This window comes from Amycolatopsis pretoriensis (assembly GCF_900107925.1).
Classification (GTDB): domain Bacteria; phylum Actinomycetota; class Actinomycetes; order Mycobacteriales; family Pseudonocardiaceae; genus Amycolatopsis; species Amycolatopsis pretoriensis.
On record NZ_FNUJ01000005.1, the window covers coordinates 388,000 to 443,403 of the forward strand.

A 55,404-nucleotide genomic window follows, 5' to 3' on the forward strand; every position below is an offset into this window, starting at 1 on the left:
CCAGCACCCCGGCCGACCCGGCGGCGGCCAACGACACGGCGTCGAAGAAGTGCACGGCTTACACGGGTCTGTACGTGAACTGCTGAGTCCACATCAGAGCGAGTACGGCGCCGAGCGAGCTCGGCGCCGTACTGCGTTGGCGGTCTCTTCGACGGTCTGGTCGGTCGTGTCCATGACGTGCGTCTCGAGCTCACCCAGGTCGGCGAAGGCGCCGTGCATGCCCGTGAGCGGCTCGACGTCGGTGAGTTCCGTGGCATCCCTCGCGGTCCCGCGGGCAAGGGTGACGTCGAGACTCGGCCGCAGGACGACGTAGAAGAGGTCCAGACCGTCGCGCTTCGCGGCATCGCGGAACGGGTCGAGCGCCCACGGCCCGACGACGCCGTCGAGAACGACGTCATAGCCCCCGCGGGCATAGCCACAGGCGGCCTCGGCGATAACCCCGAGCACGACGTCGTTCTGCCGCGCGGACTCGGGCAGGTAGGGCGGGACGAACCCGGTCCGGATCCAGACGTAGAAGCTGTCGGTGTGCAGGTGAACAGTGGGTCGCGGAGCATGTTCGGTGACGAGCCGCGCAACGGTGGACTTCCCGGCCCCGGGCGGGCCGGTGAGGATCAGCAGCGAACCGGACATGCGGCCATCATGCTCGACGGCGTCAGCCGGACCCGGTGTGCGGGTGGGTGCGGGGGTGCTGGCTAGACTTGGGGTGCGGGCCGTTAGCTCAATTGGTAGAGCTGCGGACTTTTAATCCGTAGGTTCTGGGTTCGAGCCCCAGGCGGCCCACCATTCCCCGGCCTCACCGACCGGGGCGACAGGCGGTGAACATGGACGCGACCAGGCGGCTGATCGTCCTCCGGCACGCCAAGTCGGATTGGTCCGACGATCTGCCCGATCACGAACGTCCCCTGGCCCCACGCGGTATCCGCGACGCGCCCAAGCTCGGCCGGTGGCTCGTCGAACGCGGGTACGTCCCCGAGCGCGTCCTCTGCTCCACGGCTCGCCGCACGCGGGAAACCTGGGCGCGGATCAGCGAGGCGCTCCCGGAGAAGCCGCCGGTCGAATACGACGGTGATCTATACGGCGCCGGCCCCGAAGAGTTCCTCGAAGCCGCCCGCCGGATCGCGCCCGACGTCACCACGCTCGCTCTCGTCGGGCACGAACCCGGCGTCAGCGAACTCACCCTGGACCTCGCCGGCTACGGCGACGACACCCGTCTCGTCCGAGCCAAGTTCCCCACTTGCGCCGCGGCCGTTCTCGAGACCGCCGACACCTGGGCGAACCTCGGCGCCGCGCGTCTCGAAGCCTTCTTCCGTCCGCGCGACTGACTTCGGCAAGGGCATTGCCGAAGGTACGTTCACATGCGTACTCTCCATTCACTCACGGGTTTGGTGTTCATATTTGTGAATGGAGCGGACATGGTTCTCCGCCACACCGTCGTGGCCGCGCTCGCCGTAGCGGGCATCGTCACCTCGACAACGACGCCGGCCGAGGCGGCGCCCGCGTCGCACGGCTGCACCGTCCCGGTCATCGGGGCGATCTGCGCGCCGCAAACCGCCGTTCTCGACGGCAATCAGCTGCTACGCACCAAGTTCGCCGCCCTCGTCGGGGAACGCACGGCCAAGACCGCCCTCGGCAACCTGCTCAAGCAGGCCAAGACCGACCTCACCACCGGACCCTGGAGCGTCACCACCAAGAAACAGGTCTCGCCCAGCGGCGACAAGCACGACTACCTCAGCCTCGCGCCCTACTGGTGGCCCACCACGCAACCGACCGCCGAGAACCCGTGGGGCTGCCCGTTCGTGCAGAAGGACGGCCAGCGCAACCCCATCGTCGACGAGATCACCGACCACGCCTACCGCGGCGACGCCTTCGCCGCGATCTACCGGCTCGCGCTCGCCTGGTATTACACCGGCGACGCGCGCTACGCCCAGCGCGCGGCTCTCGACCTGCGTACGTGGTTCCTCGACGCGGCCACGAAGATGAACCCGAACATGAACTACGCCCAGGGCATCCCGTGCAAGGTGGACGGCCGCGGCATCGGCATCATCGAGTTCTCCTACACGCTCACCCAGGTCGTCGACGCCACCGCGATCCTCGCCACCGGCGCCCCGGGCTGGACGAACACCGACCAAGCCGGCATGACCGGCTGGTACACGCAGTTCCTGACCTGGCTGCGCACCAGCAAGAACGGCACCGACGAGGCCAAGGCCCAGAACAACCACGGCAGCTTCTACGACATGCTCGCCGCCGCGCTCGCGCTCGGCACCGGCCAGCCGGATCTGGCGAAGACGATCACCCAGGACGCCGGGCCGAACCGCATCGCGGCGCAGGTCAACGCCGACGGCTACCAGCCGGCGGAAGCCAGCCGGACGCGCAGCTGGCACTACTCCAACTTCAACCTCGTCGCCCTGACCCGGCTCGCCCAGATCGGCAAGCACGTCGGCGTCGACCTGTGGCACTACACCGCGCCCAGCGGCGCGTCGCTCTTCAAGGCCGTCGACTACCTGATCCCGGGCGCGACGACCGGGCAGTGGCCGTACCCCGAGCTGGACTTCCGGCAATACGCCGCGCTGGACGTCCTGCACGCGGCGGCCGACGCCGGCGACAAAGCCGCGCGGACGGCGTTGCCGCGCGTGCCCGTCGAACCGGGCGGTGACCTCTACCCGGTACGGCCCGCCGCGGAACAGCTCGACGACATTTCGACGTCCTGACGAAAAGGGCCCGGCCGGGAAAACGGCCGGGCCCTTTCCTGCGGGAATCAGACGCCCGCGACCTGCGAAATCCAGCTGCGATAACGCGTGATGTTCGTGTACGCCGTGTTGTTCGACCGGTCGCTCGTCGACGCGACGCCGACCTGGCGGCCGGAAGCGAACATCGGGCCGCCGGAGTCGCCGCCGGCGGTGATGCCGTTGACGCGGTTCGCGCACACCGCGACGCCGCCGGTGTAGTCGCTGCAGCCGATCGAGTTCACCCGGACCGTCGCGACCTTCAGGTACCGCGACTGGCAGTTGATCTCGGAGCCGCACTGGCTGGTCGCGCCCCAGCCGTAGACCGAGACGTTCTGGCCGACCGAGACGTCACCGACGCTGCCGAGCGGCGAGTAGGTGGCGTTCACCGAGGTCGTGAGCCGGACGATCGCCAGGTCGGCGCTGCCGTTGTAGCGCGTGATCGTCGAGCCGGTGGCCATCGTGCCGCCGCTGGACTGGTCGAGGCTGCCGATCCGGAAGGTGTACGTCCCGGAGCTGCTGACGCAGTGCTTCGCGGTCAGGATGTACTGCGGCGCGATGATCGTCGCGGTGCAGTTCTGCTGGCCGTTCACGAACAGCCGGGCCGCCCAGGGGCCGCTCGAGGCGGTGCTGCCGCCGATGATCGACGGCTGGGCCTGCGGGGTGGTCTGGGCCGCCGCGGGGCCGGCCAGGCCGACGACGGCCAGCGCGGTACTCGCGGCGAGCAGCACGAACTTCCCGAATTTCACGATCACTCCTTTTCGTGCGGAGAGCCCGCACGCGAAAGCCGGTGGGGACCGAACGAGAAGAGTGTCCGAGTTTTCGGGGAATGTCCGGAACCGACGAAAGTCCGGTGGCGTCCGTATTTATTTCGCCGAATGGACTACGTGCTGTTCCCGTAGTGTTTCGCGCTCAACCCACGGGTTGCGGCGCGGTGCGGCGCAGCCAGTAGAGGCCGACGACCGGCAGCACCAGCGGGATGAACAGGTAGCCCTCGCCGTAGACCGACCAGACCGTCGGGTGCCGGAACGCGGCGGCGTCGACCAGGCTGAGCGTGCCGATGGTCAGCACGCCGAGCAGTTCGATGGAGCAGGCGGCCAGCGCGACGCGCCACCAGGCGTCGCCGCGCTTGGCCAGCGCGATCGTCGCGACGATGTAGACGGCCGCGGCGAACGCCGAGAGCAGGTAGGCCAGCGGTGCTTCGTGGAACTTCGTGCCGATCTGGACGCCGGCCCGCGACGTCGCGGCCAGCGCGAAGATCGCGTACACGGCGACGAGCACCCGTCCGGGGCCGGAGGCCGTCCTACGCTGTTGCTCCACTCCACACCTCGTTCAGTCGCAGCACCATCACCGGGATGGCCAGGCAGGCGATGCCGAGCACGACGGTGCTCGACCGGCTCCGCTCGGCCAGCGCCCAGACGGCGCCGACGGGCAGCACGACCAGGCTGCCGATCAGGTAGGCCAGGTAGGTCGCCAGGCTGCCCGGCCGGTCGCCGCCGGCGAGCAGCACGATCCCGATCACCAGCTGGACGACCAGCAGGACCTCGACGACCGCGATCCCGATCAGGAGCGGGTTGTCCGGCAGCCGGTTGCGGGCCGACTGGACGAAGCTCCAGAGCGCGACGAGCGTGGCCGCCGCGGCGACCGTCACGGCGAATCCGAAGATCACCCGTTCCTCCTTCCGGTCCGCCGGCCGTCAACTTACTCCGTGGTACCGGCGGGTCCGTTCGCCGAGGGGGCCGGGGGTGGCCTGGGCCACCTGCGCCGCTCCACAATGGACAGGCCAGGCTCGACGAAGTGCCTGCGTGTCTCGTGAGTTGATCACTGGATGGGCTTGATGGCATTCTGCCAATTCGCCGCATTATTCCGCGTAATCTCTGTGTGGACCTGCGGGAATGTCGGAAAAAGCTTCGTGTTACACCCCGACAGGGTGGTTGGCGATCAGTCAAGAATCACGCTGGGTTCTACTACCGACTGGTAAGTGACCTTTTTGCCTACCTCGGATAGCCCAGTTGAACCCCCGGGTTGGCGGATAGGCGCGAGGCCGTCCGGCATGGGGGAATATTCCTCGTCCCGGAGCCGCGGCGCCCCGGGAGAACACACGAAGGGGTATCTTCCGATGGACCTGCGCTACGAAGCTTATTGCTTCGCCGACCCGTTGTTCTACGACGAACAACAGGAAATCGGTGCGCCGGTCGACGATTTCGCCCAGGCCCTGCCGATGCCGGCCGAAGGCTGGATCACCGCCGACCGCGGCGTCTGGCGGGCCCTGAGCCCCGCGGGCCGCCGGCTTCCGGGGCAGGGCTGGAAGATTCACGTTTCCGCTGGTCTGGACAACGCGCGGCGCGTGCTCGTGCAGGTGCACGAGTACTGTATCGAGCACTTGATCTCCTACAAGCACCTCCGCTCGCCCATGATCCTGCTCGCCCGGAATTCGAAATACGCTCCCCGTGACGGCAGCGCCAAGCTGATCACCATTTACCCGGCTGACGAGGACGAGCTGGAGCGTGTTCTGGAAGATCTGGCGGACCGGCTCGAGGGCGAGCACGGCGCCTATATCCTCAGCGACCTCCGATACGGCGACGGCCCGCTGTACGTCCGTTACGGCGGATTCGCCGAACAGTGGGTGGAGCACGACGGCAACCGCGTCCTGGCGATCCGCAAACCGGACGGCACGCTCGTGCCGGACAAGCGGGAACCGACGTTCTCCGTCCCCGACTGGGTGAAGATTCCGGCCTGTCTGCAGAGCAGCGTCGCCGCACGTAAGAGCGGCGACCCGGACCAGTTCCCCTACCGGGTGACGCGCTCCTTGCACTTCTCGAACGGTGGCGGCGTCTACCTCGCCGACCCCAAGGCGGGCGGCGAGGAGGTCGTCCTCAAGGAAGCGCGGCCGCACGCCGGCCTCGACAAGGCGCGCATCGACGCCGTCGAACGGCTGCGCCGCGAGCACGAGGTGCTCGACCGGCTGGCCGACGTCCCCGGCGTGCCGCGGGTGTTCGAGCACTTCACGGTCTGGGAGCACCACTACCTGGCCATGGAGTACATGCCGGGCAACTCGCTGGGCAACTGGCTGGCCCGCAACTACCCGCTGACCAGGCGCGGAACGACGGACGCCGACCTCACCGCGTACGCCAAGCGCGCGTTGGATGTCGTCGCTCGCGTCGAGCGGACGGTCGAGGCGATCCACGCCCGCGGCATCGTGTTCGGCGACCTGCACCCGCTGAACATCCTCATCGACGAGGACGACGACGGCCGGATCTCCCTGATCGACTTCGAAATGGCGTTCGACGTCGAGTCCGGCGACCGCCCGGCGTTGGGCGCGCCCGGCTTCCGCGCCCCGGCCGACCGCACCGGCTTCGAGATCGACGAGCACGCGATCGCGGCGTTGCGGCTGTGGCTGTTCCTGCCGCTTTCGCAGCTGATGGAGCTCGCGCCGTCGAAGCTGCGCGGCATCGCCGACTTCGCCGAACGCCGGTTCGCGCTGCCCACGGGGTACGCGGACGCCGCAGTCGCGGTGCTGGCCCCGCGTGACGTCCCCGCGGAGCCGGCACCGGTCCACACCGAGCTCGACCAGGCGAAACCGGACTGGCCGCTGGTCCGCAAGCAGATCGCCGAAGCGATCCTGGCCAGCGCGACGCCCGAGCGCCAGGACCGGCTGTTCCCGGGCGACATCGAGCAGTTCCGGGTCGGCGGCGCCTGCTTCGGCGTCGGCGCCGCGGGCGTCCTGCACGCCCTCGACGTCATCGGCGCCGGCCGGTTCCCCGAGCACGAGCGCTGGCTGATCGATTCGGTCCGCCGTGAACCGCCGACCCGGCCCGGTTTCTTCGACGGCAGCTACGGCATCGCCTACGTCCTGGAGACCTTCGGCCACCACGCCGAGGCGACCAAGCTGCTGGCGTCGTCCGCGCGGCTCGTCGAGCAGACCACCGACCACGCCCTCGAGGGCGGCCTCGCCGGCATCGGGCTGACCATGCTGCACTTCGCGACGGTCCGCCAGGACAACGAGTTCGGCCGCCAAGCTCTGACGACGGCCGTCAGGCTGGCCGAGGCGCTGGAGACGGCGGCGCCGCCGGGCAACTTCGCCCGCGCCGGCCTGCTGTCCGGCTGGTCCGGACCGGCGCTGCTGTTCATCCGGCTCTTCGAGCGCACGGGCGAGCCGGCGTGGCTGTCCTTCGCCGACCAGGCGCTGTGCCGCGACCTGGAGGAATGCGTCGAGTCCGACGACGGCTCACTGCAGGTCCGCGACGGCGCGGCCCGCACCCTGCCCTACGCCGGCATCGGCAGCAGCGGAATCCTGCTGGTCGCCGAGCAGCTGGCCCGGCACCGCCCGGACGCCGAAGCCTGCGAGAGCCTCCCCGGCCTGCGCGAATCGTGCCGCGGCGAGTTCGTCATCCACCCCGGCCTGCTGTTCGGCCGGTGCGGGCTGGCGGTCGCGCTGAGCATGGACCCGGATCCGTCGCAGCCGATCCGCGCGGCGATCGACCTGCACCTGGCGCGGCTGGCCTGGTACGCGGTGCCGTTCAAGGGCGGCCTCGCCTTCCCCGGCAACCAGCTGCTGCGCCTGTCGATGGACGTCAAGACCGGCAGCGCGGGGATCCTCCTCGCGCTCGCCGCCCTCCTGGACGGCAAGGAGGTGCTGCCCTTCCTGGGCGGCACGCCGTCCCCCCAGACCACCGGTCGCTGACCGGCGGACCCCGAAGGAAACGAAGGAAGGAACACCGATGGAACTCGTTCTGGACCTGCAGGCCATGGAGACCCCCGAGGTGCTCGACGGCGGCCACGGTGGCGGTGGCGGCGGCACGTCGAACCTCAGCCTGCTGGCCTCCTGCGCCGACAGCACCATCAGCCTGCTGACCTGCCACTGACCTGGCGGTTCGCCGGCATGTAGTGCCGAGGTGAAGGGTGCGGGAGCGGCACAGGCCAAGTGCGCCGCTCCCGCCTCTTCATTCTGGCCCCGGTACCGCCTCGGCGGTACCTCGTCCGAAGGAGTGAGATGCGCGGCTCCGCCGATCGGTTGCTGGCCCGGGTGGCCGGGCTCGATCGCCCCCGGCTGGCCGCCGTCGTGGGTACCGCGCTGGTCGCCACCGCGGCCGGCCTGCTCCTTCCCGGCGCGCTCGCGGCAGCGGTCGACAGCGTTGTCGCGGGCCGCCGGAGCTGGCCCGAGGTCTCCTGGCTGCTGCTGGTCGGCGGCGCGGAGATCGCGGCCGACGTCGTAGGCGGCATTCTGACCACTCGCCTCACGGCGACGGCGTCCGCGTGGCTGCGCCGCAAGGTGTCCGACAAGCTCTTCGCGGTCGGCACCCGTTCCCGCTTCGCCGAGGGCGACGCGATCAGTCGCCTCACCGGCGACTGCGTCGGCGCCGGCGGCATCGTCACGATCGTCGTCCAGTGCGGCTCGATGCTGGTCATCTCGACCGGCGCGGTGGTCCTGCTCGCCCTGCTGGACTGGCGGCTCGCGCTCGTCTTCCTGGGCAGCATCCCGTTCGCGCTGCTGCTGGCCCGCAGCCACCTCCGCCGCACCGCCGACGACGTCCTCACCTACCAGCGGGTGTCCGGCGAGCTGGCGGCTCGGATGGTCGACGCGGTCGCCGGCCTCCGCACGATCGCCGCGTCCGGCACCGCCGACCGTGAAGCCGAGCGGGTCCTGCGCCCTCTGCCAAAGCTGACGCTCGCCGGCCAGGGCCTCTGGCGCACCCAGGCCCGGATGGTCTGGCGCGCCGGCCTGCTGACACCGGCGGTGGAACTGTCCGTGCTCGCCGCGGCCGGCTTCGGTGTCCTCGCGGGCAGGCTCAGCATCGGCGACGTCGTGGCCACCCTCGGCTACGTCGCCCTCGGGCTCGGCCTGGTCACCCAGATCCCACTGCTCACCATGCTGTCCCGGGCGCGCGGCTGCGCCGAACGGCTCGTCGAGGTCCTCGACGAGCCCGAACCCGTGCCCGGCAAGCTCCCGCTCCTCCCCGGCGACGGCACTGTCGACCTCCGCCACGTCGGAGTCACGGGCGCGCTGACGGAGATCGACCTCCGCATCGACGGCGGCACATTCCTCGCGGTCGTCGGCCGTTCGGGCGCGGGCAAGTCCGCGCTGGCCGGTGTGCTCGGCGGACTGATCACGCCCGACGAAGGCCAGGTTCTCCTCGACGGCCGCCCGCTCGAACGCATCCGCCGCGAGGAGCTGCGCGCGGTCATCGGCTACGCCTTCGAACGGCCCGCCCTGCTCGGCGCCACGGTCGCCGACGCCGTCGGCTACGGCTCCTGGGCCGGCGAGTCCGCCATCCGCACCGCCTGCCGGATCGCGCAGGTCGACGAGGTCGTCGTCCGCCTGCCTGACGGCTATCACACGCCATTGACCGAGACGCCGCTTTCGGGCGGAGAAGCCCAGCGGCTCGGGTTGGCCCGCGCAATCGTGCACAGCCCGCGCGTCCTGATCTTCGACGACGCCACGGCCAGCCTCGACACGGTCACCGAGGCCGCGGTCGAGTGCGCGATGGCCGGCGCGTTGCCCGGCCGTACACGTGTCGTCGTGACCCACCGCGCCGGCACCGCCGCCCGGGCCGACCTGGTGGTCTGGCTCGAAGAGGGCCGGATCCGCGCGGTGGCCCCGCACGCCGCGCTCTGGCAGGAGCCCGGATATCGAGGCGTCTTCACGGAGGACGACGAGTGAGCCTGCGCCGGTTGTACTGGTCCGCTCTCGCCGGGCAGTGGCGTGGCGGAGCCGTGCTGCTCGTGTGCTCGCTACTCGAAGGTGTGCCTGCGTTCTTCTCGGGACGGCTCGTCGAGCTGTCCGTAGACCGTGGGTTTTCGGTCGGCAACCCGGCCGCCGGCCTCGGCTGGCTGGCGTTGTTCGGGCTGGCCGCCGTGCTCGGCGCGTTCGGCGCCCGGATGGTGTGGCACCAGCTCGGCAAGGTCGTCGAGCCGCTGCGCGACGCCCTGGTGACCGCCGTCGTCCGGGGTGTGCTGCACGACGAATCCCCGCCGCGCAACCAGCCGGACTCCAGCGGCGTCGCCCGGATCACCCAGCACGTCGAGGTGGTCCGCGATGCAACCGCCGGACTGCTGGTCCAGGCCCGCGGGATGCTGGTGACGACGGCCTCCGCGCTGGCCGGACTCGTGACGGTCGCCGGTGCGCTGGTCCTCCCGGTCGCGGTACCGGTCATTGCTTCGCTGGTCGCGTTCGTCTGTCTGCTTCCTTCTCTTGCCCGTCGTCAGCGCGCGCTCGCACTGGCCGACGAGCACACCGCTGCGACGGCTGGTACGTCCCTGGCCGGGATGCGGGACATCGTGGCCTGCGGCGCCGAGCCGATCGCAGCGTTGGCGATGTACGACGCGGTGGACAAACAGGCGAACGCCGCGATCCGGGTGGCGCGGTCCAGTGCCCTCCGGGCACTGGTGATCTCGCTCGGCGGGTTCATCCCGTTGCTGCTCGCGCTGGCGTTGGCGCCTGGCCTGGTGGCTCGCGGCGAACTGACCGCGGGAGCGGCCTTGGGCGCGCTTGTCTACCTGGCCACGACGATGCAGCCGGCTCTCCGCGGCTTGGCGGCCACCGCCGGGACCGTCGTCCTGCGGCTGCTGGTCGCGCTCCGCAGACTGGCGGAGACGGCCGAGTTGCCGGTCGTGTCCGACGGCACGGCGGCCCCGCGCGGCACCGACGTCGAGGTCCACGGCCTGACGTTCGGCTGGGGCGCGGCGGCCGAGCCCGTGGTCCGCGGGCTGGACTTGGGCCTGCGGCCGGGGGAGCACCTCGCCGTCGTCGGGCCGAGTGGCATCGGCAAGTCGACATTGGCAGGCTTGCTGACCGGAATGCTGACGCCGCAGGAAGGCCGGGTACTGCTGGGCGGCGTTCCGGTCCGGGATGTGCCAGCGGCACTCCGCCACGAGCTCGTGGCGCTGATTCCGCAGGAGGCTTACGTCTTCGCGGGAACCGTGCGGGACAACGTCGGCCTCTTTGCTTCGTCCGCTTCGGACGACACACTGTCGTCAGCTTTGGACGCGGTGGGCGCGAGCGCGTTGGTGCAGCGCCTTGGCGGCCTCGATGCCGAGATCGGTCACGGTGGCGAAGGGATCTCCGCAGGCGAAGCGCAGATGCTCGCGCTGGCCAGGGTCTACGCCAGTTCGGCGGAATTCGTGATCCTCGATGAAGCCACCTCCCATCTCGACCCGGTTTCCGAAGCCCGCGCGGAACGGGCCTTCGCCGCGCGGGGTGGTGTCTTGGTGGTGATCGCGCACCGGCTTTCGTCGGCTCTGCGTGCGGATCGCGTGCTTGTCATGGACGGCCGCGAAACCGCTTTGGGCCGCCACACCGACCTGATGACCAGGTCGGCGCGGTACGCAGAACTCATGCAGGCCTGGACGACGCCGGTGGCTGGGGAGTCAGCCACCGGTGCCGGCCTGGACGGCTGCGCCGGCGACCGACCGGCCCCCGGTACCGGGGGCCGGCGGCCTACGGGCAGTAGCGAATCTGTTGGCGGGGCGCCTTCCGGCAACAGACCCACAACCAGTGCGCCTCCGCCACTGGGCACGGCAACTGCGACCGCCGCCGGGGCGCCTTCCGGCGACGGGGCAGCAGCTGCGGTTGGTCCGAGGGGTGTCACAGAGTCCGTGGCCGACATGCCTGCCGGCGACGGAACTGCGACCGGGTCGTCATCTCACAACGGTGCCACCGGATCGACGCCTAGGTCGCCATCCGTGTCGCGAGCCGCTCGAGTGAGCTGACTACCCGTCCACTGTGGACCGATTTCGTGCGCTTTCCAGCTTATCGGCGTCGAGGGGGCTGGGAAGCCCTCGATTCGAATCTGTGGACAACTCGCCGATCTCCGGACCGCCTGTGGACAACTCGCGCCGATCGACCGGTTCTGTCGGCCCGGTCGTGCATGATCGGAAGCGCGGGAAGAACCCGGCCCGGAAATCGGCACCGTCAACGAGGAGGTGAAACGCCGGCGGTGGACGTCATCCGGGCTGTAGTGCTTCCAACGCCTCTCGCAGCTTGCCGGAGACCGGTGTCGGCCGGCGGGACTCGCGGTCCACGAAGACGTGCACGAAGTGCCCTTCGGCGACCAGGGACTCGTCGGCGGCGTACATGCCGATCTCGTAGCGCACGCTGGACTTCCCGAGGTGTGCCACGCGCAGTCCCACCCGCATCGATCCAGGAAAGGAAACCGATGAGTGATACCCGCAGTGCGACTCGACGCACAGCCCGATCACCTCCCCAGCTTCGATGTCGAGGCCGCCCTGTTCGATCAGCCACGTGTTGATCACGGTGTCCATCAGCGAGTAGTGCACCACGTTGTTGACGTGCCCGTAGACGTCGTTGTCCTTCCAACGCAACGGAACCGTCTGCCAGTGCGGGTACTCCTTCACCACAGTGACACCGACTCGCGCAGGATGCCGGACAGGTCGTCCGCGGAGGCCTCGCGGGGTGCGGTCGCCAGCAGCCGTTGCTGCTTCAGCGTTCCCTCGACCAGGGAGTCCACATCGGACTCCGCGTAGCCGACGGCACCGATGCCGTCCGGGATGCCGATCTGCCGCATCAGGTCGATCAGCACCGCGGGCAGGTGGTCGGCGAAGTCGCCGGGCCACTCGAAGTCGGGCGCCAGGAGGCGTGCGACGCGCAGGTGGCGGTCCGGTGCCGCGTCGAAGGTGAAGCGGAACGCGGCGGGCGCGGTCAGCGACACGGCCATTCCGTGCGGCACCATGGGCTCTTCACCCGGGTAGCCGTCCGGGTGAAAGTCGCGCACTTGGCCGGCGATCGGGTACGCGTTGGCGTGCGGGATGTGCACGCCGGCGTTGCCGAAGCCGAGCCCGGCGAACGTCGCGGCCAAAGCCATGGCTTCGCGCGCCTTGAGGTCTTCGCCGTCGCGCACGGCGGCCGGCAGGGCCCAGGACAGCAGCCGCAGCGACTGCTCGGCGAACATGTCGGCCAGCGGGTTCGAGCCGCAGTAGGGCACGCGCTGCTCCGGGCGCTTGCGCTCGAACTCCGTGTACGGCTTCGCGGTGTAGCTCTCCGCGGCGTGGCAGAGGATGTCCATGCCGCTGGCGGCGGTCACCCCGGCCGGCTGGCTGACGGTGAGCCGCGGGTCGACGACGGCGAGGGTGGGGCGCAGCCGCAGGTGGCTGATCCCGCTCTTGACGCGCAGGGAAAGCACGTCCAGGACGCAGACCGTGGTGCTCTCCGAACCGGTGCCGGTGGTGGTGGGGACCGCGACCAGCGGCTTCAGCGGGCGATCCGGTGCGCGGCCGCCGCCGACCGGCGCGTTGACGTAGTCCATCAGCTCGCCGTCGTTGCTCGTCAGCAGGTTCGCGGCCTTCGCGGTGTCGATGGCCGACCCGCCGCCGACGGCGACGAAGGCGTCGTACGGACCGGTTCCGCGGGCGAAGTCAACCGCCTTCTGCATGCTGACATCGGTGGGCTCGACGTGTACACCGTCGAAGATCTCGGTCTCGATGCCGTAGCCCGCGATTCCGTCGGCGATGCGACGCGGCCAACCGGTCGCGGCGACTTGGGGATCCGTTACGACGAGCACGCGGTGCGCGCCGTACTGGGTCAGGTCGTAGCCGATCTCTTCGCTGGCGCCGGTGCCGTACTTCAACGCCGGTGCGCCATAGGTAAAAACGGTTTCATGTTCGGTCGCGGTCAAGTCTGCGGTCCTCGCTCCCTTGATCGGCTAACAGTCGGTCAAAGCGGACATTCAGCCCATCCTTACCGGGTTTCGGCGAAGATCACTTGACTGCACTGAACGGTGCCCGCCTAAGCTCTCCTCATTAGATACCAACTGGGAGCGACCGTCGCCCAGACGGCCGTGCGGATCCTGACCGAGGCGCGTGTCCGCCGTGTGTACGCGGTGGTCGGTGAGTCCTTCCTCGAACTGCTCGACGCTTTGCAACGCGAGCGGGAGATCACCGTCGTCTCGGCGCGTCACGACGCGGGCGCGGCCTTCATGGCGGAAGCCGAAGGCAAGCTCACCGAACGGCCCGCCGTGCTGCTCGCCAGCCGGGGGCCGAGCGCGGCGAGCCTGGCGATCGGCGTCCAAACGGCGTACCAGGACGAGACGCCGATGGTCGTCTTGCTGGAGACGCCGGCGAGCGATCCGGTGCCGTCGTCGTCGGGGGAGCTGCCGACGTCCGATCTGACGGCCATGTTCGAGTCGATCGCCAAGTCGACTCTGCGGGTGACCGACCCGGACAGCCTGCCGAGTCTGCTCGCGCACGCACTGACGACGTCGCAGGAGGGACGGCCGGGGCCGGTCGTGCTCGGCGTGCCCTGCGACGTCTGGGGCATGCCTTACGACGCGGCGAAGCCGATGGCGCGGGTGCGGCCGCCGGCGTCGGGCACGCTGGGCCGTTCGGCTGACGCCGTCGCGCAACTGGTGGACGAGGCGAAGTACCCCGTGGTCATCGTCGGCGGGCGGGCACGGTCCGCTCGCGACGAACTGATCGCCGTCGCCGACGAGCTCGCGCTGCCCGTCTACAACGCTTTCCGCCGGCAAGACGCCTTCCCGGAGAACCACGCGCGGTACGCCGGCCACCTCGGGCTCGGCATCCCCGCGCGGCAGCTGGACGCCCTGGAACGCGCGGACCTCGTCCTCGCGCTCGGCACGCAGCTCGACGAGGTGACCACCCAGGCCTACCGCTACCCGACGCCGCAGCAGACGCTGGTCATGGTCGGCACCGGAATCGATGTCAGCCCGAAACGTCGCGGGCTCACGTTCCGGGTCGACTCTGAGGTCGAGCCGTTCCTGCGAGAACTGCGCGAGGTCGCTTCGCCGCGGACGCGTCGCGCGTCGGCGGCCAACGCGGCTGTCCACACCTTCATGACGCCGCCGGACACCAGCGGCAACACGCGGGTGCACCCCGTCGACGTCGTCCGCGCGCTGCGGAAACTGGCGCCCGAGGACACGATCGTGACCAGCGACGCGGGCAACTTCGCGCAGTTCATGCACCGGTACTGGTGCTTCACCGCGCCGCGCAGCCAGCTCGGGCCGAGCAACGCCGCCATGGGCTACGCCGTGCCGGCCGCCGTGGCGGCGAAACTGGCCGAGCCGCGGCGGACCGTCGTCGCCATGGTCGGCGATGCGGGTACGTTGATGACAGGACAGGAAATCGAAACGGCCGTCCGGTACCGGGCGCCGGTGATGGTCGTCGTCTTCCAGAACGGTGTGCACGGCGCGCTCGCCATGCATCAGGCCCGCACGCACGGGCGGCTGTCCGGGGTGTCCATCCCGCTGACCGATTTCGCCTCGTGGGCGCGTGGACTCGGCGCCGCCGGGTACACGGTGGACGACCGGGAGGAGCTCGAACCGATCATCGCCAGCGCGCTGGTGCGGCAGCGGCCGTGCGTCATCGACGTGCGGACGGACCCGGACGTCGTGACGCCGGACGTGCGGCTTTCGGCCCTGCTCGGACAAGGCCGCCCGCAACCTCCCGCCCAGTAAGGGTTTGCTCGGTTTCACTTCGGGAAACGCCGGGAAAGTTGTGTGGTAGCACAGCGGTGGCTCGGGTAATCTGACGGTGTTCCGGTGGTGGTTCGCCGCAGAACGTTCCCGGCCGGGTCCCGGCGGGAGACAACCGGTTTCTGTCGGTGCCGCATGGCACCATCGCGGTCATCACCCGCAGGGAAGCGGGTAGGGAACGAGGGGAGTTTCGACTTGACCGATCACCAGCGCGCATCCGAACCGGCGCGGAAGGCCTCCGGCGTCGTGCCGGTGCTGTTCAGCGCCAGTTCCGAGGCCCACGACGACGCCGTGGTCGCCGCGGAGCACGACACCGCTTGGCGGTCGCCGTTCGGCGCGGAAGGGCTGCGTCCGGCGAGTGGCGAATAGCTCACCCCTGCGGGGTGAAGACAGCTTGTCCGCCCTGCTCAAGGTGTGCTTTACTGTTCAAGGTCTCGATTTTTGTGTTCGTGATGAGTCACGCTCGCAGAACTCAGCGGGCGTAGTGTCTCCTCGCCGAGGAAGCAAACCGTCCGGGTGTTGACCCGGGTCGCCGAAGTGGCTTCCTGTTTTGGTGTTGCATATGGAGATTTTTGATGACTCAGGGCACTGTGAAGTGGTTCAACTCCGAGAAGGGGTTCGGCTTCATCACCCCCGACAACGGTGGCGGCGACGTCTTCGTTCACTACAGCGAGATCCAGGGTAACGGCTTCCGTACCCTCGAGGAGAACGCTCGCGTCGAGTTCGAGATCGGCCAGGGCCAGAAGGGTCCGCAGGCCACGTCGGTCACCGTGATCTGACTTTGATCTTGGGAAAGGGCCGTCACCCGTCCGGGGTGACGGCCCTTTTCGTATGCTGCGCACCATGATCGAGCACGGTTACACGGTCTCCGGGATGAGCTGCGGGCACTGCGCCCAGTCGGTCACCGAAGAACTCACCGGCCTGCCGGGAGTGACCGAAGTGGACGTCGACGTCGCGACCGGCCGGGTGGTCGTTCGCGCTGAGACGGCGCTGGCGGAGGACGACGTCCGCGGTGCGGTCGAGGAGGCCGGCTTCACTTACGAGGGCACGGCCAGCCTCGTTTCGTAGGCTTCGGCCGGGGCTCGGCCTCGGTTGGTTCTTCTCCGGCGGGCCTGTCTCCAGGTTGGACAGTCCAATGGAGATCGACGCGCCGGTGTGACGTACGGCTCAGGCGGGCATGCTCGGCTTCGGGCGCGCACGGTGGGCTGCGGCTGCGCGAGTTGCAGCGGTGGCGGTGCGGCTGGAGCCTGTGTAGACGCGGCAAGGTGGCGAGGCTGGTGCGGCGGTGACCCGGCGCGGTGGCTCGGGTTGCGGCGCGGCCAGCGCCGGCGTGGTGACTTGGGTACGACGGTGCCTGGCCTGGCGGTCGCCGGATTGGCGTGGCCACTGGCGCGGGGGCTCCGGTGCGGAGCGGCCGCCGCCGGCGTGGTGGCTCGGGCACGGCGGTGACTGGGGCAGTCAGCACCGGGGCAGGGTCCTGGTTGCGGCGGTGGCTGGCGTGGCCAGCACCGGCGCAGGGGCTGGGGTTGCGGCGTGGCGGTCGCCGGATCGGCGTGGCTGACACCGGCGCGGCTGCTTCGGTTGTGGCGCGACCGACCCAACGCCCTCGGCCCCCCGCGAAGTCCCTCATCCTGCACACTGCAACGCCCTGCAACCCTTCCGCTACCGCCCGGTCTCGGGGTCTCCTGTTCTCCTGCGTGCGGTCTCAGGAGGTCAGGTGGGCGAAACGGTGGCGGGGATCGTCGCGAATCCGGCTTCGGGGCGGGACATCCGCCGGCTGGTCGCGCAGGCTTCCGTGTTCCCCACCGCGGAAAAGGCGAACATGGTGCAGCGGCTGCTGGCCGCTTTCGCTGTCACCGGGCTTGACCGCGTCCTCGTCTCCACTGATCTCGGGGGCATCTCCGCCTCCGTTCTCAAGGCTCTCGGGCGGGGTGGGACCTGGCCCCAAGTCGACTTCTGCGACGACTTCCCGCTCACCGGGACCGCCGCCGATACGACCAACGCCGTGCGGCGGATGGTCGAGGCCGGGGCCGGGGTCATCGTCGTGCTCGGTGGGGATGGCACTGCTCGCGTTGCCGCCGCTGCCTGCGAAGACGTCCCCCTCCTCGCCCTCTCCACCGGGACCAACAACGCCTTCCCCCAGATGCGGGAAGCGACCGTCGCCGGGTTGGCGGCCGGGCTGATCACCTCCGGGCAGGTCGATCCCGATCTCGTCACCCACCGCGTCAGCGTGCTGGAAGTCGTCACCAAAGCTCGGCGGGAGATCGCGCTCGTCGACGTCTGCGTGTCGCTCAGCCGGCACATCGGCGCGCGGGCTTTGTGGGATCCCTCCTCGCTCACCGAGCTCTACTGCACCTTCGCCGAACCCGATGGCATCGGCCTCTCGAGCGTTCCTGGACAACTCTGTCCGAGCCCGCGGTCAAGCCCGGACGGCGTCGCGCTGCAGCTCGGGCCCGTCGGGGAGACGCCCTACGTCGTGCAAGCCACCATCGCGCCCGGGCTCGTGCGGCCCGTCGGGGTTCGTGGGTGGGGTGTGCTCGAACCCGGCGTGCGCGTCGAACTCGCCGCGGCCGGTGGTGTCATCGCGCTCGACGGCGAGCGCGAACTGGAACTCAAGACCGGCGAAAGCGCCTTCGTCGAGCTCAAGCCGGACGGACCGTGGGTCGTCGACGTCCGGGCCGCGATGGCGGAGGCGGCACGGAAAGGGCTGTTGCGCACGGAAACCGAGCTGGGGACGGAGCGTCGAAGATGACGGACACCCTGCGGGAGGCGTATCGCGTGATGCGCACCATCCGGGCCTTCGAAGAACGCGTCCACGAGGAGTTCGCGACCGGCGAAATCCCCGGGTTCGTGCACCTCTACGCCGGTGAGGAGGCCTCGGCCGCGGGAGTCTGCGCCCACCTCGACGACCGCGACGCCATCGCCGGCACCCACCGCGGCCACGGCCACTGCATCGCCAAGGGCGTCGACGTCAAAGCCATGATGGCCGAGATCTACGGCCGCAAGACAGGATCCTGTCACGGCAAGGGTGGCTCGATGCACATCGCCGACCTCTCGAAGGGCATGCTCGGCGCGAACGGCATCGTCGGCGGCGGCCCGCCTCTCATCTGCGGCACCGCCCTCGCCGCCAAACAACAGCACACCGGCGGCGTCGGCGTCGCCTTCTTCGGCGACGGCGCCGGCAACCAGGGCACCACGCTGGAAGCCCTCAACCTCGCCTCGGTCTGGGACCTGCCCGCGATCTTCATCGCCGAGAACAACGGCTACGCCGAAGCCACGGCCAGCTCCTGGTCCGTCGCCTCCGACAACATCGCCGACCGCGCCGCCGGGTTCGGCATGCCCGGCGTGATCGTCGACGGGTTCGACTTCTTCGCCGTCCACGAAGCCGCCGGCGAAGCCGTCGAACGCGCCCGCGGCGGAGGCGGCCCGACCCTCATCGAAGTCAAGTTCACCCGCTACCACGGGCACTTCGAAGGCGACCGGCCCGCGAGCCTCGACTGCCTCACGAGGTTCCGCGACCGTGTCACCGAAGCCGGTGAACTGGCCGAACACGCCCTCGACGCCATCGACGCCGAAGTCGCGAAGCTCATCGAGGACGCCGTCTCCGAAGCCAAGGCCGCGCCCAAACCGACGAAGGACGACCTCGAAACCGACGTGTACGTCTCGTACTGAAAGGGCCGGCCATGGCACGCACGATCAGCTACCGCCAGGCCATCACCGAGGCCCTCGTCCAGGAGATGGCACGTGACGAGTCGGTCATCGTCATGGGCGAGGACAACGCCGGCGGCCCCGGCGTCACCAAGGGCCTCTTCCACGAGTTCCCCGGCCGGGTGCTCGGCACGCCCATCTCCGAGTCCGCCTTCGTCGGCGCGGCGATCGGCGCCGCGACGCGCGGGCAACGGCCCGTCGCCGAGCTCGTGTTCATCGACTTCATGGGCGTCTGCTTCGACCAGATCTTCAACCAAGCAGCCAAGTTCCGGTACATGTTCGGCGGCAACGCGAGCACACCCGTCGTCATCCGCACGATGTACGGCGCCGGCCTGCGCGCCGCCGCGCAGCACTCCCAGTGCCTGTACCCGATCTTCACGCACGTCCCCGGCCTCAAGGTCGTCGTGCCGTCGAGCCCGTACGAGGCGAAAGGCCTGCTCATCCAGGCCATCCGCGACGACGACCCGGTGATCTTCTGCGAGCACAAGGCCCTCTACGACACCAGCGGCGACGTCCCCGAGGACAGCTACACGATCCCGTTCGGCGAGGCGAACGTCGTCCGCGACGGCGGTGACGTCACGATCGTCGCGTTCGGCCGCATGGTCGCCGTCGCCGAACAAGCCGCGGACGAGCTCGAGAGCAACGGCATCGAAGCCGAAGTCATCGACCCCCGCACCACCAGCCCGCTCGACACGGACACGATCCTGGAGAGCGTCGAGAACACCGGACGCCTGGTCGTCGTCGACGAGGCCTCGCCGCGCTGCAACCTCGCCACCGACGTCTCCGCGCTCGTCGCGAAGGAGGCGTTCGGCGCGCTGCGGGCCCCGATCGAGATGGTGACGCCGCCGCACACGCCCGTCCCGTTCTCCGACGCGCTCGAGGACCTCTACATCCCCGACGCCCAGAAGGTCGTCAACGCGGCGAAGGCGGTCGTGGAGTACCGGCGATGAGCCGGCCGGTGACGGGCTGACCCATCCCGCCTCCGGTGGCTCTTGGCCCCGCCGGAGGCCACCGAGGGGCTCTTCGCCGGCACCTCCCCGGCCGGCGAAGAGCCCCTCGGCGAGATTGTCGCCACCTTCCGATCAGCGAACCGAAAAGGCAGACTGAGGCGGAGCGCAAGGAGTGGCGGTTTGGGGCAGCGAGACCTCGAGGCAGCGTTGCCGGCCGGGGCGGACCCCCGGCGGCACGCCCGTGTCCTCGCCCAGGTGCACGAAGCGGCCCTGTCGGGCAAGGAGCTGCCCAGCAGGCCGCGGCCGGTCGTCGACGCCTCCTGGCAGCGGATGCGCCGCCTCGGCATGGACCCCGACAGCCGCGCCGCCGCGCCCGTCCTGACCGTCGAACAGCTCGAAGCGCGCCGCCGCGCCAGCGGGCTCGTCGAAGCGCTGCCGACGTTGCGCGGCGGCCTGACCAGCGTCGCCGAGCAGGCCGCGCACATCATGGTGATCGTCGACGCGGGCGGCAACGTCCTCTGGCGCGACGGCAGCGCCGCGATCCGCCGCCGCGCCGACAGCCTCGGCTTCGTCGAAGGTGTCGACTGGCAGGAAGAAGCCGTCGGCACCAACGCGATCGGCACCGCCCTCGTCGCGCGCCGCCCGGTCCAGATGTACGCCGCCGAGCACTACGTCCGCTCCCACCACTCCTGGACGTGCGCCGCCGCGCCGCTGCACGACCCGCGCGACGGCCGGCTCCTCGGCGTCGTCGACCTCTCCGGCCCGGCCTCCACCGTCCACGCGACGACGTTGGCGCTGGTCGACGCCGTGACGCGGCTCGCGGAGTCCCAGCTGCGCACCACCCACCTCACCGAACTCGAACGCCTGCGCGGCTTCGCCGTCCCCGTGCTCGCCAAGGTCGGTGGACGCGCGGTCGTCGCCGACGAACACGGCTGGGTCGCCGCGGCCGCCGGGCTCGCGCCGGTCGACCGGATCGCGCTGCCCGCCAACCTTGCGCCCGGCGGGGTCTGGCTGCCGGCCTACGGCCACTGCGCGGTCGAGCCCGTCCCCGGTGGCTGGCTGATCCGCCCCACCGAAACCGACGCCGCCCAGCCGACGCGGGTCGTCCTCGACGTCCGGTCGCCGCGCGCCCCCGAGCTCACCGTCGCCGGCGCGGCCGGGACGTGGACGCACCGGCTCAGCCCCCGGCACGCCGAGATGCTGTACGTCCTGGCCAGCCACCGCGACGGCCGCTCGGCGTCCGAGCTGTCCTCGGACCTCTTCGGCGACGCCAGCCGCGCGGTGACCGTCCGCGCCGAGATGTCCCGGCTGCGCCGCCACTTCGGCGGCATCCTCGGCGCCAAGCCCTACCGCTTCGCCGACGACGTCGAAGTGCTGGTCCGGAGGCCGCCGAGCCCCGAAGCCGTGCTGCCGCACTCGCTCGCCCCGGCCATCCGCGGCTGATCCCGCCCGGGAAGATGGGGCCGTGCCGAACCGCCCCCTGCTCCCGGACACCATCGCGCCGACCTGGCTCGTGGTGCAGGTGCTCGGCACGCTGTTCGTCGCGGGAACCCTGCTCACCGCGCGCGAACCGAACCCGTGGATCTGGGCCGCGTACGGCGTCTCGAGCGCCTGCTGGCTCGGCTTCGTCGCGCTCGCGTCCCGGCGGCCGAAGACGGCGGCCGCGCTGCTCGCCGTGGCCGGCGCGCTGCCCGCGGCGCTCGTCGGCCGGGCCGCGGACTCCTCGGCGATCCTGATGGCCGTCATCCCGCTCGGCCGGCTCGCCGCGCTCACCACGGTCGGCGTCGGCGCGATCGTCGGCGTGGGCCTGCTGGAAATGGCGCTGGCCGTGACCGCGCACCTGGTCGCCGGGCAGTCCCTCGGCGCCGCGCTCGCCGACGCCGCCGTGATGCTGCTGCTCGTGCTCGTCGGGCTCAACCGCCGTCAGTACGAGGTCCAGGCCGGCCAGGCCGAGGCGCTGCTCGACCAAACCCGGCTCGCCCAGGCCGAACACGCGCGCGCCGCCGCGCTCGACGAACGCACCCGCATCGCCCGCGAGATCCACGACGTCCTGGCGCATTCCCTGGGCGCACTGCGGGTTCAGCTCGAACTCGCCGAAGCCCTGCTGACCGAACGGTCCGATGTGGACGGTGCGCTCCGGTCGGTCCGGCGGTCGCGCCGCCTGGCCGCCGACGGGCTCGCCGAAGCGCGCAACGCCGTCGCCGCGCTGCGCCGGGACGTCCCGCCACTGGCCGAAGCCCTGGCCGCGGTGACCGCCGAGCACGCCGGCGACCACGGCGCCGACGTCGGCTTCGAGGCGGACGGCGAACCAAGGCCGCTGCCGTCCGCCGCGGTCGTCGCGCTGGTGAGCGTCGCGCGCGAAGCCTTGACGAACGCGGGCAAGCACGCGCCCGGGGAGGACGTCCGGATGCGGCTGGAGTACGCGTCGGAAGAGGTCCGGCTCGAAGTGCGCAACCCGCGAAGCGAATTCACTCGTACAGGTGAAGGTTTCGGGTTGGCCGGCATGCGCGAGCGCCTCGCCCTCGCCGGTGGCACGCTGGAATCGGGCCCGGACGACGGCTACTGGCGCGTACTCGCGCGGATCCGGGGCTGACCGGGCGCCCGGAGATCACGTGCTGGTGACGGCGGGCGGTGCCCGTGCCCGCGCGGATCGCCACTCGGCTACCTTCTGCTGGTAAGGCTTTCGGGGAGGAATCGGGGATGACCAGCACTGCGACGGCCCGTCCCACGGCGCCCGCGCCGGGACCCCCGGCGCCGCCGCCACCGGACGGCCGGGACCGCGCCGGGGGCCGCAGCGGCCTCCTCGGGCTGCTGGACCTGCCGGGCCAGGCGGTCCGCGCGATCATCCGGTCCGCCGCGACCACCCCCGGCCGGCTCACCGTGATCGCCGTCGCGCTCGTGCTGCTCGCGCTGGTCGCCGGCACCGCCGCGACGCTGTCGGTGCAGGACCGCGACGACACGATCAGCGGCGTCATCGACCACCGCGAACCCCTCGCCGCCGCCGCGCAGCAGGTCTACAAGTCGCTTTCGGACGCCGACGCGACCGCGGCCAGCGCGTTCCTCTCCATCGGCACCGAGCCGCCCGAGCTGCGCTCCCGGTACGAGCGTGACATCGCCGAAGCCGGCGCCGCGCTCGCGAAGGCCGCTTCGGACTCTTCGGACGTCGCCGCCGCGGCGAGCCCGGTCGACGTCCTCAACCAGTCGCTGCCCGTCTACACCGGGCTCGTCGAGACCGCCCGCGCGAACAACCGCCTCGGCTACCCGGTCGGCGCGTCCTACCTGCGCGAGGCCTCCGAGCTGATGCGCGCGAAGATCCTGCCCGCCGCGCAGGACCTCTACCGCGTCGACACCGAGCGGCTGATCGAGGAGCAGAACAGCTCCACCGGCTTCCCGTGGCTCGCCACGATCCTGGTGGTCGCGCTGCTGGCCGCGCTCGTCGTCGCGCAGGTCTACCTGACCCGGCGGACCAACCGGGTGCTCAACGTCGGGCTGGTCGTCGCGACGGCCGCCGTCGTCGTGTCGCTGCTGTGGGGCTCGGTCGCGCTGATCGTGCAGGGCAGCCTCGTCGGCAGCGGCCAGGACGACGGCTCGCACCGCGTCGACGTGCTCGTCCGCGCGCGGATCGCCGCGCTGCAGGCCCGCGCCGACGAGACGCTGACGCTGGTCGCCCGCGGCGACGGCGCGGCGTACGAGAAGGACTTCGGCGCCAACGCCGCCCAGCTCGCCGGCCCCGACGGCCAAGGCGGCCTCCTCGGTGAAGCCCGCGGCCTGATCACCGACGGCGACGGCGCCACGAAGGTCGCCGACGCCACCAAGGCCGCCCAGGACTGGCTGGCCGCGCACAAGCAGGTCCGCACCCAGGACGACTCCGGCCAGTACCAGGAGGCCGTCGACACCGCCGTGCTCGAAGACCGCAAGACCGGCTCGGCCCCGGCGTTCCGGCGGCTCGACGACAGCCTCCAGGCGGCGATCGACGTCGGCCGGCAGCAGTTCCTCGACGACACCCACGACGGCGACGCCGCGCTGACGCTGCTGGCGCCCGGCCTCGCCGTGCTCGCGGTGGTCGCCGCGGCGGGTGTCACCATGGGGATCCGGGAACGACTGAGGGAGTACCGGTGAGCAGGCGGGGGAACACGGTCCGGGCGGGCGTGCTGGCGCTCGTCGCGCTGCTCGCGGCGTCGTGCGGCAGTCCCGGGAAACCGGTCGACCCGGCCCCGGTCAGCAATGCGGCCTGGCCGCAGCCCGCGCACGTCGGCGGCCCGGACGCGACCGCCGGCGGCGGCGCCGACACCAGCTGCGACCCGCTGGCCAGCCTCCCGCCGAACGGCACCATCGGCAGCGACTCGACCATGGCGAAGATCAAGGAACGCGGGAAGCTGATCGCCGGCGTCGACCAGACCACCTACCTCTTCGGGTTCCGCAACCCGACCTCGGGCAACCTCGAGGGCTTCGACATCGACATGGTCAACGCCATCGCCCGCGCCCTGTTCGGCACCTCCGAGGGGCACGTCCAGTTCCGCGCGATCCCGTCTTCGCAGCGCGAGGACGTCCTGATGGCGCACCAGGTCGACGTCGTGGTCCGGACCTACAGCATCACCTGCGACCGGCGGAAGAAGGTCCAGTTCTCCTCGGTGTACTACGTGGCCGGGCAGCGGATCCTCGTCGCCAAGGAGTCGAAGGCCGAGAAGCTGTCCGACCTGACCGGCAAGCGCGTGTGCGCGGCCAAGAAGTCGACGTCGCTCGCGAAGATCGCGACCGATCCCGCGAAGGTCGTGCCGATCTCGGTGGACAACTGGTCCGACTGCCTCGTGATGCTCCAGCAGGGCCAGGTCGCCGCGGTGTCGACCGACGACACGATCCTCGCCGGGATGGCCGCGCAGGACCCGACGCTCAAGGTCGTCGGCGAGCAGTTCACGCAGGAGAACTACGGCATCGGCATCCCCAAGGACAACGAGGACATGGTCCGCTACGTCAACGCGGTCCTCGACGAGATCCGCGGCACCGGCGTCTGGCAGGACAGCTACCGCAAGTGGGTCGAGCCGTCGCTCGGGTCGGCGTCGCCGCCGTCGCCGCAGTACCGGTGAGCGCGTCGCGACTAGGATTGGTTCCCGCTGGCCGGGGATCTGGGAGGTAAGCAGTGTCGGAGGAGCCGCGCCGTCCTCGGCACGCCGCGCCGGACGAGGAGCCGAAGCCGGCCACGCCGAGCTGGCAGCCGCCGCCACCGGTGCGGTGGGAGACGCCGGAGCCGTCGATCTCGGGCCGCCTCGACGACGGCGCGCCGCCCCGCGGCGAGGAGACGGTCATCCACGCGCCCGTCCGCCGGCCGCCGACGCCGCCGGGCGGCCACCCCACCGCCGTCCGCGGGACGATCCCCGGCGCCGAAGACCCGACCCGGCCGCCGGGCAGCCTCAACCCTGTCCTGCCGCCGGTCCAGGCCACGCAGGTGGTCCGCCCCGACCCGAACGCGCCGCAGCCGACGAGCGTGCTCGCCGCGCCCGCCCCGGAAACCCAGAGCATCATGCCGCCGGCGCCGCGGCCCGACACCGGCCCCGGCGCGCCGCTGCCCGACCCGGGCACCGAAAGCGTGCTGCCCGAACGCAGCAGCGAAGGCCGGCACACCGGCACCGGAACGGGCAGTGGCTCGGGCTCGGTGTCCGGCTCCTCTTCCTTCCCCGGCACTTCGCGGCGGACGTCGTCGCGGACGTCGCGCTCCCGCCGCGGCCGCCTCGGCGCCGGCCTGGTCGAGGTCCCGCCGGTGCCCGCGCGCGACCCGGCGTCGGCGGTGCTGACGAACCCCATGGTGTCGGAGGAAAAGCGCTTCTGCGGCACCTGCAGCGCGAAGGTCGGCCGCGGCAAGGACGGGAAACCCGGTGCCGCGGAAGGGAAGTGCGAGAACTGCGGCGCGCCGTTCTCGTTCGTCCCGAAGCTGCAGCCGAACGAGCTCGTCGGCGGCCAGTACGAAGTCCTCGGCGCGCTCGCCTACGGCGGTCTCGGCTGGATCTACCTGGCGCAGGACCACAACGTGTCCGACCGCTGGGTCGTCCTCAAAGGACTGATCGACACCGGTGACCAGACGGCGATGGCGGCCGCGGCCAACGAGCAGCGGTTCCTCGCCGAGGTCGAGCACCCCAACATCGTCAAGATCCACAACTTCGTGCAGCACCCGGACGCGCACAGCGGCACGACCGTCGGCTACATCGTCATGGAGTACGTCGGCGGCCAGTCGCTGCGGCAGCTCGCGCTCGCCCACCACCGCGAAAGCCGCCGCCCGGAGCCGCTGCCGATCGGCCAGGTCATCGCGTACGGGCTGGAGATCCTGCCCGCGCTCGGCTACCTGCACAGCCAGAACCTGCTCTACTGCGACCTCAAGCCCGACAACGTGATCCAGACCAACGAGCAGCTCAAGCTGATCGACCTGGGCGCGGTCCGGCGGATGGACGACTACGAGAGCCCGCTGTTCTTCACCACCGGCTACAGCGCGCCGGAGCTGGCGAAGCAGGGCGCGTCGATCGCGTCGGACCTGTTCACCGTCGGCCGCACGCTCGCCGTGCTGAGCTTCGAATTCACCGGCTACACCAGCAAGTTCAAGACGACGCTGCCCGGCCCGGACGCCGTCCCGCTGTTCGCGCTCTTCGGCTCCTACTACCGGTTCCTGCGCCGCGCGACGCACGCCGACCCGGACCGGCGGTTCCTCTCCGCCGAGGAGATGGGCGACCAGCTGACCGGCGTGCTGCGCGAGATCATGGCGCTGGGCACCGGAAAACCGCGGCCCGGCGCGTCGACGGTGTTCGGTCCGGAGAGCCGCACCTTCGGCGTGCAGCTGGTGGTGCCGGAGCAGGGCCAGAGCGTGCCGCTGCCCGGCTCGGACGAGGTCGTCGCCGGCCTGCCCATCCCGCAGGTCGACACCGACGACCCCGCGGCCGGCGTGCTCGCCACGACGACCGCGCTCGACCCGCGCGGCGCCATCGAGGCTCTGGCCGGCGCGCCGCGCGAGTCGATCGAGGTGCGGCTGCGGATCGTGCGCGCCCGGATCGAGCTGGGTGAGCTGGCCGAGGCGCAGCGGCAGCTGCAGGCGGCGCAGTACCTGGCGATCAAGAACGGCTTCCCGCACGACTGGCGGATCGACTGGTACCGCGGCCTGATAGAGCTGGCCGGCAGCCGCTCGCGGGTCGCGCAGGTCGCGTTCGAATCCGTCTACGACGACCTGCCGGGCGAGATCGCGCCGAAACTCGCGTTGGGCGTCGCAGCCGAAGGCGTCGGCGACTACTTCGCCGCGGCGCGCTTCTACGAACTGGTCTGGCGCACGGACCGCACGTACGTGAGCGCGGCGTTCGGCCTCGCGCGCGTCTACCTCGCGCAGGGCGCGCGCAACAGCGCGGTCGAGGTGCTCGAGACGGTCCCGCCGTCCTCGACCCACTACGTCGACGCGCAGGTCGCGGCCATCAAGATCAAGACGACGGCGACCAAGGCCAACGGCCGCGAGACCCCGGTGACCGAGCACGACCTGCTCGACGCGTCGTCCCGGCTCGAGCGGCTCCGGCTGGACCTCGAGCGTCAGACGCGGCTGTCCGCGGGGGTGCTCGAAGCCGCGCACGACTGGCTCAAGCAGGGCAAACCGACCCCGGGCGCGCGGGTGCTGGGGTGCTCGCTGGAGGAGCGGGAACTGCGGTTCGGGCTGGAACGCTGCTACCGCGCCCTGGCCCGGCTGGCGAGCACGGTCGACGAGCGCGTCAAGCTCGTGGACCGCGCCAACGCCATCCGGCCGCGCACGCTGACCTGAACGCAGCTTTCACGTGAAAGCTGCGACCTGGGCGCCGAGCTTTCACGTGAAAGCTCGGGTCAGGGATTGATCTCCCAGTCGCGTTCCTGCTGCCGGCGGTTCTTCTCGTGCTGTGCCGCCAGCTTCTCCAGCGCCTCCGGGTCGCCGTGGGTGCTGAAGTGCTCGAAGCCCACCACGATGAACAGCGCGCGGGCGCTCACCGCGATCGGGCCGTCCTCGGCGTCCAGGCGGCCGTCGGCGCTCACGTAGATCTTGCGGCCCGCGATGCCGTCCAACCGGGCCTCGATGAACAGCGTCGTGCCCACCGGGACCGGGCGCCGGAAGTCCGTCTCGAGCTTGCCCGTCACCGCCGGGCGGCGCATCAGGTTGCCGACCGTCGAGCCGAGCGCCTCGTCGAACGCGCAGGCCAGCAGCCCGCCGTGGGCCAGCCCCGGCGCGCCCTGGTGGGCCGCCGTCACGGTGAACCGCGAGTGGATCACCTGGCCTTCGCCGACCGCCGACCGCAGGTGCAGGCCCGCGTCGGCCTCGTCGCCGCAGCCGAAGCACTCGCTGAAGTGCACGCCGAGCTCGGTACCCGGCGCCGGCGCCTTCGGGTGCGGGACGGCCGGCTCCACCGGCACCGGCGGCCAGGGTTGAGAAACACGACTCATGCGCTGACGTTAACTCGCCGGTAGCGGCCCGGCGCGCGCGGCCCGCGGCGTAAGCAGGCAACGTATACCTCTCAGTAGCCGGAAAGTTCCCCACCGTAGAAGATTCGCGGCTCAGGCTGCCGACCTGCGACGTCCGGTCAACACTGGGCTGATGAGCTCGAACGGCCCTAGGGGCACTGCACGGAGGAGGTCGTCGCCGGCATGAGCGAACCAGCACCAACGACGAGCAAACCGCCAGTGGACGAGAGAACCGTCAAGCGCGCCGTCTGGGCATCCGCCATGGGCAACGCCACCGAGTGGTACGACTACGGCGTCTTCACCTCGGGAGCCATCGCCACCAGCATCGGGACGCTCTTCTTCCCCGGTGAGGGCAACGCCGTCCTGAAGTCGCTCGCGCTGCTCGCGGTCGGGTTCATCGTGCGGCCCTTCGGCGGGGCGTTCTTCGGCCCGCTCGGCGACAAGATCGGCCGCAAGCGCGTCCTCGCCATCACGATCCTGCTGATGTCCGGCTGCACGTTCCTCGTCGGCGTCCTGCCGACGTACGCCGGCGGCTACAGCATGGGCATCGCGGCGCCGATCGCGATCCTGCTGCTCCGGATCATCCAGGGCTTCTCCACCGGCGGTGAATACGGCGGCGCGGCGACGTTCATCGCCGAGTACTCGCCGACGAAACGCCGTGGCTTCTTCGGCAGCTTCCTCGAGCTCGGCACGCTGGGCGGGTACGTCCTCGGCAACCTCGTGGTGCTGTCGGTGACGCTGTCCCTGTCGGCCGACCAGGTCGACGCCTGGGGCTGGCGGATCCCGTTCTTCGTCGCGCTGCCGCTCGGCCTGATCGGGCTCTACCTGCGGAACAAGCTCGAGGACACCCCCGAGTTCCGCCGGATGGAAGCCGCGGGCGAGGCCCCGAAGAAGGCGCCGCTCAAGGAGATCTTCGTCCGCAACTGGCGGATGATCCTCAACCTGATCGGCATCGTGCTGCTGCTGAACGTCGCGGACTACCTGCTGCTGACGACGATGCCGACGTACTTCACCGACACGCTGAAGATCAACGACAACACGGCGACGCTGATCATCATCGCGGTCGAGGTCATCCAGATGGCGATCATCATCCCGCTCGGCGCGCTGTCCGACCGGATCGGCCGGAAACCGCTGCTGCTCACCGCGGCCATCGGGTTCCTGGTGCTGAGCTGGCCCAGCCTCAAGCTGATGCAGTCCGGGAGCATCCTGTGGCTGTTCGTCGGGTTCCTGGTCGTGGCGATCCTGCTGGTCCTGATCCTCGCGGTGATCGGCTCGACGTTCCCGGCGATGTTCCCGACGCGGGTGCGCTACGGCTCGTTCGCGATCGGCTACAACATCTCGACGTCGCTGTTCGGCGGCACCGCCGGGGTCGTCGTGACGGCGCTGATCAAGAGCACCGGCAACGAGGACTGGCCGGCGTACTACCTGATGGCGGCGGCGCTGATCGCGATCATCCCGATCATCAAGATCCCGGAGACGTCGCAGGTGCCGATGGAACAGATCGACACCGAAGACAACAGCGGAAAGCTGAGCTCCGCGGCCGCTCAGCGCTGAGCGGTCCCCGGAAAACCGTGTGCCCCGCCCGGATCACCGGGCGGGGCACACGTGCGCCGTGAGGTCAGTTCGCTTCGCTGCGAGGAGTGAAGCGCTTGCGGGACCAAGCGGCCAGCGCACCCGCGGTCATGACAGCGATTACGGTTTCGACGATCAGTGCGGCGAGCACCATGTGCTTCCTCCTCGGTTTCTCGGGCCGGCGGCGAAGCGCCCGGCTGAGCAGTTCCTCCGGTGTCCGATCGGATCACCACAGGGCATATCGCCCCGAGCCGGGCAGGTATTTCGTCAGAAACCCACATTGGCGCGGTGATCTGCGCCACGTCACTGACCTGCGGAAACGTCAGCGGGACGTGGTCGCCGACGGCGGAGTCCCGGTTTCCGTCGGCCCCGAGGAGGGCCGGCTGGTGGTCGGCACGGACCGCGGCGGGGTCCGGCCGGCCGACGGCGGCTGCGGCGCCCGCGTGGCGCGCGCGGACGTGCGGCCCGGCTCGGCCGCGGGCGGCGCGATGGACGTCGCCGGCGCGACCTGCGGCGACGGCGTCGCCGCGGGGGAGCTCGTGCCGATCGTGGACAGGCCGGGGCCGGCGGGTTCCAGCGGCTCCGGCGGCCCGGCGCGGTGACCGGCCAGGAAACCGGCCACCGCCAGGACGACCGCCGTCGCGGCCGAGGTACCGGCCACGGCGAAGCGCTTGCGTCGTCGCCGGACCCGGCCACCGCGCTCGATCACGTCGGCGGCGTCGAGGCGCATCGGCGGCTGCGCGCCACCGGCCGCGCCGGTCAGGTACGCGCGGACGTCGTCTTCGGGGTCCATGTTCGTCACCTCCCCTCCGTGGTCGCGCTGAACGTCAGCGCACCGTAGTGCGGGCCGAGCCGGTTGCGCAGCGTCGCCAGGCCCCGGGAGGCCTGGCTCTTCACCGTGCCGGTGCTGCAGCCGAGGGCCTTCGCCGTCTCCTCGACGCTCAGGTCCTCGAAGTACCGCAGCACCAGCACGGCGCGCTGCTTGGGGGCCAGGACGGCCAGGGCCTGCCGGACCAGTTCGTCCTGGTCGCCGGCGGCCGGTTCCGCCGGAAGTTCCGGCGGGGTGTCGGTGAGGCGCTCCCGCTTCCACCTGCTGCGCCGGTGCTCGGCGAGGAACGTGCGCAGCACGACCTTGCGGGCGTAGGCGTCCAAGGCGTCGTGGCGCGACAGCCTCGGCCAGGCGAGGTACAGCTTGAGCAGCGCGGCCTGCGTGAGGTCCTCGGCCTGGTGCCAGTCCCCGCAGAGCAGGAAGGCCGTGGACCGCAGGCTGTGCGCGCGCTCGCCGAAGTACCGGGCGAACTCGCCGTCCCACGGCGAGCCCGGCCCGGTCGACGGACGGGAGCGGGAGATCACCTGGTTACCGGGTCACCCCGATGGCCGGCAGGTGCAGGTCACCGGTCGGGCCGGCCGGCACGGCACGCGGAACGCGCTGGGCCGGACCGGTGCGCGGGGCGCGGGTCGTCTCCCGCGGCGCCGGAGCGGCGGACGGCGGCTGCGGCGCGCGGGTGGCCGTCGGGACCGCGGACGGCGCCTCGGTCGGCCGGGCGGTGGTCGGCGGCGCCGGCTGCGACTGGCCGGCCAGGGCGATGCCACCGGACAGGGCACCACCGGCGAGCACGAGCGCGCCGAGGGTCAGGGCGATGCGGATACGCAAGACAGCTCCTCATTCTCGCGGGCGCGACCGGGATCGTCGCGCCTCTGCCCGTAGTCATGCGGTGGGGTTTCGCCGGGGTTGCATCGGATTTCGGGAGAAACGCGAACGGCCGGGAAGCCCGCGATGGACTTCCCGGCCGCCCGGTGTTCCTCAGTGGTCTCAGCCGGCGAGGGCCGACAGCTTCTGCCAGCTCGCCCAGTCGTAGGTCCAGTCGCTGTAGTCGCCGTCCTTCGCGGTCAGCGTCTGCGTGCTGCCGGTGATCTCGACCGGGTCACCGGTGAGAACGCCGTCGTAGTACTCCTTCGCCCGCGCCGGCGAGAGGTTCAGGCAGCCGTGCGAGACGTTCTTCTTGCCCTGCGCCCAAACCGAGGCCGCCAGGCCGTGGATGAACTCGCCGTTGTTGGAGATCCGGACCGCCCACGGCACCACGACGTTCTCGTAGTGGTACTTCGGGTTGCTCATCGCGTAGGTCGCCTGCTTGCCCATCACGACGTGCACGCCGCTGTGGGTGACGCGGCCCGGGTCGGAGTCGAGGCCGTAGCTCACCGGGTAGTCGGCGATCTGCTGGCCGTCGCGGATCACCTGCATCGTGTGCTGCGTGGTGTTGCCCTTGACGATCTGCGAGCGGCCGATGGTGAAGCTGGCCGACACGTCCTGCTTGCCGTACACGCCGTCGCCGACCTTGACGCCGTAGATCTTGGCGTTGACCTTCACCGTGGTGCCCGGCTTGTAGTACTCCTTGGGCCGCCAGTGCACCGAGGTGTCGCCGTTCGTCCAGCCCCACGAGCCCTCGGTCTTCGGCGTGGTCTCGACCGACAGCGCCTTCTCGACCGAAGCCTTGTCGGTGACGCGGCTCGGGAAGGTCAGCGCGATCGGCATGGCGATGCCGTACGTCTGCCCGTCGCCGACGTTCAGGCTGGCCGACATCTGCCGCTTCGGCTTCACCGTGGTGAACGCGCCGGCGATCGGCACGTTCTTGCCGTCGGCGCCGCTGACCTGACCGGACCACGTGTAGGTCTTGCCGTAGCCGAGCTGCTCGGTGGTGTTCCAGCTCTTCTTGTCCGCCGACGTCTGGCCCTGGACCTGCTTGCCGTCCGGGTTGGTCAGTGTGACCGAGACGATCGTGCCGCTGTCGACCTTGACCTCGACCGGCTCGCCGGGCGGCACGTCCTGCGCGCCGCCCGCCGGCGTCACCGTCAGCTTCGCCGGCTGCGCGGTGGGCGCGGGCGACTGGGTCGGGCCCCCGCCCGACGTCCCGCTCGCCGACACGGTCGGTTCGCTGCTGCACGCCCCCAGCGTGAGTACCGCGACCAACCCCAGAACCACAGCCGCGCCCCGGCGCCGCGTGGAAGTCCTCACCGTCACACCCATTCCCCTTTGCCCCTTTGGTGCTTCCCCTCATCGAGACGTCCCGCGGACCGGCGACGTTGAGCAACATTCGCGTGACGAAGGTCACAAAAGTCCGGGCGGGCTTTCACTGAGGGGGCACGGGCGACTCCGAGCCGTATCCGGTGATCACGGAGTCGCTGTGCTGCGCAAGACTAACCGGTGGGTCCGGCAGAACGTGCCGCGAGCCCTACGACGTTCCGGTGACCTTGGCCCGGACCGGCGTTTTTCGCCTCGATCACGGGGTTCAACTTTGGCCAGATCCCGGTAGTCTGCTCTCAGGCCGTCGTTTTGCGTGTTAGTGGCTTCACACTCGCGGAACTTCTGACGCGAGCCATGGAGCCGACACGCTCTTGACTCGACTCGTTGGAACCGCCCGGGACGGTCGGGGTGCCGCTTCGGTGGCATTCGAAGCGGATCTGTGTAACGAGGAGTACAGCGGTGGCGCAAGGCACTGTGAAGTGGTTCAACGCGGAGAAGGGCTTCGGCTTCATCGCGCAGGACGGCGGCGAAGGCGACGTGTTCGTTCACTACTCGGAGATCGAGGGGCGTGGCTTCCGCACCCTCGAGGAGAACCAGCGGGTGGAGTTCGAGGTCGGCCAGGGTCAGAAGGGTCCGCAGGCCCAGAAGGTCCGCGCGATCTGACAAACAGGCCCTCTGCGTTGACAAAGGCCTGAGCGAAGGGCCCCCGGCGATTCCGATCGCCGGGGGCCCTTTCTCTTGTCCGTGTCAGCGGCGCCCGAGGGCCGGCGCGTCGAAGGCGTCGGCGGGGAAGTGGAACTCGTCGGTGAGGTCGGTGAGGTCACCGGCCTGCTGCCGCTGGTCCTGCAGCGAGGACGCCTGGCCTTCCCAGTTGAGCCGCTCGAGGATCCATTCCTGGGCGAGCGCCTGGGGCGAGATGTCCCGCTCGGCGGCGATGTCCTTCAGCTGCTGGTTGGCGATGAGGCTCATCCGGAGCTGGATGACCTGGGCCTCGCCGAAGCGCTTGCCGGAGCCAGTGCTCTCGTTGTCGGCATCGGGCGCCAGTGCGGCGAGGTAGGAGGTGAGTTCCGTGTCCTCGACAACGCCATCATCCGCAGGCTTCGCGGCACCACGATGGCGTCCGGAGGACGCGGCTTTGAGGTTCGTCCGGCTGCTCAAGCGGCCAAGGGAGGGAAGAGGCACGCCAGCCACGGTAACGGTTAGATCTCGCCAGACAAACCACTGTGAGCCACAACACGCCAAGCGGTCGCCCCGATCAGCCCAGCGGTTACCCGAACGGAGTAGTCCGGCGTAAGCGCAGAGCAAGGGGCTTCTAACGCACCGAGTCGATCAAACCGAGGCGCGCAGGTGACCGAGGTGAGGCGCCGGGTGGGCGGGGTGCGGGGAGAGCGGCCGGCGGACTCGCGACGGCGAGGGCGGAACTTGAGGGGCGGGGCGACGAGCGGAGGGCCCGCTGCGGCGATCGGCAGTGCGGGTGTGAGGGGCGCGAGGCTGCGAGGGGGCGGGCCGGCGGTGCGAGGCGGGAAGGCGAGGACTGCCGGGGGTGTGCCGGAGGGAGTGGCGAGGCTCGGCCGGGGTCGCCGGGTGCCGGGCTGGGCGGGTACTGCGGGGCGCTCGGAGAGAGGTGCGGCGAGGCTCGGCCGGGTCGCTGGATGCCAGGTTAGGCGGGGGCGGGTACCGCGGGCGCTCGAAGAGAGGTGCGGCGACGAGAGATTCGGGGGGCGAGGCCGCGGTGAGGGGCGCGGGGAGAAGGCCGGCGGCGAGGCGAGGGCTGGCGGGGTACACCGAGGGGGCGAGTGCCGCGCAGGCCGGTGCAAGGCAGGGGCGAGGGCTGCCGGGCGCACCGAGGGGCGACTGCCGGGCCAGTCGGTGCAAGGCAGGGGCAGGGCTGCCTGGGCGCACCGAGGGGGCGTGTGCTGGGCAGGCCGGTGCAAGGCAGGGGGCCAAGGGCTGCCGGGGCGCTGATGGGTGGGTGTCGGACTGGCCGGTGCAAGGCAGGAGGCGAGGGCTGCCGGGGAAATGAGGGGCGTGTGCCGTGCCAGCCGGTGCAAGGCAGTGGGACGACGGCTGCCGGCGCGCTGAGGCGGTGGGTGCCGGGCTGGGCGAGGCGGCACCGCGGGGTGTGGCGTGAGGCTGCAGGACTGGAGCGAGAGGTCTCGGCGAATACCGGGCTAAGCGCGAGCAGCGCGGGGCGACCCAGTGGGGCGAGGCCCGCATGGGCGGTGCGCGAGACGGCGGGTGATGAGAGGTGGGAGGCGAGGGCTGTTGAGGCGCACCAAGGGGAGGCGCACCAAGGGGAGGCGCACCAAGGGGAGGCGGGCAAGTTGGGGGCCGGCGAGAGGGCGGCGAAGCCGGGCTGGGGCGAGCATCGCGGGTGGGTCGGCAGGGGAGTGCCGGGGCACGAGAGGGGAAGGAGACGAGCCGGCAGCGAGGGGCCGCAAGGAGGAGGGTGCAAGAAATCTCGCGGGCAGGAGGGCAGTTCGCAAGGGCGCGCAGCGCCCGAAGCGGGACCACCCCGAAAAGCCACGAGCGAGGCACCGTGGGGGGTCCGGGGGGCTCGGCCCCCCGGGTCAGCACGCCGAAATGAATCGGGCGAAGCGAAGGGCGAAGCCCGAGCAGCCCGAGAAATGGAGGACCCCCGCGCCAGGGGGAGGAACGCGGGGGTCGGAGGGGATCTCCACAGGCGCTGACCGGGGGTGTGTCAGCACTTCGATTGTTGCACGAGTTCCTCGCCTGGGCGAGTGGAGAGCGGGAAATTTCCGCGTGGGGTGTCACTTCCGGCCCAGGTGACCGTCGTTCGGGTGGTCCCGTTCTCCGTCTGTGCTGATTGCGCTGCGTTGAGCGGAGCGTGGCCTCAGGTTCACTCTGCGGGGGGCTGTGTGTGGCGCCCGGCGCTGGTTAGCCTCGCGGCCAAGTTGTTGTGAGCCGTGTGGAGGGGCTATGAGCGGGTCTGTTGAAGTGCGGCAGTTCCTCCTTCGGTACGAAGGTGCCGATGGGGGGAGTGCTCCGTTCGCCGGGGGGTTGCCGGCTCAGCGGAGTGGTGCCGCGGATGCGCAGCGGGTGTCGGACGATCAGGTTCGGCGGGCTCGGCTGGCGGTGGCGAACGGTGCGCTGGGGGTCGAGGACTGTGTGCAGCTGCTGGAGATGCTGGGGCTGAACCTGGACGAGGACGGGCAGGCGCCGGTCCAGCGTTGACGCCGGGGGCCCGGCGGGGTGCCGCTGGGCCTGTCCGGTGATGTTTCTGCTGGTTGTGGCCGTTTCCGGTGAGTGATTCGCGAGACTGTCCGAGCTTCTTGACGCAGGTTTCGTAACAGTGTTACGTTTGCTGCGTCGAAAGGGGACGGACATGACGACGATCGAAGGCGCGGCGGGGCTGGCCAACCGGATCCGGCCGGTGGTCCAGGTCCTGGGCGGCAAGTTCATGACGTCGCCGGAGCTGGCGGCGGTCGAGGCGGAGGCCGGGTTGCCGCCGCGTTCGCTCTACGTGCGGGGGCGGTCGGCCGTGCTCGGGGACGTGCCGCCGAAGGTCGCCGCGGAGCTGTTCGGGATCTTCCCGCACTGGCTGTTCGAGTTCGTCCTGCCGCCCGCGGCGGCGGCCTTGGACGCACCCGCGTCCGTCCGTGCCTACGCGGAGTCATCGGCTCGGTGGTCGCGCGTCAACCTTTCGGCCGTATCGGAGCCCGGCCGTCTGGCGGAGCTGCTGTTCCGCGTCGCCGACGCCGCGGACGCCAGCGGGCTGGCGCTGTTCGCCGGCTGGCGGAACGCCGAGCGTCCGGCGCGGGACGTCGAGCGGCTCGGGTTCGCCTTGATGCTCGTCCGCGAGCTGCGCGGCGGCCTGCACTTCGCGGCACTGCGAGCGGTCGGCCTGACGGTGCCGGAGGCGGTGGTCGCGGACCCGGAGGGCGGCCGCGAGCGGTTGCTGCGCACGGCGTGGCCGGCCGACGCCGCCGACGAGCTCGTGGAAGCGGCTTCGCGGAAGCCGGATCTGCGCGACCGCTGGCACCGCGCGGAGGCTTTGACCGACGATCGGATCGGCGAGGTTCTGGCGGACGCGTTGACCGAGCCAGAGCGGACGGAGCTCGATCGCCGGCTGTTTGCGCTGGTCGCGGCTTCGCCGGGGGCTTAAGGAACCCCCGCTGCAAAGCGGTGGTGGCGTGCCCTATGCTTGTAATCGCTCCCGGGGGGACCTGAGAGCGCGGTCGGTCGGTCACCCGAAACCGGCCGGGCTCCCATCGTCCAGCGGCCTAGGACTCCGCCCTTTCAAGGCGGCAACGCGGGTTCGAATCCCGTTGGGAGTACGCAGTACAGTAGTAGATGCAAGGCCCTGTGGCGCAGTTGGTTAGCGCGTCGCCCTGTCACGGCGAAGGTCGCGGGTTCGAGTCCCGTCAGGGTCGCAAGATCGTTCGGCTCCTTGCCGGCGTTCCCGGCCAGGTAGCTCAGTTGGTACGAGCGTCCGCCTGAAAAGCGGAAGGTCGCCGGTTCGACCCCGGCCCTGGCCACCGCAACGAAAACCGCCCCGAAGGCTCGGGGCGGTTTTTTCGTGTGTGGCTTCAGTTCCGGTGCGGGACGACGACGATCTGGTCGGCGTCCTCGTAGACGATCCGGCCCGGCGGCTCGTGCGCCACCAGCTTGGTGCAGCCGACACCGTGGGCGGCCAGGACTTCGAGGTAGCCGTCCGCTCGGGCGACGAGGGCTTCGGCGGATTCCTTGAACCAGGCCGTCGCACCCGGGTTGATCGACCGGTCGTAGACGGTCGGGTCCACCTTGGACGGATTCGTGTAGTGCGCCTCGTACCAGGCGTGGTTCGCCTGGCGGAACTCCTCCTGCGCCGGGGTCAGCCTGCCGGACCGGCTCAGGTTGTTGATCAACCCGAAGAAGCCGGGGTGCCGCCCGTTGGGGTTGGGCTCGGTGCTTTGGAACCTGACGTACGCCACCTCAGTCGACCTCCTCGACGTGGAAGTACCCGACCGGTCGCGGCCCCTCGGTGATTACGACGACCGTCCCCTCCTGGATCCGGTACGGGCCCGCGTTGTCGACCACGGTACGAACGCGTTCGCGAAGTCGTCGTCCGCGAAAAGGGAACGACTTGTTGCCCATCGCGCGAGTATTCCATCGTGACGACGAACCCCTGGGACGCCGAAGCCGCGTCCTTCGACGAGCAACCCGACCACGGCCTCAAAGACCCCGCCGTCCGCAAAGCCTGGGCCGATCTCCTCCTCCCGCTCATGCCCGCCGCCAACAGCAAAGTCGTCGACCTCGGGTGCGGGACCGGGAGCCTCTCCCTCCTTCTCGCCGAGGCCGGTCACGACGTCTGCGGCATCGACTCCTCCGCCGCGATGCTCGACGTCGCACGGAAAAAGGCCGACATCGACTTCCGCGAAGGTGACGCCGCCGATCCGCCCACCACCGAGACCTACGACGTCGTCCTCGCGCGGCACGTCCTCTGGGCCATGCCCGACCCGGGCGCCGCCCTCGACAAGTGGGTCGCGCTCCTTAACCCCCGCGGCCGCCTGGTCCTCGTCGAGGGCCGGTGGTTCACCGGCGCCGGACTGGCACCCGATGAATGCCGGGACCTCGTCCGAGCCCGGCGGCGGGAGGCTGACCTGCGGATGCTCGACGACCCCGCCCTCTGGGGCCGGGAAATCGACGACGAACGGTACCTGCTCCTCAGCCGCCACTAGGCCGAACGAGTGAACCCGAAATCCCGGTGTCCGGTCCGGGCGTCCCGCGCCGACCACCCGGCGAAAGGCAGCCCACCCGGGCCGCCACCCATCACCGGGAGCCGACGTGCGATACCTCCTCACCCTCCACATGAACCCCACCCTCTGGGACACCCTCACCGACGACCAGAAGAACGGCGTCTACGAAGGCCACGGCCACTTCACCAAGCTCATCACCGACTCCGGCGAAATGGTCGGGACCAAGGCGCTCGCCGAGCCGGTCGAGACCAAGACCGTGCGCGTCAAGGACGGTTCCACCCACGTCCAAAACGGCGCCTTCATCGAGACCGAAGCCTTCTTCTGCGGCTTCTACCTCGTCGACGTCGAGACCGAGGCACGCGCCGTCGAGCTGGCCGCCATGATCCCCGATGCGCAGTACACCGCCGTCGAGGTGCGGAAGGTCGTGCACGAGGGTTGACCTCGATCAAGGTCGAGGGTGCACGCTGAACCCATGACCACCGAGTGGGGCACCGATGCCGTCGACCTGGACGCCTACCTGAAGCGGGTCGGGCAGCCCGCCCGCGAACCGTCGGCGGAGGCGCTGCACGACCTCGTGCGCGCCCACGTTCAGGCGATCCCGTTCGAGAACGTCGACGTCGTTCTCGGGCAGCACCAAGGGATTTCGCTCGACGTCGTGCACGCGAAGCTCGTCGGACGGCGGCGGGGCGGCTACTGCTACGAGCAGAGTGGCCTCTTCGCCGCCGTCCTCGAGCAGCTCGGCTACCGCGTCCACCGGCTCGCCGCGCGCGTCCAGCCGCGGCGGCCCGGGCCCTACACCCACATGACGCTCGTCGCCGAGACCGGCGGGAAGCGCTTTCACGCCGACGTCGGGTTCGGTGCCGGGATCCTCGCCCCGATGCCGCTCGTGGACGGCCAGGAAACCGACCAGGCCGGCTGGCCGCACCGGCTCGTCGAGAACAACGGCTGGTGGACGCTCAAGAAGGGCGACGAAGACCTGCTCGACTTCCGCCTCGACGGCATGCACCCCATCGACTACGAGGTCTACCACCACTACACCTCGACGCACCCGAAGTCGCCGTTCACCGGGCGGCTGGTGATCATGACGCTCGAACCGGGCGTCAGCCGCAAGCTGCTCGGCCGCGAGCTCACCGTCGAAAAGCCCGACGGCACCAGCGAAACCACCCCGATCGGCCCCGACGAGCTCGACGCCACCCTCAAGGACCTCGGCATCGAACTGACGCCGGACGAGCTGGAGCGCCTGAAAGCCGTCTACTGACCGAACAGCTCGGCCGCCGCCACCGGGCGGCCGAGGTGGTAGCCCTGCGCCTGGTCGCACCCGAGCGCGCGGAGCAGCTCCACCTGCTCCGCGGACTCGACGCCCTCCGCGATCACCGTCAGGTCGACCGCGTGCGCCATCGCGATGATGCTCGTGACGATCGCTTCGGCGTCCCGCGACTCCGCGATCCCCGTGATGAACGAACGGTCGATCTTGAGCGTGTCCAGCGTCAGCCGGCGCAGCTGCGCGAGCGACGAATAGCCGGTGCCGAAGTCGTCGATCGCCAACAGCACCCCCAGCGACCGCAGGGACGCGAGCACCTCCGCGGCCGCCTCCTGGTCGCGCATCAACGCGCTCTCCGTGACCTCCAGGCACAGCGCGCTCGCGGGCAACCCGGTCTGCGCCAGCGCGTCCTGCACCGCGGGCACCAGGTGCGGGTCGTCGAGCTGACGCGTCGACAAGTTGACCTTCAGCGTCAGGTCCAGGCCCTGCTCGCCGCGCCGGGTGGCCAGCTCGCGGGTCGTCGCGCGGAGCATCTCCTTGCCGATCACGTTGATCAGGTCGCTCTCTTCGGCCAGCGGGATGAACTCCGCGGGCGAAATCGCGCCGTGGCGGGGGTGCGTCCAGCGCAGCAGCGCCTCGACCGCGACCATCTCGCCGGTCCGCAGGTCGACGACCGGCTGGTAGGCCGGCCAGAGCTGGCCGTCGTGCACCGCGTCGCGCAGGTCCTGCTCCATCCGCAGCCGCCGCTGCATCCGCTCGCGCAGGCCGACGTCGAAGAAGTGGTGCCGCCCGCGGCCGAGCGTCTTCGCTTGGTACATCGCCACGTCGGCGTCGCGCAGCAGGTCCTCGGCGCTGCGGCGGTCCGCGGTCCCGACGAGCACGACGCCGATGCTCGCGTCGAGGTGCAGCTGCCGGCCCAGCACGCCGATCGGCTCGGCCAGCGCGGCCCGCAGGTGCTCGGCCAGCGCCCGCACCTCGCCGGGTTCGGTGACTTCGCCGGTGACGACGACGAACTCGTCGCCGCCGAGCCGCCCGACCAGGTCGTCGCGACCGGAGCAGCGGCGCAGGCGCTCGCCGACGATCCGCAGCACCTGGTCGCCGACCGAGTGCCCGAGCGAGTCGTTGATGAGCTTGAACTTGTCCAGGTCGAGGAACAGCACGGTGACCGCGCCGCGCGCGTCGGCGGCGAGCCGGTCGAGCACCAGCGTGCGGTTGCCCAGCCGGGTCAGCGGGTCGTGGGTCGCGTCGTGCGCCAGCTGCGCGCTGATCGCGCGGCTCTCGGTGATGTCGGTGAACGACGTCACCACGGCCAGCGCCGCCGGGTCGTCGGGGTTGAGCAGCCGTGAGGTCAGCGACACCCAGACGTCCCGGCCGTCGGGCCGCCGCAGCCGCACCACCAGGCCGTTGTGCGCGACGCCGGTCCGCCGCGTCCGCACTGACGGCGTCTCGTCCGGCGGGATCCAGTGCCCGGCCTCGGTGAACAGCACCAGCGTGTGGCACGGGACGCCGATCAGGTCGGCTTCGGCGACGCCGATGATCCGGCACGCGGCCGGGTTCGCGGCCTCGATCAGCCCGGCCGGCCCCATCACCAGCACGCCTTCGTCGAGCGACGCGACGACCGTGCGGTAGTTCTGCTCGGCCCGCCGCCGCGCGGTTTCGTCCGCGCAGACGAGCACATACCCGTCGTTCATCTCAGCTGCCGAAACGCGAACCGCCAGGGGCGCGCCGTCCCGGCGCCGGTGCACCGCTTCGGTGACCCCGCCGCCGCACAGGTCCAGCGGCGCGCCGACCAGCTCGCTCGCCCGCCGGCCGACCGCTTCGGCCGCGCTCCACCCGTACACGGCTTCCGCGGCCGGGTTCCAGCTGGTCACGACCCCTTCGCCGGTCGTCGCGATCAGCGCGTCGCTGACGTGCGACACCAGCGCGGCCTGGTAGCGCAGCGCGTCCGCGGCCGCCTTCTTCGCCGTGATGTCGCGCATGACGACCTGGTAGGCGAGCCGGCCGCCGAGGCGCACCGACACCGTCTCCACGGCGAACTTGCTCCCGTCCAGCCGCGACATCAGCGCCTCGACCGGCTCGCTCGCCTGCCCCGGCTCGGTCAGCCGCGCCAGCTTCTCGACCACGGCCGCCCGCGACTCCTCGGCCACGAAGTCGGTGAACCGGCGGCCCACCACCTCGTCGGCCGAGCGCGCGGCGAACGTCTCGAGCGCGGCGCGGTTGGCGTAGGTCAGGACGCCGTTCTCGTGGACGCAGATCGCGTCCGGGCTCAGCTCGACCAGCTCGACGAGGGAGTCTGCCTGCATGAGCGTCCGTCCCCCCGGCAGTCGGCGTGTGGCTCGGTCGATTACACCACCGACTCCGGCGCCTGCCTACCCGCCGGAACCCCGGTCCGGCCTGCGGAAGCGCCACGCAGCCGCGGCCCCCAGAACAGCAGGCCGAAGTGCGCGGCGAACGCGTGGCCGAGCAGCGTGACGACCGAGTCGAGGCTCAGGGGGTCATCGCTGAGCCAGATCACCGCGATGAACGCCTCCATGCCGGCCAACGCAACCAGGCGCGCGCGGCCGCGCAGCAGGAAGACGAGCGCGCCGGCCGTGGTGAAGAAGCCGTAGCTGACGCCGATGTCGAGCCAGTGCCCGGCCGAGTTCGGCAGCACGTGGGCGCTGATCAAGGCCATCACCGGCAGCTCGGTGACGAGCGTGGCCAGCACGTGGCCGGAGAAGAACACGATCGCCGCGCGACGGGCGCCGAACCGGCGTTCCAGCGGTGCGACGGCGATCGCGAAGATCACGACGTAGGCGAGCCAGCCTTCGTCGGACAGCCAGAGCGCGCTGGTCAGCAGCGAGGTCAGCGGCCGCCGCCACAGGTTGTGGGCGTCGGTGCTGGACAGCTGGAGCAGCCGGTCGGTCAGCTCCGGGTCGGCGAACTTCAGCAGCAGCGTCGTGCCGAGCAGGACGACCAGGTAGCCGAACGTGAACGGGGTCGGCCTCGGGTTCGGGAGGAGCTGCAGCACGCCGCGGCGCGGCACGGCGATCCGGGGGACCAGCCGATCGGCTTTCAGCAGCATGGAGTGAGCTTCGCCGGTCATGCTGGGAGCATCCCGAAACGCAGCTGTGAATCCGCTGTGGAATGTCACCCACAGTCAAAACGTTCGTTACGTGACGAATTTTTGCCAGAAACTCACCCGTTCGGGGGTCTTGTGCGGTAAAAATACGGCCACGATGTCGGCCGAAAGGCCTCTCGGGAAGGTCTGTCGGGGTGAACGACGAGGTATCGGTCGCCGAGCTGCTCGTGCGCGAGGGCTGGGGCGAGCGTTCAGGACCGGGGCAGTCGCGGTGGCGGGTGCTCGCGGTGATGCTCGCCGTCGTCATCGGCTGCGGCGCCGCGGCGGTGCTCGTCGGCCTCGGCGGCAAGGGCACGCCGGACGCGTCCCCCGTCGACCAGATCCAGGTGATCCCCTTCCCGCAGCGCACCACCGGCCTCGGCGGCGCCGACCAGGCCACGGACTCCCCGCCCGAGGGCGGTACCGGCGGCGGCGACGTCGTCCCGGGCGCCGGCGTGCCCCGCGAGACCGTCACCGAGGTGCCGGGCACCGACCCCACCACCGAGAGCAGTACCGACTCCACGACGACGAGCACCACGCCGCCCGGCGGCGACCCGTCCGGCTCGGTCACGCCGACGTCGACGATCCCGCCCGGCGGCCAGCAGCCGCCGCCCACGACGACGACCCCGAAGCCGAAGCCGTCGTGCATCCTGATCATCTGCTGGTGATCAGGCCAGCTGTTCCGCTAAATCGCTGAAGTCCCGCGTGTTCCAGCGCTCCGGGCGCATCACGATCGCGATGTTCTTCCCGTGGGTGCCGTCGGTCGCGTCGGTGTAGGCCTCGCTGATGCCCGGGGGCAGGTAGCGGGCCGCCATCTCGTGCCGCTCCGCCTTCGTCATCGGCCACGTCTTCACCACCGGGCCCTCGACCGAGACGTACTTGTAGTCGCCGTCCTGCTGCTGAACGCACAGTGCGAACCGGCCGGCCGCCTCGATCAGCCGGTTCTTGCGCGAGCCCGGTGACGTCATCACGACGACGTCGCCGCCCGGCTCGTAGCGGTACCAGATCGGCGTGGTCAGCGGGGCCCGCCCGGGCTCGGCGGCGACGCTGAGCACGCCGACCTGCGGCCGGGCGAGGAACTCTTCACGCTCTTCGACGGTCATCTTGCGGGGCACTGCGGCCTCCCTAAAGCCATTCGATTTGCCTTTACGGTAGCCGTGGCCGGACTGCAAAAGCAAGCACGTTTGCTTTAGGGTGCTCCCATGACCCGACCCGGCGGCCGCAGCGCCCGCGTCCGAGACGCCGTGCACGACGCCGTCGTCGAGCTGCTCGCCATCGGCGAGATCAACGCGGCGATCCCCAAGATCGCCGAGCGGGCAGGCGTGAACCCGACGAGCATTTACCGGCGGTGGGGCAGCCGCGAACAGCTGCTGCTCGACGCCGCCGTGACGCGCCTGCGCGCGACGTCACCGATCCCGGACACCGGCTCGCTGCGCGGCGACCTGCTCGGCTGGGTCGAGGGCATCGAACGCTCGATGTGCGACCCGCGCGGCCAGATCCTGCTGCGCGCGCTCGTCGCCACCCTGGGGCCGGACCGGCAACCGGTCGAGTACCTCAAGGCCCGCGGCGAAGACCTGCAGGCGACGCTCGACAAGGCCGCGGCGCGTGGCGAGGAGGTGCCGACGGTCGAGGAGCTCCTCGACTTCGTCCTGGCCCCGCTCTACCTGCGCGTGCTGTTCAAGCGTCCGGTCGAGCCGGGCACGGGGGCCCGGCTCGTCGAACGGCTGCTCACGGCGCTTCCAGCAGATCCGGCTCCGAACGCCGGCCGAGGTGGTTGAACAGCAGGTTCAACGCGAACGCCAGCACCGCCGCCACCGTGATCGAACTGCCGCAGATCGTCTGCAGCCACGCGGGGAAGTGCTGGAAGATCTTCGGCGCGAACGCCGGCAGCAACCCGACGCCGAGGGCGACCGCGACGATGAAAGTGTTGTGGTTGCCCGAAAACTCGACCGTCCGCAGGTTCTGCGCGCCGACCGCGGCGACCATCGCGAACATGACGACCGCGACGCCGCCGACCACCGGCTGCGGGATCGCCGCGATGAACGCGCCGATCTTCGGCACCAGGCCCATCAGCACCAGGACCCCGCCGGTCACCGCGACCACCCAGCGGCTGCGCACGCCGGTCATCCGCACCAGCCCGACGTTCTGCGCGAACGCCGTGTCGGGGAAGGAGTTCATGACGCCGCCGAGCACGGCCGAGAAGCCGTCGGTGGCCAGGCCGCGCGCGAGGTCGGAGTCGGTCGGCGGCCGCCCGGTGATCTCGCCGACGGCGATCATGTCCGCCGTCGACTCGGTGAACGTCACCAGCATGACCACGCACATCGACAACACCGCGGCGACCGGGAACGTCGGCGCCCCGAAGTGGAACGGCGACGCGAGCCCGAACCAGCTCGCCGCGCCGAGGGAGTCCCAGTGCACCAGCCCCATCGGGATCGCGGCGACCAGCCCGATCGCCAGCGCCAGCAGCGGCCCGATCTGGTTGGCGAACCCGCGCAGCACCCGCGTGAACAGGATCAGCAGCGCGAGCACGCCGAACGCGAGCAGGATGTGCGACAGGGCCGCGTAATCGGACGCGCCCGGGTCGTTGCCCGCGATCAGGCCCGCGCCCGGACCGAGCAGTGAGACGCCGATGACGAGCAGCAGCGTCCCGGTGACCAATGGCGGGAAGAACCGGATCAGCTTGGCGAACGGCTTCGCGATGAGGAGCCCGAAGACACCGGAGGCGATCATGGCGCCGTAGACGGCGGGCAGCCCGTACTGGGACGCGATGAGGATCATCGGGTTCACGACGCTGAACGTCGCCCCCGCCACCACGGGCAGCCGGATGCCGAGCAGCTTGCCGATGCCGACGGCCTGGATCAGCGTCGCGATCCCCGCCACCAGCAGGTCGGCGTTCACGAGCAGCCCGATCGTCGCCGGGTCGAGCTTCAACGCGCTGCCGACGATCAGCGGGACCGCGACCGAACCGGCGTACATGATCGACATGTGCTGCAGGCCGAGCAGCGCCAGCCGTCCGGCGGGCAGGACTTCGTCGACCGGGTGTTTCGTCATGCACAGGCCCCTTTCGGCGAAGGACAGCCAACGCTCCGCGCGTGACGGTAGCAAGACCCGGAGGTCATGATCTTGTTTCGGGGGGCGGCGGAACGGTCCCGGATGTGTGACCATCGGTGCATGACTTCGGGCGGTATTTCCCAGGTGGGCCCGCCGTTTCGCGCCGATCACGTCGGGAGCCTCCTGCGGCCCCCGGTGCTGCGTGACGCGCGACGGCGGCGCGAAAGCGGCGAGATCGGTGCGGAGCAGCTCCGCGCGGTCGAGGACGACGCGATCCGCGACGTCATCAAGATGCAGAAGGCGGCCGGGCTGAGCTCGGCCACCGACGGCGAATTCCGGCGTGCCTCCTGGCACATGGACTTCATCTACGCGCTCGGCGGCGTCTCCAAGAGCGACGAGCGCCTGCACGTCAAGTTCCACAACCTGGCGGGTGACCTCGAGTTCAGCCCGCCGGGCCTGCAGGTCGACGGCAAGGTGCGGCTCGACGAGCCGATCTTCGCCGAGCACTTCGAGTTCCTCAAGTCCCATGTGGACCCCGGCGTGACGCCGAAGCTGACCATCCCGTCGCCGAGCATGGTCTACTACCGCGGCGGCCGGGCGGCGGTCAGCGAGACCGTCTACCCGGACCTCGAGGAGTTCTACACCGACCTCAGCGCGGCCTACCAAGCGCAGGTCGCCGCGATGGCCGGCCTCGGCTGCCGGTACCTGCAGCTCGACGACACCAGCCTCGCCTACCTCAACGACCCCGCGCAGCGGGAGCTCGTCGCGCGGATGGGCGGCGACCCGGACCGCCAGCACCTGCGCAACATCGCGACGCTGAACGCGGCCCTGGAAGGCCGGCCCGAGGGGCTGGCGGTGACGACCCACCTGTGCCGCGGCAACTTCCGGTCGTCGTGGGTCGCTTCCGGCAGCTACGAGTTCGTCGCCGAAGCACTCTTCGGCGACCTGGCCGTCGACGGGTTCTTCCTGGAATTCGACGACGAACGTTCCGGCGGCTTCGAACCGCTGCGGTTCGTGCCCAAGGACAAGAAGGTCGTTCTCGGCCTGGTCACGACCAAGCGGCCGGAGCTGGAGGACCCGGACGTCCTGGTGCGGCGGATCGAAGAGGCGTCGCGGTACGTCGACATCGACCAGCTGTGCCTGTCGGGGCAGTGCGGGTTCTCCTCGACCGAGGAGGGCAACGACCTGACTCCGGACGACCAGCTGCGCAAGCTGGAGCTGATCGTGGCCACGGCCGACCGGGTGTGGGGCGGCAAGTGATCACCTGCGTCGTCGACTACGTCATCGACCCCGCGAAGCTCGCCGACTTCGAACGCTTCGCCGCCGCGTGGATGCGGCTGGTGCAGCGCGAAGGCGGCGTCCACCACGGCTACTTCCTGCCGTCGGAGGGCGCGAGCGACGAAGCCCGCGCGCTGTTCAGCTTCGAGAGCTTCGCCGCGTACGAGCGCTACCGGACGCTGTTCGGCGTCGACCCGGACTTCATCGAGGCCGACAAGATCCGCGAAGAAAGCGGTTGCGTGGTGCGGTACCGGCGGTCGTTCATGCGCCCGCTGCTCCCGGACGACGATCTCTGACGTGCGACACAGCGCGAAGCGGCCGCCGTCGGTCGTGGACCGCGTCCTCGACCTGCTGGGCGCGTTCACGGCCGACCGGCCGCGGCTCACGCTGTCCGAGCTCAGCCGCCGCGCCGGGCTGCCGCTGTCGACGACCCACCGGATCGCCGGCGAGCTGACCAAGCGCGGCGCGCTCGTGCGCGACGAAGCCGGCGTCTACCGCGTCGGGCTGTGGCTGTGGGAGGTCGCGTCGCTCGCCCCGCACGGCGCCGAGCTGCGGGAGAGCGCGATGCCGTTCCTCGAAGACCTTTACGAGGCCACGCACCAGAACGTGCAGCTCGCGGTCCTCGACGGGCCGGAGGTCGTCTACGTCGAGCGCATCTCCGGCCGCGGCGCGGTCAACGTCCTGACCCGAGTCGGCGGCCGGCTGCCCGCGCACGCCACCGGCGTCGGCCAGGTCCTGCTCGCGCACGCTCCCGCCGAGGCGCAGGAAGAGGTCCTGGCCGGGCCGCTCAAGACGTTCACGCCGAAGACGGTCACCTCGACCGCGCAGCTGCGCCGCGTGCTGGCCGACGTCCGCCGCGACGGCTACGCGATCAGCGACGGCCAGGTCGAGCTGATCTCGCTGTCCGTGGCGGCCCCGGTCCACGACTCGACGGACGAGGTCGTCGCGGCGATTTCGGTGGTCGTCCCGGCCGAGGGGACGGACCCGCGGACGCTGGTCCCGGCCGTCCGCGCCGCCGCGCGCGGCATCTCGCGGGTGCTCGGGGCGCCCCGGGCCCTGCGGTCGTCCGGCGACTCCTCGACGGCTTGAGGGTCTTGTGATCGGATGGCGGGCATGGGTGCAGAGAACACGGTCCTCGTCGTCGGATCGGGTCAGAGCGGGTTCCAGGCCGTCGCGTCGCTGCGGGACCGCGGTTTCGCCGGCCGGGTCGTGCTGATCGGGGACGAGCCGGGCGTGCCGTACCAGCGGCCGCCGCTGTCCAAGGCCTACCTGGCCGGGACCGCCGGGATCGAGCAATTGCACCTGCGCGGCGAGGACTTCTTCGCGGAGAAGGACATCGAGCTGGTCGCCGGCCGGGTCGCGGCGATCGACCGGCCCGCGTCGCGGGTCCGCCTCGAAGACGGCACCGAACTGGCCTACGACCACCTCGTCCTCGCCACCGGCTCGCGCAACCGGACGCTGCCCGTGCCCGGCGCGGACCTGCCGGGCGTGCTGACGCTGCGCACGCGCGACGACGCCGATCGCCTGCGCGCGTCCCTGTCCGACGCCGAGCACGTCGTCGTGGTCGGCGGCGGGTTCATCGGGCTGGAGTTCGCCTCGCACGCCGGCCGCCCGGTGACGATCGTCGAGGCCCAGGACCGGCTGCTCAACCGCGTCGCGACGCCGGAGATCTCGGCCTGCTTCGCCGATCTGCACCGCGAAGCCGGGCACACGGTCCTGCTGGGCCAGGGCGTCTCGGCGCTGCACGGCGACTCGCGCGTACGTGAGGTCGAACTGTCCGACGGCACCCGGCTGCCCGCCGACCTGGTCGTGGTCGCCGTCGGCGTCGTGCCGGAGACGACGCTCGCCGCCGAAGCCGGCCTTCCCGTGGACAACGGCGTCGTCGTCGACGCCCACCTGCGGACGGCCGACGAGCGAATCTTCGCGATCGGCGACTGCGCCAGCTTCCCGTGCGTGCAGGCGGGCGCGGCGACCCGGCTGGAGTCCGTGCAGAACGCCGTCGACCAGGCCCGGTGCGTGGCCGCGGCGATCACCGGCACACCCGAGCCGTACGCGAGCCTGCCGTGGTTCTGGACCGACCAGGCGGGCGCGAAGCTGCAGATCGCCGGCCTCCTGTCCGGCGCCGACAAGACGGTCGTCGCCGGCGACCGGGCCGCGGGCAAGTTCTCGGTGCTGTCCTTCCGCGACGACGTCCTGATCGCGGTGGAGTCGGTGAACAAACCCGCGGACCACATCGCGGCCCGCCGCCTGTTCGCCGCCGAGCCGAAGCCCGCGTACGCGGACCTCGAAGCGAGCGAGTTCAACCTCAAGGAGCATCTGAAGGTGGCGTCAACTCGCGGTTGACGATGAGTCCGCGTCAACCTACAGTTGACGCATGACCTTGCCGACCAACATCAAGCTCGACGACCTCATCAGCGCCATCAAGAGCAACAACGACCACGACGCCCTCGCCCAGCTCACCGACGCCGTCTACGTCGGCCAGCACCTCGGTGAGGTCGCCGACCACCTCATCGGCCACTTCGTCGACCAGGCCCGGCGGTCCGGGGCGTCCTGGACGGAGATCGGCGCCAGCATGGGCGTCACGAAACAGGCGGCCCAGAAGCGGTTCGTGCCGAAGGTCGACCCGGGCGGCGACCCGAGCGGCGCCATCGAACGTGTCTACGGCCGCTACACCGACCGCGCGCGGCACGTCGTCGTCGAGGCCCAGAAGGCCGCCGTCGACCACGCCAGCCCGGAGATCGACACCGTGCACATCGTGCTGGGCCTGCTGACCGAGCCCGCCGCGCTGGCGGCCGGGGCGATCCTGGCCCAGGGCGTGCAGCTCGACGCCGTCCGCGAAGCCGCCGAAGCGCGGCTGCCCGAGCCGGTCGACCCGGTGCCGAACGTGGTGCCGTTCTCCGCTGCCGCCAAGAAGACCCTCGAGCTCACCATGCGCGAAGGGCTGCGGCTCGGGCACAACTACATCGGCACCGAGCACATGCTGCTGGCGCTGCTGGAACAGCGTGAGGGCACCGGCTTCGAGGTGCTCGACGGCCTCGGCGTCAAGAAGGACAAGGCCGAGGCGAAGATCGTGGAGGTGCTGGCGGAGATCCTCGCCGCCCGGGGGCAGTGAGACCCCTCCTGATTGCCGCGCTCCTCGCGGTGGTGCTGGTGACGCTGCTCTGATCGGGATGGACCAGGGGGTTTTCCCGATCGCGACCGGCCAAACGCCGTGAATGGCACATTGAGGGACCAAGTGTCCCTCAATGTGCCATTCACGGACTTCATCAGGCGTCGGACTCCGGGCGGCCGTCGGCGGCCCAGGCCGTGTGGAACGACCCGTCGCGGTCCACCCGGCGGTAGGTGTGGGCACCGAAGAAGTCGCGTTGGCCCTGCACCAAAGCCGCCGGGAGGCGGTCGGCGCGGAGACCGTCGTAGTACGCCAGCGCCGTCGAGAAGCCCGGCGTCGGGATGCCCAGCTGGACGGCCGTCGAGATCACCGAACGCCACGAGTCCTGCGCGTCCTCCACGGCCTTGCGGAAGCCGCCCGAGGTCAGCAGCGTCGGCAGCTCCGGCTCGTCGGCGTAGGCCGAGGTGATGTCGTTGAGGAACTTCGCGCGGATGATGCAGCCGCCGCGCCAGATCGAGGCGACCTTGCCCAGGTCGATGTCCCAGCCGTACTCCGTCGCGCCGGCCTGGATCTGGTTGAAGCCCTGCGCGTACGCGACGACCTTCGACGCGTACAGCGCCTGCTCGACGTCGTCGGCGAAGCGTTCCAACGAAGCACCGGTCAGCGGCGACGCCGACGGGCCACCGAGCCCGCGGGCGGCGGCGCGCAGCGGCTTCGAGCCGGACAGCGAACGCGCGAAGACGGCCTCCGCGATGCCCGAGATCGGGACGCCCAGGTCGAGACCGATCTGCACGGTCCAGCGGCCGGTGCCCTTCTGCTCGGCGGCGTCCTCGACGATGTCCACGAACGGCTTGCCCGACGCACTGTCGACGTGCGCGAGCACCTCGGCGGTGATCTCGATCAGGTACGAGTCGAGCCGCCCGGTGTTCCACGTGCGGAACACGTCGGCGATCTCGGCGGGGGAGTAGCCGCCCGCGTGCCGCAGCAGGTCGAACGACTCCGCGATCAGCTGCATGTCGGCGTACTCGATGCCGTTGTGCACCATCTTGACGAAGTGGCCGGCGCCGTCCGCGCCGATGTGCGTGCAGCACGGCTCGCCGTCGACCTTCGCCGAGATGTCCTCGAACAGCGGGCCGAGCGACTCGTACGACTCCTTCGAGCCGCCGGGCATGATGCTCGGCCCGTGCAGCGCGCCCTCCTCGCCGCCGGAGACGCCGCTGCCGACGAAGTGCAGCCCGCGCTCGCGCAGCGCCTTCTCGCGGCGGCGCGTGTCGGCGAAGTGCGCGTTGCCGGCGTCGATGATGACGTCGCCCTCTTCGAGCAGCGGCGCGAACTCCTCGATGACGGCGTCGGTCGGGCCGCCCGCCTTGACCATGATCACGACCTGCCGGGGCCGCTCCAGCGCGTCGACGAACGCCTGCGCGGAGTACGCCGGGATGAAGTCGCCCTCGTCGCCGAACTGCTCCACCAGCGCGCGGGTTCGCTCCTCGGACCGGTTGTGCAGGGCCACCGTGTGCCCGTGCCGGGCCAGGTTGCGGGCCAGGTTGCGGCCCATGACCGCCAGGCCGGTGACCCCGATGCTCGCCTTCTTGCTCATCCGCATCCTCTCGAAGACTCTCTCGATTCAGACCCTAGTCCGATCGACGCCTCAAGGGAGGGCACGGAGGAGCAGCTCACCTAGTTCAGGAGAAGCAGCGGATCGGGCCCTTGTTGTAGGCGAGCATGTCGGTGATCGCCGCGACCAGGTCGATGTCGGCGCCCCACTCGGCGCCGTCCAGCTCGGCGTACGCCCGGTGCAGGTTCCCCGGCAGCCGCTCCTGCTCGGAGAGCGTCGCGAACTCGCCGAGGTCCGTCTCCTTCGCCACCTCCAGCGGCGACAGCCCGGCGGCCTTCCCGCGCTCGGCCGTCCGCTGGACGAACCCGAGGTATTCGTCCACTTTGTCCACGACGTCCAGTCCGCACGGGCCGCCGTGACCAGGCAAGATCACGTCCGGCTGGAGTTCGCGGATGACGTCGAGGCCCTTGCGCCAGCCGGCCACCGAACCCATCAGCGCGAACGGGCTCCCGCCGTTGAACACCAGGTCACCGGCGTAGAGCACGCGCTGCTCCGGCAGCCAGACCAGCACGTCGTTGGTCGTGTGGGCCGCGTGGCCGGGGTGGATCAGCTCGAGGGTGACGTCGCCGGCGTGCACGGTCAGCCGGTCGTCGAACACGACCTCCGGCGGCCGCGACCGCAGTTCGCCCCAGTCGCTGCCGACGAAGATCCCCTCGAACGTCTGGATGCCCTCGGCGACCATCAGCTCCCGCGTCTTGCGGTGGCCGATCACCGTCGCGCCCTCGACCAGGTAGTTGCCGTTGGTGTGGTCGCCGTGGTGGTGGGTGTTCACCAGCGTCGTCACCGGGCTGCCGGTGGCGGCTTCGACCGCTTCGAGCAGCGTGCGCGTGCGGCGCTCGGTCGAGCAGGTGTCGATGAGGACGGTGTGGTCGCCGGCGTCGACGACGCCGCAGTTGTTGATGTACCAGGAGCCGTCCGGCTGGACGTAGCCGTGGACCTGGTCGGCCAGCCGGGTGACGGCGGCGGCGGAGGGCGAGCGATCGGTCACGGCGCCCACTATGCCGCAGGGCGGGCTCCGCCGGTTGGCCGAATAATTAGGAATTTCGCTGGTCCAGGCGAGTGATAGCGCAGGTGACTGGCGTTCCGCGCCGTTTCCTGGAACGCTGCGCGATGTCATCATCGAGATCCGCAAGGTGAAGCACTAACCTGGGTGGGTTCGATAGTTCGCGCGCGACGGCGACCGGGAGGCCGCCGTCGCTTGGTAGTGGTCCGGGAGAGCAGGGCGATGGCCAGCACCGTCACCTCGCGCCGGAAGCAGCTCGGGAACGAGCTCCGGCATGCCCGCACCGCGGCGCGGATGACACAGCAGCAGGTCGCCGAGGTCCTCGGCTGCACCCAGGGCAAGGTCAACAAGATCGAGTCCGGTGCCGTCGGGGTCAAACTCGGGGATGTGCGATCCATGCTGAACGCGTTCGGGATCAACGGCGAAGAAGCCGACACGCTGATGAACCTGGCGCGCGCCGCGGCCGGGCAGCGCGGCCACTGGTCCGGCTACCGCTCGGTGGTGCCGCACTGGTTCCGCACCTTCACCGACCTCGAACCCGCCGCCGCGGAGATCCTCACCTGGCACGGCGAGCGCATCCCGGGCCCGCTGCAGTCCGAGCACTACATGCTCAAGCAGTTCACCGAGTTCGGCGCCACCGACGTGACGTCCCTGGTGCGCAACCGGCTCGACCGCAAGGCCGTGTTCGAGCAGCAGCAGCCGCCCTACTACCGGTTCATCATCAGCGAGGGCGCGCTGCGCCGGGCCCCCGGCGGGTACGCGCCCGCGGTGATGCTCGACCAGGTCGAGCACCTGCTCTCGCTCGAACGCCACCCGCGGGTATACGTCCACGTGCTGCCCTTCGGGGCGCGGCTGGCCGCGGTGCCCAACGACTTCACGATCATGCGCTTCCCGGACCGCACCCGGGACTTCGTCTACATCGAGCACTCCGCCGGCGGCCTGTACCTCGACGACGTCAAGGACTTCAACATCTTCGTCGACTCGTGGGACCGGCTGCGGGGAGCGGCGCTGGAGCGGCAGGAGACCCGGCAGTTCCTCAAGGAGCTCGCGGAGGGTTACCGCGCGCAGATGCAGCAGCTCCAATAGGGCGAACGGCCGCCTGAGGTATCCCGAGCGGTGAACAACTTTCGGTAGAGTCGGTCTGTTGCGCTGGAATCCACCGGAAGTGGACATCGTGGACCCCGACTTCCTCCCCGACGCCGTCGACCTCGACCGGCCGAACGTGGCGAGGATCTACGACTGGGCGCTCGGCGGCACCGCGAACTGGGCCATCGACCGCCAGTACGGCGAGCTGGCCGTGAAAGCGTTTCCGCTGGCGAAGACCCTGGCCCGCGGCAACCGCGACTTCCTCGGCCGGGCCGTGCGCTACTGCCTGGCCGAAGGCATCACGCAGTTCCTCGACCTCGGCTCCGGCATCCCGACCGCCGGCAACGTCCACGAGGTGGCCGACGAGTACGCCGACGACAGCCGCTGCGTCTACGTCGACCACGAGCCGGTGGCCGTCGCGCACGGCCGGATCCTGCTCGACGAGGAGGGCGACCCCGAGCGCCACGCCGTCCTGCACGCCGACCTGCGCGACGCCGACGAGGTCTGGGAAGCCGCGCTGGCCACCGGCGTCCTCGACCCGGAGCAGCCGATCTGCCTGCTCAGCGTGGCCGTGCTGCACTTCCTGCCGGACGTCACCGGCGTCCGCGAAGCCATCCGCGACTACCGGACGCTGCTGGCGCCCGGGTCGGCGTACGTCCTTTCGCACGCGACCGAGTCCGGCGTCTCCGGTGATGAGCTGGAGCAGATCCGCCGGCTGGTGAAGCTGTCCGAGCGGTCGAGCTCGCCCGCGGTGTCCCGGACGCTCGACGAGATCGCCGCGTTCTTCGGTAACTTCGAGGTGGTCGAGCCGGGAATCGTGCCTGTGGGAGAGTGGCGTCCCGAGCCCGGCGCCGCCACGGTCCCCCTCGCGAGCGTGGTCGGCGGTGTCGGCCGCAAGCCTGGAGGATGGACATGACCACACAGGATCCCGAGGCCCCCGAAGGCGTCGACCTCGAGCGGCCGAACGCGGCCCGCATCTACGACTGGTTCCTCGGCGGCGACGCCAACTGGGCCATCGACCGGCAGTTCGGCGAGCAGGCGGTCAAGACGTTCCCGATGATCAAGACCGTGGCCCGGGTCGGCCGCGACTTCCTCGGCCGCGGCGTCCGGTACCTGGCCCGCAACGGCATCGACCAGTTCCTCGACCTCGGCTCGGGCGTGCCGACGGTCGGCAACGTCCACGAGGTCGCGGCGTCGGTCAACCCGAACGCGCGGTGCGTGTACGTCGACAACGAGCCGGTCGCGGTGGCCCACTCGCAGATCCTGCTGGAGAAGGAAGGCGTCGCGGACCGGCACGCGGTGCTGCAGGGCGACCTGCGCGACCCGGCCGACATCT

General features: G+C 70.7%; 55 protein-coding genes and 4 tRNA genes (2 of these 59 cut by a window edge). 40 read left to right on the forward strand and 19 right to left on the reverse strand.

What is annotated here, in order from left to right:
* Positions 1-86, forward strand: the 3' portion of a protein-coding gene (locus BLV96_RS23580) for a COG1361 family protein (RefSeq protein WP_208608304.1). 760 nt of this gene lie to the left of the window's left edge; only the last 86 of its 846 coding nucleotides appear in the window; its start codon lies off the left edge, out of view; the stop codon is at positions 84-86.
* A 7-nt stretch (positions 87-93) separates the two neighbouring features.
* On the opposite strand, the gene BLV96_RS23585 is transcribed toward BLV96_RS23580, so the two are convergent.
* Positions 94-630 carry an AAA family ATPase gene (locus BLV96_RS23585; protein WP_086673619.1) on the reverse strand — a complete coding sequence of 179 codons (537 nt, stop codon included), beginning with the start codon at positions 628-630 and terminating at the stop codon, positions 94-96.
* A 77-nt stretch (positions 631-707) separates the two neighbouring features.
* Here BLV96_RS23585 and BLV96_RS23590 point away from each other — a divergent pair.
* The 3 genes from BLV96_RS23590 to BLV96_RS23600 all read left to right on the forward strand — a co-directional run bounded on the left by BLV96_RS23590 (position 708) and on the right by BLV96_RS23600 (position 2,708).
* A tRNA-Lys gene (locus tag BLV96_RS23590) sits at positions 708-783 on the forward strand.
* 38 nt (positions 784-821) lie between these two features.
* Entirely contained in the window at positions 822-1,322 is a 501-nt protein-coding gene (locus tag BLV96_RS23595) for a SixA phosphatase family protein (RefSeq protein WP_086673643.1), read from the forward strand.
* 90 nt (positions 1,323-1,412) lie between these two features.
* On the forward strand, positions 1,413-2,708 hold the full coding sequence (locus BLV96_RS23600; RefSeq protein WP_086673622.1) for an alginate lyase family protein: 1,296 nt from the start codon (positions 1,413-1,415) through the stop codon (positions 2,706-2,708).
* Between the two features lie 47 nt (positions 2,709-2,755).
* Here the strand turns inward: BLV96_RS23600 and BLV96_RS23605 are convergent, their stop codons facing one another.
* The 3 genes from BLV96_RS23605 to BLV96_RS23615 form a co-directional block, all read right to left on the reverse strand.
* The gene (locus BLV96_RS23605) at positions 2,756-3,472 is read right to left on the reverse strand and encodes a S1 family peptidase (RefSeq protein ID WP_086673645.1); all 717 of its coding nucleotides are present in this window, start codon (positions 3,470-3,472) and stop codon (positions 2,756-2,758) included.
* A 163-nt stretch (positions 3,473-3,635) separates the two neighbouring features.
* Positions 3,636-4,004, reverse strand: coding sequence for a hypothetical protein (locus BLV96_RS23610; RefSeq protein WP_086673624.1), 369 nt, complete (start codon positions 4,002-4,004; stop codon positions 3,636-3,638).
* 22 nt (positions 4,005-4,026) lie between these two features.
* On the reverse strand, positions 4,027-4,392 hold the full coding sequence (locus BLV96_RS23615) for a hypothetical protein (protein ID WP_086673626.1): 366 nt from the start codon (positions 4,390-4,392) through the stop codon (positions 4,027-4,029).
* A 450-nt stretch (positions 4,393-4,842) separates the two neighbouring features.
* On the opposite strand from BLV96_RS23615, the gene lanKC reads away from it, so the two are divergent.
* The 4 genes from lanKC to BLV96_RS23635 all read left to right on the forward strand — a co-directional run bounded on the left by lanKC (position 4,843) and on the right by BLV96_RS23635 (position 11,432).
* The gene (lanKC, locus tag BLV96_RS23620; RefSeq protein ID WP_086673628.1) at positions 4,843-7,407 is read left to right on the forward strand and encodes a class III lanthionine synthetase LanKC; all 2,565 of its coding nucleotides are present in this window, start codon (positions 4,843-4,845) and stop codon (positions 7,405-7,407) included.
* 37 nt (positions 7,408-7,444) lie between these two features.
* The gene (locus BLV96_RS23625) at positions 7,445-7,588 is read left to right on the forward strand and encodes a SapB/AmfS family lanthipeptide (RefSeq protein ID WP_086673630.1); all 144 of its coding nucleotides are present in this window, start codon (positions 7,445-7,447) and stop codon (positions 7,586-7,588) included.
* A gap of 128 nt (positions 7,589-7,716) precedes the next feature.
* Positions 7,717-9,384 carry an ABC transporter ATP-binding protein gene (locus BLV96_RS23630; protein WP_086673632.1) on the forward strand — a complete coding sequence of 556 codons (1,668 nt, stop codon included), beginning with the start codon at positions 7,717-7,719 and terminating at the stop codon, positions 9,382-9,384.
* Positions 9,381-11,432, forward strand: coding sequence for an ABC transporter ATP-binding protein (locus BLV96_RS23635; RefSeq protein WP_091389480.1), 2,052 nt, complete (start codon positions 9,381-9,383; stop codon positions 11,430-11,432). Before BLV96_RS23630 ends, BLV96_RS23635 begins: the two co-directional genes overlap by 4 nt.
* A 234-nt stretch (positions 11,433-11,666) precedes the next feature.
* Here BLV96_RS23635 and BLV96_RS23640 read toward each other — a convergent pair whose 3' ends face one another.
* Both BLV96_RS23640 and BLV96_RS23645 read right to left on the reverse strand, forming a co-directional pair.
* The gene (locus BLV96_RS23640) at positions 11,667-12,080 is read right to left on the reverse strand and encodes an acyl-CoA thioesterase (RefSeq protein WP_086675913.1); all 414 of its coding nucleotides are present in this window, start codon (positions 12,078-12,080) and stop codon (positions 11,667-11,669) included.
* On the reverse strand, positions 12,074-13,354 hold the full coding sequence (locus tag BLV96_RS23645; protein WP_086675914.1) for a hydroxyacid-oxoacid transhydrogenase: 1,281 nt from the start codon (positions 13,352-13,354) through the stop codon (positions 12,074-12,076). The genes BLV96_RS23640 and BLV96_RS23645 overlap by 7 nt, the downstream gene beginning before the upstream one ends.
* 135 nt (positions 13,355-13,489) lie before the next feature.
* On the opposite strand from BLV96_RS23645, the gene BLV96_RS23650 reads away from it, so the two are divergent.
* The 12 genes from BLV96_RS23650 to BLV96_RS23700 all read left to right on the forward strand — a co-directional run bounded on the left by BLV96_RS23650 (position 13,490) and on the right by BLV96_RS23700 (position 27,604).
* The gene (locus tag BLV96_RS23650; RefSeq protein WP_086675915.1) at positions 13,490-15,148 is read left to right on the forward strand and encodes a thiamine pyrophosphate-binding protein; all 1,659 of its coding nucleotides are present in this window, start codon (positions 13,490-13,492) and stop codon (positions 15,146-15,148) included.
* Positions 15,149-15,361: 213 nt separating this feature from the next.
* Positions 15,362-15,535 carry a hypothetical protein gene (locus tag BLV96_RS49965; RefSeq protein ID WP_167379707.1) on the forward strand — a complete coding sequence of 58 codons (174 nt, stop codon included), beginning with the start codon at positions 15,362-15,364 and terminating at the stop codon, positions 15,533-15,535.
* Between the two features lie 206 nt (positions 15,536-15,741).
* The gene (locus tag BLV96_RS23655) at positions 15,742-15,945 is read left to right on the forward strand and encodes a cold-shock protein (RefSeq protein WP_004563013.1); all 204 of its coding nucleotides are present in this window, start codon (positions 15,742-15,744) and stop codon (positions 15,943-15,945) included.
* A gap of 64 nt (positions 15,946-16,009) precedes the next feature.
* Positions 16,010-16,234 carry a heavy-metal-associated domain-containing protein gene (locus tag BLV96_RS23660; protein WP_086675929.1) on the forward strand — a complete coding sequence of 75 codons (225 nt, stop codon included), beginning with the start codon at positions 16,010-16,012 and terminating at the stop codon, positions 16,232-16,234.
* A 649-nt stretch (positions 16,235-16,883) separates the two neighbouring features.
* Positions 16,884-17,918, forward strand: a complete 1,035-nt coding sequence (locus tag BLV96_RS23665; protein ID WP_086675916.1) for an ATP-NAD kinase family protein — start codon at positions 16,884-16,886, stop codon at positions 17,916-17,918.
* The gene (locus BLV96_RS23670) at positions 17,915-18,838 is read left to right on the forward strand and encodes a thiamine pyrophosphate-dependent dehydrogenase E1 component subunit alpha (protein WP_086675917.1); all 924 of its coding nucleotides are present in this window, start codon (positions 17,915-17,917) and stop codon (positions 18,836-18,838) included. Before BLV96_RS23665 ends, BLV96_RS23670 begins: the two co-directional genes overlap by 4 nt.
* Positions 18,839-18,849: 11 nt before the next feature.
* Entirely contained in the window at positions 18,850-19,824 is a 975-nt protein-coding gene (locus BLV96_RS23675) for an alpha-ketoacid dehydrogenase subunit beta (RefSeq protein ID WP_086675918.1), read from the forward strand.
* Positions 19,825-20,004: 180 nt separating this feature from the next.
* Positions 20,005-21,267 (forward strand): GAF domain-containing protein, encoded by a 1,263-nt coding sequence (locus BLV96_RS23680; RefSeq protein WP_086675919.1) that lies wholly within the window; start codon positions 20,005-20,007, stop codon positions 21,265-21,267.
* 22 nt (positions 21,268-21,289) lie between these two features.
* Positions 21,290-22,417 carry a sensor histidine kinase gene (locus tag BLV96_RS23685; protein ID WP_086675920.1) on the forward strand — a complete coding sequence of 376 codons (1,128 nt, stop codon included), beginning with the start codon at positions 21,290-21,292 and terminating at the stop codon, positions 22,415-22,417.
* A gap of 107 nt (positions 22,418-22,524) precedes the next feature.
* On the forward strand, positions 22,525-23,943 hold the full coding sequence (locus BLV96_RS23690; RefSeq protein WP_086675921.1) for a hypothetical protein: 1,419 nt from the start codon (positions 22,525-22,527) through the stop codon (positions 23,941-23,943).
* Positions 23,940-24,908 carry a glutamate ABC transporter substrate-binding protein gene (locus BLV96_RS23695; RefSeq protein ID WP_244180423.1) on the forward strand — a complete coding sequence of 323 codons (969 nt, stop codon included), beginning with the start codon at positions 23,940-23,942 and terminating at the stop codon, positions 24,906-24,908. Before BLV96_RS23690 ends, BLV96_RS23695 begins: the two co-directional genes overlap by 4 nt.
* A gap of 53 nt (positions 24,909-24,961) precedes the next feature.
* Complete coding sequence (locus BLV96_RS23700; protein WP_086675922.1) at positions 24,962-27,604, forward strand: serine/threonine-protein kinase; 2,643 nt, start codon at positions 24,962-24,964, stop codon at positions 27,602-27,604.
* 59 nt (positions 27,605-27,663) lie between these two features.
* On the opposite strand, the gene BLV96_RS23705 is transcribed toward BLV96_RS23700, so the two are convergent.
* Positions 27,664-28,254 carry a PaaI family thioesterase gene (locus BLV96_RS23705; protein ID WP_208608305.1) on the reverse strand — a complete coding sequence of 197 codons (591 nt, stop codon included), beginning with the start codon at positions 28,252-28,254 and terminating at the stop codon, positions 27,664-27,666.
* Positions 28,255-28,491: 237 nt separating this feature from the next.
* On the opposite strand from BLV96_RS23705, the gene BLV96_RS23710 reads away from it, so the two are divergent.
* A complete protein-coding gene (locus tag BLV96_RS23710) occupies positions 28,492-29,826 on the forward strand; it encodes an MFS transporter (protein ID WP_086675924.1) in 1,335 nt (444 codons plus the stop codon).
* A 340-nt stretch (positions 29,827-30,166) separates the two neighbouring features.
* Here BLV96_RS23710 and BLV96_RS23715 read toward each other — a convergent pair whose 3' ends face one another.
* From BLV96_RS23715 to BLV96_RS23730, 4 genes are all read right to left on the reverse strand, one after another.
* The gene (locus BLV96_RS23715) at positions 30,167-30,637 is read right to left on the reverse strand and encodes a hypothetical protein (RefSeq protein WP_086675931.1); all 471 of its coding nucleotides are present in this window, start codon (positions 30,635-30,637) and stop codon (positions 30,167-30,169) included.
* Between the two features lie 5 nt (positions 30,638-30,642).
* Positions 30,643-31,197 carry a SigE family RNA polymerase sigma factor gene (locus BLV96_RS23720; protein WP_086675925.1) on the reverse strand — a complete coding sequence of 185 codons (555 nt, stop codon included), beginning with the start codon at positions 31,195-31,197 and terminating at the stop codon, positions 30,643-30,645.
* Positions 31,198-31,201: 4 nt separating this feature from the next.
* Complete coding sequence (locus BLV96_RS23725; protein ID WP_086675926.1) at positions 31,202-31,498, reverse strand: hypothetical protein; 297 nt, start codon at positions 31,496-31,498, stop codon at positions 31,202-31,204.
* Between the two features lie 159 nt (positions 31,499-31,657).
* Entirely contained in the window at positions 31,658-32,869 is a 1,212-nt protein-coding gene (locus BLV96_RS23730) for a L,D-transpeptidase (RefSeq protein ID WP_086675927.1), read from the reverse strand.
* 456 nt (positions 32,870-33,325) lie between these two features.
* Between BLV96_RS23730 and BLV96_RS23735 the strand changes: the two genes are divergently transcribed.
* Positions 33,326-33,529 (forward strand): cold-shock protein, encoded by a 204-nt coding sequence (locus BLV96_RS23735; RefSeq protein ID WP_003097368.1) that lies wholly within the window; start codon positions 33,326-33,328, stop codon positions 33,527-33,529.
* Between the two features lie 84 nt (positions 33,530-33,613).
* Here BLV96_RS23735 and BLV96_RS23740 read toward each other — a convergent pair whose 3' ends face one another.
* On the reverse strand, positions 33,614-34,048 hold the full coding sequence (locus BLV96_RS23740; RefSeq protein WP_167379708.1) for a hypothetical protein: 435 nt from the start codon (positions 34,046-34,048) through the stop codon (positions 33,614-33,616).
* Between the two features lie 1,758 nt (positions 34,049-35,806).
* Here BLV96_RS23740 and BLV96_RS23750 point away from each other — a divergent pair.
* The 5 genes from BLV96_RS23750 (at position 35,807) to BLV96_RS23770 (ending at position 37,365) form a co-directional block, all read left to right on the forward strand.
* On the forward strand, positions 35,807-36,061 hold the full coding sequence (locus BLV96_RS23750; protein ID WP_086683067.1) for a hypothetical protein: 255 nt from the start codon (positions 35,807-35,809) through the stop codon (positions 36,059-36,061).
* A 151-nt stretch (positions 36,062-36,212) separates the two neighbouring features.
* Complete coding sequence (locus BLV96_RS23755) at positions 36,213-36,992, forward strand: SCO6745 family protein (RefSeq protein WP_086683070.1); 780 nt, start codon at positions 36,213-36,215, stop codon at positions 36,990-36,992.
* 99 nt (positions 36,993-37,091) lie between these two features.
* Positions 37,092-37,164 (forward strand) — tRNA-Glu (locus BLV96_RS23760).
* Positions 37,165-37,186: 22 nt separating this feature from the next.
* Positions 37,187-37,260: transfer RNA gene (locus BLV96_RS23765), tRNA-Asp, on the forward strand.
* Positions 37,261-37,291: 31 nt separating this feature from the next.
* Positions 37,292-37,365 (forward strand) — tRNA-Phe (locus BLV96_RS23770).
* A gap of 51 nt (positions 37,366-37,416) precedes the next feature.
* Here the strand turns inward: BLV96_RS23770 and BLV96_RS23775 are convergent.
* Positions 37,417-37,800 (reverse strand): hypothetical protein, encoded by a 384-nt coding sequence (locus tag BLV96_RS23775; RefSeq protein WP_086683073.1) that lies wholly within the window; start codon positions 37,798-37,800, stop codon positions 37,417-37,419.
* Between the two features lie 180 nt (positions 37,801-37,980).
* On the opposite strand from BLV96_RS23775, the gene BLV96_RS23780 reads away from it, so the two are divergent.
* The 3 genes from BLV96_RS23780 to BLV96_RS23790 all read left to right on the forward strand — a co-directional run bounded on the left by BLV96_RS23780 (position 37,981) and on the right by BLV96_RS23790 (position 39,823).
* Positions 37,981-38,547, forward strand: coding sequence for a class I SAM-dependent methyltransferase (locus BLV96_RS23780; RefSeq protein WP_086683075.1), 567 nt, complete (start codon positions 37,981-37,983; stop codon positions 38,545-38,547).
* Positions 38,548-38,653: 106 nt separating this feature from the next.
* Positions 38,654-39,004 (forward strand): YciI family protein, encoded by a 351-nt coding sequence (locus tag BLV96_RS23785; protein WP_086683078.1) that lies wholly within the window; start codon positions 38,654-38,656, stop codon positions 39,002-39,004.
* Positions 39,005-39,037: 33 nt separating this feature from the next.
* Complete coding sequence (locus BLV96_RS23790) at positions 39,038-39,823, forward strand: arylamine N-acetyltransferase family protein (protein WP_086683081.1); 786 nt, start codon at positions 39,038-39,040, stop codon at positions 39,821-39,823.
* On the opposite strand, the gene BLV96_RS23795 is transcribed toward BLV96_RS23790, so the two are convergent.
* Positions 39,817-42,129: a sensor domain-containing protein gene (locus BLV96_RS23795; protein WP_086683083.1), complete on the reverse strand. Its 2,313-nt coding sequence runs from the start codon at positions 42,127-42,129 to the stop codon at positions 39,817-39,819. The two genes, BLV96_RS23790 and BLV96_RS23795, sit on opposite strands and share 7 nt — an antisense overlap.
* Positions 42,130-42,170: 41 nt before the next feature.
* The gene (locus BLV96_RS23800) at positions 42,171-42,911 is read right to left on the reverse strand and encodes a rhomboid-like protein (RefSeq protein ID WP_244180425.1); all 741 of its coding nucleotides are present in this window, start codon (positions 42,909-42,911) and stop codon (positions 42,171-42,173) included.
* Between the two features lie 170 nt (positions 42,912-43,081).
* Here BLV96_RS23800 and BLV96_RS23805 point away from each other — a divergent pair, with 170 nt between their 5' ends.
* On the forward strand, positions 43,082-43,594 hold the full coding sequence (locus BLV96_RS23805; protein WP_086683086.1) for a hypothetical protein: 513 nt from the start codon (positions 43,082-43,084) through the stop codon (positions 43,592-43,594).
* On the opposite strand, the gene BLV96_RS23810 is transcribed toward BLV96_RS23805, so the two are convergent.
* Positions 43,595-44,041 (reverse strand): pyridoxamine 5'-phosphate oxidase family protein, encoded by a 447-nt coding sequence (locus tag BLV96_RS23810; RefSeq protein WP_086683090.1) that lies wholly within the window; start codon positions 44,039-44,041, stop codon positions 43,595-43,597.
* Between the two features lie 87 nt (positions 44,042-44,128).
* On the opposite strand from BLV96_RS23810, the gene BLV96_RS23815 reads away from it, so the two are divergent.
* Positions 44,129-44,704: a TetR/AcrR family transcriptional regulator gene (locus tag BLV96_RS23815; RefSeq protein ID WP_091389485.1), complete on the forward strand. Its 576-nt coding sequence runs from the start codon at positions 44,129-44,131 to the stop codon at positions 44,702-44,704.
* Here BLV96_RS23815 and BLV96_RS23820 read toward each other — a convergent pair.
* Positions 44,655-45,977, reverse strand: a complete 1,323-nt coding sequence (locus BLV96_RS23820) for a nucleobase:cation symporter-2 family protein (RefSeq protein WP_086675654.1) — start codon at positions 45,975-45,977, stop codon at positions 44,655-44,657. The genes BLV96_RS23815 and BLV96_RS23820 overlap by 50 nt on opposite strands.
* Positions 45,978-46,097: 120 nt before the next feature.
* Here BLV96_RS23820 and BLV96_RS23825 point away from each other — a divergent pair, with 120 nt between their 5' ends.
* From BLV96_RS23825 to BLV96_RS23845, 5 genes are read left to right on the forward strand one after another with little or no spacing between them, the layout of a single operon-like run.
* Complete coding sequence (locus BLV96_RS23825; protein WP_244180427.1) at positions 46,098-47,237, forward strand: 5-methyltetrahydropteroyltriglutamate--homocysteine S-methyltransferase; 1,140 nt, start codon at positions 46,098-46,100, stop codon at positions 47,235-47,237.
* Positions 47,234-47,551, forward strand: a complete 318-nt coding sequence (locus BLV96_RS23830; protein ID WP_086675711.1) for an NIPSNAP family protein — start codon at positions 47,234-47,236, stop codon at positions 47,549-47,551. Before BLV96_RS23825 ends, BLV96_RS23830 begins: the two co-directional genes overlap by 4 nt.
* Before the next feature lies 1 nt (position 47,552).
* Positions 47,553-48,344, forward strand: coding sequence for an IclR family transcriptional regulator (locus BLV96_RS23835; protein ID WP_086675655.1), 792 nt, complete (start codon positions 47,553-47,555; stop codon positions 48,342-48,344).
* A gap of 24 nt (positions 48,345-48,368) precedes the next feature.
* Positions 48,369-49,598: an NAD(P)/FAD-dependent oxidoreductase gene (locus BLV96_RS23840; protein WP_086675656.1), complete on the forward strand. Its 1,230-nt coding sequence runs from the start codon at positions 48,369-48,371 to the stop codon at positions 49,596-49,598.
* A gap of 31 nt (positions 49,599-49,629) precedes the next feature.
* Positions 49,630-50,367, forward strand: a complete 738-nt coding sequence (locus BLV96_RS23845; protein ID WP_086675657.1) for a Clp protease N-terminal domain-containing protein — start codon at positions 49,630-49,632, stop codon at positions 50,365-50,367.
* Between the two features lie 154 nt (positions 50,368-50,521).
* On the opposite strand, the gene gndA is transcribed toward BLV96_RS23845, so the two are convergent.
* A complete protein-coding gene (gndA, locus tag BLV96_RS23850; RefSeq protein ID WP_086675658.1) occupies positions 50,522-51,961 on the reverse strand; it encodes an NADP-dependent phosphogluconate dehydrogenase in 1,440 nt (479 codons plus the stop codon).
* Between the two features lie 85 nt (positions 51,962-52,046).
* A complete protein-coding gene (locus BLV96_RS23855; protein WP_086675712.1) occupies positions 52,047-52,967 on the reverse strand; it encodes an MBL fold metallo-hydrolase in 921 nt (306 codons plus the stop codon).
* A 237-nt stretch (positions 52,968-53,204) separates the two neighbouring features.
* Between BLV96_RS23855 and BLV96_RS23860 the strand changes: the two genes are divergently transcribed.
* The 3 genes from BLV96_RS23860 to BLV96_RS23870 all read left to right on the forward strand — a co-directional run.
* On the forward strand, positions 53,205-54,068 hold the full coding sequence (locus tag BLV96_RS23860) for a helix-turn-helix domain-containing protein (protein WP_086675659.1): 864 nt from the start codon (positions 53,205-53,207) through the stop codon (positions 54,066-54,068).
* An 88-nt stretch (positions 54,069-54,156) separates the two neighbouring features.
* Entirely contained in the window at positions 54,157-54,984 is an 828-nt protein-coding gene (locus tag BLV96_RS23865; protein WP_086675713.1) for an SAM-dependent methyltransferase, read from the forward strand.
* Positions 54,981-55,404: the 5' portion of an SAM-dependent methyltransferase gene (locus tag BLV96_RS23870; protein ID WP_086675660.1), read on the forward strand. 425 nt of this gene lie beyond the right edge of the window; 424 of the gene's 849 nt are visible here — the first part of the coding sequence; it begins with the start codon at positions 54,981-54,983; its stop codon lies beyond the right edge, outside the window. The genes BLV96_RS23865 and BLV96_RS23870 overlap by 4 nt, the downstream gene beginning before the upstream one ends.

What these genes read in the sequence shown, in the direction of transcription:
- BLV96_RS23795 (WP_086683083.1), bottom strand. Translation starts at nt 42,129, where the DNA reads ATGCAGGCAGACTCCCTCGTCGAGCTGGTCGAGCTGAGCCCGGACGCG.
- BLV96_RS23585 (WP_086673619.1), bottom strand. Translation starts at nt 630, where the DNA reads ATGTCCGGTTCGCTGCTGATCCTCACCGGCCCGCCCGGGGCCGGGAAG.
- BLV96_RS23690 (WP_086675921.1), top strand. Translation starts at nt 22,525, where the DNA reads ATGACCAGCACTGCGACGGCCCGTCCCACGGCGCCCGCGCCGGGACCC.
- BLV96_RS23790 (WP_086683081.1), top strand. Translation starts at nt 39,038, where the DNA reads ATGACCACCGAGTGGGGCACCGATGCCGTCGACCTGGACGCCTACCTG.
- lanKC (WP_086673628.1), top strand. Translation starts at nt 4,843, where the DNA reads ATGGACCTGCGCTACGAAGCTTATTGCTTCGCCGACCCGTTGTTCTAC.
- BLV96_RS23800 (WP_244180425.1), bottom strand. Translation starts at nt 42,911, where the DNA reads ATGACCGGCGAAGCTCACTCCATGCTGCTGAAAGCCGATCGGCTGGTC.
- BLV96_RS23630 (WP_086673632.1), top strand. Translation starts at nt 7,717, where the DNA reads ATGCGCGGCTCCGCCGATCGGTTGCTGGCCCGGGTGGCCGGGCTCGAT.
- gndA (WP_086675658.1), bottom strand. Translation starts at nt 51,961, where the DNA reads ATGAGCAAGAAGGCGAGCATCGGGGTCACCGGCCTGGCGGTCATGGGC.
- BLV96_RS23625 (WP_086673630.1), top strand. Translation starts at nt 7,445, where the DNA reads ATGGAACTCGTTCTGGACCTGCAGGCCATGGAGACCCCCGAGGTGCTC.
- BLV96_RS23820 (WP_086675654.1), bottom strand. Translation starts at nt 45,977, where the DNA reads ATGACGAAACACCCGGTCGACGAAGTCCTGCCCGCCGGACGGCTGGCG.
- BLV96_RS23655 (WP_004563013.1), top strand. Translation starts at nt 15,742, where the DNA reads ATGACTCAGGGCACTGTGAAGTGGTTCAACTCCGAGAAGGGGTTCGGC.
- BLV96_RS23715 (WP_086675931.1), bottom strand. Translation starts at nt 30,637, where the DNA reads ATGGACCCCGAAGACGACGTCCGCGCGTACCTGACCGGCGCGGCCGGT.
- BLV96_RS23660 (WP_086675929.1), top strand. Translation starts at nt 16,010, where the DNA reads ATGATCGAGCACGGTTACACGGTCTCCGGGATGAGCTGCGGGCACTGC.
- BLV96_RS23705 (WP_208608305.1), bottom strand. Translation starts at nt 28,254, where the DNA reads ATGAGTCGTGTTTCTCAACCCTGGCCGCCGGTGCCGGTGGAGCCGGCC.
- BLV96_RS23860 (WP_086675659.1), top strand. Translation starts at nt 53,205, where the DNA reads ATGGCCAGCACCGTCACCTCGCGCCGGAAGCAGCTCGGGAACGAGCTC.
- BLV96_RS23600 (WP_086673622.1), top strand. Translation starts at nt 1,413, where the DNA reads ATGGTTCTCCGCCACACCGTCGTGGCCGCGCTCGCCGTAGCGGGCATC.
- BLV96_RS23730 (WP_086675927.1), bottom strand. Translation starts at nt 32,869, where the DNA reads ATGGGTGTGACGGTGAGGACTTCCACGCGGCGCCGGGGCGCGGCTGTG.
- BLV96_RS23595 (WP_086673643.1), top strand. Translation starts at nt 822, where the DNA reads ATGGACGCGACCAGGCGGCTGATCGTCCTCCGGCACGCCAAGTCGGAT.
- BLV96_RS23840 (WP_086675656.1), top strand. Translation starts at nt 48,369, where the DNA reads ATGGGTGCAGAGAACACGGTCCTCGTCGTCGGATCGGGTCAGAGCGGG.
- BLV96_RS23825 (WP_244180427.1), top strand. Translation starts at nt 46,098, where the DNA reads ATGACTTCGGGCGGTATTTCCCAGGTGGGCCCGCCGTTTCGCGCCGAT.
- BLV96_RS23675 (WP_086675918.1), top strand. Translation starts at nt 18,850, where the DNA reads ATGGCACGCACGATCAGCTACCGCCAGGCCATCACCGAGGCCCTCGTC.
- BLV96_RS23755 (WP_086683070.1), top strand. Translation starts at nt 36,213, where the DNA reads ATGACGACGATCGAAGGCGCGGCGGGGCTGGCCAACCGGATCCGGCCG.
- BLV96_RS23750 (WP_086683067.1), top strand. Translation starts at nt 35,807, where the DNA reads ATGAGCGGGTCTGTTGAAGTGCGGCAGTTCCTCCTTCGGTACGAAGGT.
- BLV96_RS23815 (WP_091389485.1), top strand. Translation starts at nt 44,129, where the DNA reads ATGACCCGACCCGGCGGCCGCAGCGCCCGCGTCCGAGACGCCGTGCAC.
- BLV96_RS23670 (WP_086675917.1), top strand. Translation starts at nt 17,915, where the DNA reads ATGACGGACACCCTGCGGGAGGCGTATCGCGTGATGCGCACCATCCGG.
- BLV96_RS23845 (WP_086675657.1), top strand. Translation starts at nt 49,630, where the DNA reads ATGACCTTGCCGACCAACATCAAGCTCGACGACCTCATCAGCGCCATC.